The organism is Pseudomonas sp. IzPS59 (genome assembly GCF_014863505.1).
Classification (GTDB): Bacteria; Pseudomonadota; Gammaproteobacteria; order Pseudomonadales; family Pseudomonadaceae; genus Aquipseudomonas; species Aquipseudomonas kribbensis.
In genome coordinates, this window is sequence record NZ_CP062251.1 from 3615043 (window position 1) to 3672495 (window position 57453).

The following is a 57453-nucleotide window of genomic DNA, read 5'->3' on the forward strand; positions in this document are numbered from 1 at the left end:
TGATCGCCAGACCGGCGATGACCCAGAATCTGTAGCCTTTCATGCTCCGACGGCTCCCGCGAGTTCAACGGAATCCACCGCTGCGTTTTGCGAGCGGAGTTCGAACTGGACGCCGGGATGCGCGACCTGGATTGGCGCATCGAAGCTGTGTTGCGACTGGGACGCGAGGCTGACGAACAGCACCATGACCAGGTACAGACCGATGGCCAGGTAGGCGCCGCGCTTGGCGGAAGTGAGGATTGAACTGGCCATGATGTGTGCTCCGTGGACAATGTTTCGACGCCCACAGAATCAATCAAAAAAGCCGGGGTAACCACTCAGCGTTTGCCATAGTAACCATCAGCTTCGTTGATTATTTAGCCGGTCTATCTCGCCGTTTGAAAATGTCTATCGCCGGACAATACACGCGCAAAAACTGCCCAAGGCTGCGATCTTTTGATTTTGCTTTTGATAAACAAGATCAAAGGATCGCAGCCTTGGGCAGTTCCAGGGCGTGACGGAAATTTCAGTGTTGGGCTTTGTGATCCAGCGCGGCGTAGAAGTTGGCGCTCTGTTGCAGGTATTTCTGGGTGTAGCTCTGGGTGTGGGATTTTTTGTCGCTGATTTCAACGTTGGCGCTGGCTGGCAGAGCAACGGTGGCGGAGATGGCGGAAGCGGCGATAACGGAGAAGAGATTGAAGTTCATGGCGGTAACCCTCGTGTTCGGTTGGCTTGCTTGCCCGGTTGGGCCGTGAAGCAAACTTAACGCTCGAGGGTCGCTCGCTTGAAATGCTTTGCACCATTACCTGTTATCAGCAGGATTAATACAAAGCGTCAGGCCCCGTAGACCGGGGCCTGCGGCTTATTGACGCACGAGAAACTTGAGGTCGCTCGGGGCGTCCATCGGCAGTTTTTGCACGGTTTTGCCGAGCAGACCGGTCTTGCCGTCGCGTTCGACCACGACAATCTGGTTGCTCTTCTGGTTGGCGATCAGCAGGAATTTGCCACTCGGATCGAGGCTGAACTCACGCGGGTGATCGCCTTCCACCGAACGTCGCTGCAGTTCCTTGAGCTGGCCGTTGGCCGGGTCGATGGCGAACACCAACAGTTGATTGGCAGTGCCACGGTTGCTGACGTAAAGGAATTTGCCATCGGCGGACGCGTGCAGCGCCGCAGCGGCTTTGTCCGACGTCGGCTGGCCGGCTGCCAGATCAACCATTTGCGTCTGGGTCAGCACGCCGTCCTTGTAGTCGAACACGGCAACCTGGGCGCTCATTTCCATGGTCAGCCAGGCATGTTTGCCGTCAGCGCTGAACAGCAGATGACGCGGCCCGCTGCCCGGTGGCAGTTGCACCGAAGCGGTTTTTGCCGGGGTCAGCGGCAGGTCCGGGTTGGCTTTCGGGTCGAACTGGTAGACGAAGACCTTGTCGGCGCCCAGATCGTTGGAGAACACATAACGGCCATCCGGCGATGAAATCGTCGAGTGCACGTGGTTCGAGGCCTGACGCTCGGGGTTGACCCGGCTCGCCGGGTGCGCGCTCATCTGCACCACTGGTTTGAGTTTGCCGTCGCTGCCCACCGGCAACACCGCGAGGGTGCCGCCCGGATCTTCGACCACGGAATAGTTGCTGACGAACAGATGGCTGGCGTCGCCGCTGAGGCTTGAATGGGTCGGCTCGTTGCCCAGGCTCTGCACCTGATTGATCAGGGTCAGGGCGTGGGTCTTCGGATCGATGGAATAGCTGCTAACGCGACCGACAGGGTCTTTCTGGCCCGGGCCGTTTTCGTTAACCACGAACACCCGATGCTGATCCTTCGACAGGGTCAGCCACGACGGGTTTTCGCTCTTGATCACTTGCAACGGCTTGGCGTCGATCTGGCCGGTGGCGCTGTCGAAGTTCATCCGGTAGATGCCCTGGCTGGTGCCGGCGGTGTAGGAACCGACCAGCAACTGGAAGCTTTCGGCCGAGGCACTGGACAGGCCCATCGCACCGACGCTGCCGGCCATCAGCAACGGCCAGAATTTACGCATGTTCATTCGGTTTCATCCTCGTCGTCGGCGCTGCTGAGTACATCACCGAGGCAGACCAGACGGTGTTCGCCGACGGTTTTGGTGTCGCTGGCAAAACCGATGATCAACCAGCTCTGCAGGTCCTGGTCGAACGTCGCCGCTTCAACCTGGGCCGGTGTGAACTCCCAATGCCTGGCCGTCCGGCCATCGATGCACTCGATATGCAGGTTGTCGTCTTCATCGAGGGCGAATTCGAAGGCGTGCAGGCCGTCGATTTCGACCATACCGCAGTGTTCGAGGGCGTTGAGAAGGGTGTCTGGTACGGCAGTCATGTCGATCATGTCTTTCAGGGGGAAAGTGGCAATGATAGCTCAATGTCGCCGCCGGGCCTCATGGGAGCTTGTCCACACAAGGCCCGGCGATTCGGCTTAGAGCGCTTCGCGTGAAGGCTTGCCGTCGACCAGTCGCTGAATCCGCAGCGGGTTGGCGTTTTTCAGCGGTTCCGGCAGCAGGCTGTCGGGGTAGTTCTGGAAGCACACCGGGCGCAGGAAACGATCGATGGCCAGGGTGCCGACCGACGTGCCGCGAGCATCGGACGTCGCCGGATACGGCCCGCCGTGGACCATCGAATCACACACCTCGACACCGGTCGGGTAACCGTTGAGCAGGATCCGCCCGACCTTCTGTTCCAGCAACGGCGTCAGTTCCGGGAACTGCACGAAGTCTGCCGGCTCGCCGATGAGGGTCGCCGTGAGCTGACCATGCAGCCCCAGCAGCGCCGCACTCAGTTGCGCCTGATCGGCCACTTCGACGATCACCGTGGTCGGGCCGAACACTTCTTCCTGCAGCACTTCATCGCCATTGATCAACAGACTGGCATCGGCCTTGAACAGTTGTGGCTGCGCCTGATTGCCCTGCTGCGGGTTGCCAGCCAGATGCTCGATGCCGGCATGCGCCAAGAGTTTTTCCAGACCTTTGCCATAGCTGCCAAGGGTCCCGGCATTGAGCATGGTTTGCGCCGGTTGATCGCCGATCAGCGCAGCGACTTGCTCAACAAACGCCGTGAACTGCGGCGAGCGAATGCCGATCACCAGGCCCGGGTTGGTACAGAACTGACCGCAGCCTTGCACCACCGAGGCGGTCAGATCACGGGCGACGGTTTCCGAACGCACGGCGAGGGCCTGGGGCAACACGATCACCGGATTGATGCTCGACATCTCGGCGAACACCGGGATCGGCTGCGCACGCGCGGCGGCCATGTCGCACAGTGCCCGTCCGCCCTTCAGCGAACCGGTAAAGCCGACGGCTTGAATGGCGGGATGCTTGACCAGCCACTCGCCGACGCCACCGCCATAGATCATGTTGAACACACCGGCCGGCATCGCGGTTTTTTCCGCCGCACGAATCACCGCGTCAGCCACGAGTTCGGCCGTGGCCATATGGCCGCTGTGGGCCTTGAACACCACCGGGCATCCGGCGGCCAGCGCCGATGCGGTGTCGCCGCCAGCGGTGGAGAATGCCAGCGGAAAGTTACTGGCGCCGAACACCGCCACCGGGCCGAGGCCGATGCGGTATTGACGCAGATCGGGACGCGGCAGCGGCTGGCGATCCGGCAGCGGCAGGTCGATGCGCGCACCGTAGAAATCACCGCGCCGCAGGACTTTGGCGAACAACCGCATCTGGCCGCTGGTGCGACCACGCTCGCCCTGAATCCGCCCGGCAGGCAGCGCGGTCTCACGGCAGACCACCGCGACAAAATCATCGCCCAGCGCATCCAGCTCATCGGCGATGGCATCGAGAAACTGCGCGCGTCGTTCGGCGCTCAGGCTGCGATAGGCCGGGTAGGCAGAAGCGGCAGCTTTGGCGGTGGCGTCCACTTCCTCCTGCGTCGCCTGAATGAAATCGTGAGGCAGCGCCTCGCCCGTCGTGGCGTCGATGCTCTGCAACTTGACGCTGCCCGCAGCGCTGCGACGGCCGCCGATGTAGTTGTGACCAAGAATCTGAGTCATGGGATCTCCTTAAAGGGTGCCGATGCTGTCCGGTTGAAAAACCGCTTCAACCGGTGCGATGCCGTTGACCAGCGGCGCGCCGAATTCGGCCTGGCTGATCTCGAACACGTCGCCGGGCTGTGTGCGAATGCCGTCTGCAAACGACAAGGTCGCGGTGCCGAAAAAGTGAATGTGCACATCGCCCGGACGCAGGAACTGGCTGTACTTGAAGTGGTGGTATTCGAGGTTCGCCAGGCTGTGGCACATGTTGGCCTCGCCGCTGAGGAACTCGTTCTGCCACAGCACTTCACCGTCGCGCAGGATGCGGCTGGTGCCGGCCAGATGTTGCGGCAATTCACCGACGCGCAGCTCCGGGCCGTAGCTGCAACTGCGCAGTTTCGAGTGGGCCAGGTACAGGTAATTCTTGCGCTCCATGACGTGATCGGAGAACTCGTTGCCGACCGCGAAACCGAGGCGATACGGCTTGCCGTCGTGGCCAATGATGTAGAGGCCCGCCATCTCCGGTTCTTCGCCAGCGTCTTCGGCAAACGGTGGGAGGGGGAATGGCTGACCGGGACGCACGACAATGCTGCCATCGCCCTTGTAGAACCATTCCGGTTGCACCCCGGCCTGCCCCGCCGCCGGTTTGCCGCCCTCCACACCCCACTTGAAGATGCGCATGGTGTCGGTCATCGCCGCTTCGTCGCCGGCCTGCTGGTGCATCTTGTCCCGGGCCGAGGCGCTGCCGAGGTGCGTGAGACCGGTACCGCTGACCAGCAGGTGCGCCGGGTCCGGGTGATCCAGCGGCGGCAGGATGCGCAGGTCTTTGAGTAACTGCGCGTAGTCGTGGCTGATACCGAGGCCGAGGGATTGCACTTGCTGCGCCAATGTACTGCCGGCTTCAATCGCGGCCAGGGCGAGATCACGGACCGTGCGCGCATCCTGCACTTCGCGCACCAGACTGCCCTCGACCACCCCGACACGGCGCTCGCCGTTACTTAATTCGAATTGAACCAGATGCATGATGCTCTCCTGTTGAAACAAATCAGATGCGCGTCGCACCGCGTGCACTTGCCGCAAACTGCTCGACCGGCAGCACATGTTTGCGCTCCAGCAATCGATAAACAACGCCCGTCAGAATCAGCCCGAACACCATCACCCCGGACAGGAAGTACAGGCCCGAAGCGAGGTTGCCGGTGTATTCCTTCAACGCGCCGATCACGAACGGTCCGATGTAACCGCCGAGGTTGCCCACCGAGTTGATCAAGGCAATGCCCGCCGCCGCACTGGCGCCGGCAAAGAACCGCCCCGGCAGCGTCCAGAACACCGCCGTGCAGGAAAACAGCGCGAACGCCACCAGACACAACGCCGCCAGTTGCGCCACCGGCAACGACAGCCATGCGCTGAGGAACAGGCCGAGGGCACCCAGCACGTAAAGCACCGCCAGATGCCCGTAGCGATCATTCATGCGGTCGGAACTGCGCGGCACGATCAGCAACCCGACGATGCCGAAGATGTACGGCACCGATGACACGAAACCGGTCACCAGATCGCTGCCGCCGAACTGTTTGATCAGGGTCGGCAGCCACAGGCCAAGTCCATAGATGCTCAGGGTCACCGGCAGATAGAACAGCGCCAGCAGCAACACACGTTTGTCTTTCAGCGCATGCAACGGATTGCCATGGCGGGTCTGGCCGTATTCCTGCAGATCCTTTTTCAGTTCGCCGGTCAACCAGTCCTTCTCGGCCTGATCCATCCACGTCACTTGCTGCGGGCCGTCCGGCAGCCAGCGCAACACCGGCCAGGTCAGCAGGATCGCCGGGGTGCCGATGACGATGAACAGCCATTGCCAGCCGTGCAGACCGAGGATGCCGTCCATGCCCAGCAGGCCGCCGGACACGGGGCCGGTGATCATCATCGCGATGGGTTGGGAAAGGATGAACAGCCCGAGGATCTTGCCGCGATGACGCACCGGGAACCATTGGGTGATGTAGTACAGAACGCCGGGAAAGAACCCCGCCTCCGCCGCGCCGAGCAGAAAGCGCATCACATAGAAACTGTGCGGGCCCTGGACGAAGGCCATGCCGATGGTGATCGCGCCCCAGGTGATCATGATCCGCGCGAACCAGCGCCGCGCACCGAAGCGTTCGAGCATCAGGTTGCTGGGGATTTCCAGCAGAAAGTAGCCAATGAAAAACAGCCCGGCGCCGAGGCCGTAGGCGGCGTCGCCGATGCCGATGTCGGCGCCCATGTGCAGCTTGGCGAAGCCGACGGCGGAGCGATCCACATAGGCGATCAGGTACAGCAGGATCAGGAAGGGAATCAGTTTCAGCGTGATGCGCCGGACAAGCCGCAGTTCCTGGCTCATGGGATCGCTCTCCGATTGTTGTTTTTATGGAACCTGCGGGGACGCCTCTCGCGGAAAATCGCCAGGGCCATCCCTCAATCGAAAACGACTATATAGTAATACTAATTACCCAACAACACTTCCAAAGCGCCGATTTTGCGCTTATGTTTAGCCGAAGCTCGCAAACAATAGTCTTACAATAAGAGAATCGATCATGTCTGATAAGCAACCCACCCTGCGCTCCGCCCAATGGTTTGGCACGGCCGACAAGAACGGCTTCATGTACCGCAGCTGGATGAAGAATCAGGGCATCGCCGACCATCAGTTCCATGGCAAGCCGATCATCGGCATCTGCAACACCTGGTCGGAGCTGACACCGTGCAACGCGCACTTCCGCCAAATCGCGGAGCATGTCAAACGCGGTGTGATCGAGGCCGGCGGCTTTCCGGTGGAATTCCCGGTGTTCTCCAACGGCGAATCGAACCTGCGCCCGACCGCCATGCTCACCCGCAACCTGGCGAGCATGGACGTCGAGGAAGCGATTCGCGGCAACCCGATTGACGGCGTGGTGCTGCTGACCGGTTGCGACAAGACCACCCCGGCGCTGCTGATGGGCGCAGCCAGTTGCGACGTGCCGGCCATCGTCGTCACCGGCGGACCGATGCTCAACGGCAAGCACAAGGGCAAGGACATTGGTTCCGGCACCGTGGTCTGGCAGCTCAGCGAACAGGTCAAGGCCGGCACCATCACCATCGACGACTTCCTGGCGGCCGAGGGCGGCATGTCCCGCTCGGCCGGCACCTGCAACACCATGGGCACGGCGTCGACCATGGCCTGCATGGCCGAGGCACTGGGCACTTCCCTGCCCCACAACGCGGCGATTCCGGCGGTGGATGCGCGACGTTATGTGCTGGCGCATATGTCCGGCATGCGTGCGGTGGAAATGGTGCGTGAAGACTTGAAGCTGTCGAAGATCCTGACCAAGGAGGCCTTCGAAAACGCGATCCGGGTCAACGCAGCGATTGGCGGTTCGACCAACGCGGTGATTCACCTCAAAGCCATCGCCGGGCGCATTGGCGTCGAGCTGGATCTGGACGACTGGACCCGCATCGGTCGCGGCATGCCGACCATTGTCGACCTGCAACCGTCCGGGCGTTTCCTGATGGAGGAGTTCTACTATGCGGGCGGCTTGCCGGCGGTGCTGCGGCGTCTTGGTGAGGCCAATCTGATTCCGAATCCGGACGCGCTGACCGTCAACGGCAAATCCATTGGCGAGAACACCAAGGACGCACCGATCTACGGCGAAGACCAAGTGATCCGCACTCTCGACAACCCGATCCGTGCTGACGGCGGGATCTGCGTGTTGCGCGGCAACCTGGCGCCGCTGGGCGCGGTGCTCAAGCCATCAGCCGCAACGCCGGAACTGATGCAACACCGTGGCCGCGCCGTGGTGTTCGAGAACTTCGACATGTACAAGGCGCGCATCAATGACCCGGAACTGGACGTCGATGCGAACTCGATTCTGGTGATGAAAAACTGCGGGCCGAAGGGTTATCCGGGCATGGCCGAAGTCGGCAACATGGGGTTGCCGACCAAGCTGCTGGCCCAGGGTGTGACGGATATGGTGCGCATTTCCGATGCGCGGATGAGCGGCACGGCGTACGGCACCGTCGTATTGCACGTCGCCCCGGAAGCGGCGGCCGGCGGGCCTTTGGCGGCGGTCAAGGAAGGTGACTGGATCGAGCTGGACTGCGCCAGCGGGCGTTTGCATCTGGACATTCCTGACGCTGAACTGGCAGCGCGCATGGCGGATCTGCAACCGCCGCAGCAATTGCTGGTGGGGGGGTATCGTCAGTTGTACATCGATCATGTGCTGCAAGCGGATCAGGGATGTGATTTTGATTTCCTGGTTGGTTGCCGAGGGGCTGAAGTCCCCCGCCACTCCCATTAACACCGCCGTCCTCTGTGGGAGCTGGCTTGCCAGCTCCCGCATTTGTTTTGTATCTGCCTCAAGATTGTGTGGTGCCTGCTATGATGCGCGGCATCTCCATCGCTCAGGATCGTGCCGCTCCCCATGGATTACCGCAAACCTTCCGACCGCAAAAGCATGCACTCGCGCATCGTCCAGGAACTGGGCATGCAGATCGTCTCCGGCCGTTTTCTGCCTGACGACAAACTGCCCGCCGAAGCCTTGCTCTGCGAGGAATACGCGGTCAGTCGACCGGTGTTGCGCGAAGCCACGCGGGTGTTGGTGGCCAAGGGGCTGGTGTACTCGAAGCCGCGGGTCGGCACCGTGGTCAAGCCGCGCCGCGAATGGCACATGCTCGACCCGGACGTGCTGCACTGGCTGATGCAAAGCAGCCCGCAGAATGAATTCTTCAATGTGCTGACCAGTGTGCGCAGCATCATCGAACCGGCCGCCGCCGCCCTCGCCGCCCAGCACGCCACGGATGCCGACATCGCTGCCATCGGCGAAGCCTACCAACGCATGGAAGCCGCACCGACCCCGGAAGCCTTGCTGCAACCGGATCTGGACTTCCACAGCCGCATCGCCGATGCGACCCACAACGACTTGCTGGCGAACCTGTGCAACATGCTGTCGGTAGCGATTGCCGAGGCGTTGAAGCATTCGAACCAGCGGCCGAATCTGCATGAACTGGCGTTGCCTCGGCACAAGGCGATATTGACCGCGATCGAGAACCGGGATGCGTTGGGGGCTCGGCATGCGACGCTGGTGCAGTTGGATGATGCGCGGAGTGCACTTAGCGTCGTGCTCGGCACTGAACTCTCTTAAGCCTTTAGACCGCCTGCCCTCACCCTAGCCCTCTCCCAGAGGGAGAGGGAACTGACCGCGATGTCTTGCGTGATACATCGACCTGAAAAACCGAGTCGATTATGGATTCAAAGCAAATCGTTCACGTCGGTGTATCTATCCAATATCCCCCATTCGGTCCCCTCTCCCTCCGGGCGGTCCGACGTTTCGGGAGGGCTAGAGTGAGGGGCTTTTGATCTTGCACCATAAAAAAAGCCGCAACCCTTGGGTTGCGGCTTTTTCGTTTCAGCCAACTGGATCAGTGAGCAAACAACGAATTCCCCTTCTGCCCCGCCAGTTTTTCCGGCTTGATCAGGAACTTGGCCAGTGCCGGCAGCAGCCACAGCGCACCGAACATGTTCCACAACAGCATGAAGGTCAGCATCAGGCCCATGTCGGCCTGGAACTTGATCGCCGAGAAGATCCAGGTGCACACGCCGATGGCCAGGCACAGACCGGTGAACAGCACCGCTTTACCGGTGGATTTCAGGGTCTGGTAATAGGCTTCCTGCAACGGCAGGCCGGCACGCAGGAAACTTTCCAGACGGCTGTAGATGTAGATGCCGTAGTCCACGCCGATCCCCACGCCCAGCGCCACCACCGGCAAGGTTGCGACCTTGACGCCGATGCCCATGAACGCCATCAGCGCGTTGCCCAGTACCGAGGTCAGCACCAGCGGCAGCACGATGCACAGGGTCGCCGCCCAGGAGCGGAAGGTGATCATGCACATCACCGCCACGCAGATGTACACCAGAATCAAGATGGTCAGTTCAGCCTGCTTGATGACTTCGTTGGTGGCCGCTTCGATCCCGGCGTTACCGGCCGCGAGGATAAATTCCAGACCGTCCTTGTTGTTGTCCTTGGCGAATTCCTGCACGGCTTTCACCGCACGGTCCAGGGTTTCAGCCTTGTGATCGTTGAGGAACACCAGCACCGGCGCCAGCGAGCAACTGTTGTTGTACAGGCCATCGGCACGGGCGATGGAGTTGTTCAGCACGTCCGGGTTGCGCGACAGGGTTTCCCATTTCAGGTTGCCCTCGTTCATGCCCTTGATCATCTGCTTGGACACGGTCACCAGCGAGATCGCAGACTGCACGCCCTCGGTGTTCTGCATCTTCCACATCAGCTCGTCGATCGGCGCCATCGCTTCATAACGCGAGCAGCCTTCGGACTTGGTCTTGACCATCACCACCAGTACGTCGGAGCTGGTGGAATAGTTGTTGATGATGAAGTTGTTGTCCTTGTTGTAGCGCGAGTCCGGACGCAGTTCCGGCGCGCCCTGGTCGAGGTCGCCGATCTTCAGGTTCTGGCTGTACCAGAGGCCGCCACCGAAGGCGATCAGGGCCAGGGCGATGGACACTGGTGCGACTTTCGGGCTGGCGAAATTCGACAGCAGGCGCCAGAACGGGTGCTCGCGGTTCGCGTCCTTCTTGCTCTTGGCGATGGCGCGCTTGCTGATGCCGACATAGGAAATCGCCACCGGCAGCAGGATCAGGTTGGTGAACACGATCACCGCCACGCCGATGGACGCGCCGATGGCCAGTTCACGGATCACGCCGATGTCGATGATCAGCAGTGTGATGAAGCCCACCGCATCCGCGAGAATCGCGATCATCCCCGGCAGGAACAGTTGCCGGAACGTGCGCCGCGCGGCGGTCAGGGCGTTGTCCGCTTCGCTCGATTGCAGGGCGATACCGTTGATCTTCTGCACGCCATGGGAAATCCCGATGGCGAAGATCAGGAACGGCACCAGCATCGAATACGGATCGAGGCCGAACCCGAAGAAATGCATCAACCCCAGTTGCCAGACCACCGCCACCAGCGTGGTGCTCAACACCGCCACGGTGCTGCGCAGGCAGTTGGTGAACCACAGCAGAAGGATCAGGGTGATGACGAAGGCAATGCCGAAGAACATCACCACCATCACCAGACCATCGATCAGGTCACCGACCTTCTTGGCGAAACCGACGATGTGGATCTTGACGTTGGGGTTCTGCGCTTCAAACTTGTTGCGGATCTTGTCTTCCAGTTCATGGGAGAACTGGCGGTAGTCCAGCGCCAGCAATTTGCCCTGGTCCTGCGGGTCCGGGTAGGACTCCAGCAGCGGGATGTCGACGATGCTCGACTTGAAGTCGTTGGCCACCAGACGCCCGACCTGACCCGACTTGAGCACGTTGTTGCGCAGCATGTCGAGGCTGTCCTGGGAGCCGTCGTAGCTCTGCGGAATCACTTCACCGCCGGCGAAACCTTCCTCGGTCACTTCGGTCCAGCGCACGCTCGGGCTCCACAGCGACTTCAGGCCGGAACGGTCGACGCCGGAGATATAGAACACCTCGTCGTTGATCTGGCGCAGGGTCTCCATGTACTCCCTGGAGAAGATGTCACCGTCCTTGGCCTCCACCGAAATGCGCACGGTGTTGCCCAGGTTCGTCAGATCGTTGCGGTGCTCCATCATCTTCTCGATGAACGGATGCTTGAGCGGGATCATTTTTTCGAAGCTGGTGGACGGGCGGATCAGCGTCGCCTGCCAGAACAGGAAAATACTGACCAGCAGGCAGATCACGATCACTGCCGGGCGGTTGTTGAAGATCAGGCGTTCGAGGAACGTCGCCTTGTCCTGATGATGAGTGCTCAAGGAAGTCATAGCCCCGCCTTCTTATTATTGATTCGGCTCATTTGCCCAGCTCGGTGCCGTTGGGCGTGGTGGTGTGGACGCCACCCTGCCCGCTCAGGATCAGGTTGCCGTTGCCGGCGGCGGTGACCGACGACAGCGAGATGCGATCCGGGCGGTTGAACACGCTGAAGGTTTCACCGTTGTCGCTGCTGCTGATCACCGTGCCGCCGTTGCCGACGATGATGATGGAGCCGTCGTCGAGCCGCGTGGCGCCGGACAGGCCGAATTCCAGCGCGCCGCGTGCAGCCTTGAGTTCAACCTGCTGCCAGGTGCTGCCGAAATCGGTGGAGCGGTAGAGGTTGCCGCGCAGTCCGTAGGCCAGCAGCGTGGAAGGCTGGGCGGTGCCGATCACACCGAACAGCGAGCCTTGATACGGGCCTTCGATTTTTTCCCAGGTCTGGCCCCAGTCCGCGGAGCGGAACATAGCGCCCTGCTCGCCCACGATGAACAGCCCGGCGTCCTTGACGGCGGCGATGGCATTGAGGTGGAACTGGTCCTGGTTGTCGAGGCGGTCACTGACGTCTTGCCAGTTTTTGCCACCGTCGGTGGTTTCCAGCAAGGCGCCGTAGGCACCTACGGCCAGGCCGTTGCTGAGGTCCTTGAACCAGAGATCGAGCAACGGCGATTCGCGCTTGAGGTCTTCGAACTGTTTGGTCCAGGTCTGGCCGCCGTCTTCGCTGGCGAGGATCTGCGCGTCATGGCCGACGGCCCAGCCATGCTTGTCGTCGACGAAATACACGGCCGTCAGCAACTGGCGGCTCGGCACCTTGGCCTGGGTCCAGGACTTGCCCTGGTCGTCGGAGTAGAGAATGTGCCCGCGATCCCCGACCGCCACCAGCCGTGAACCGGCGTGAACGACATCGAGCATCAGGCTTTTCGGGGCCTTGGCCGATTCGATGGCGTAGACCACGTCGGCGGGCGCTTCGGCAGCCAGGACAGGCGCCGACAAGGTGGCAAAGCCCAGCAGAGAGAGTGCTGTGGCCAGCAACGCGGTGTTGCGTAACGCCGGCGGGCGGCAACGACTCATAGACCTTCCCCTATTTATTATTGTTAGGCCGTTCGGCCTTCAAGGGCGCCGCAAGTGTGCTCCGGCGACGGCTGGTCAGAAGCATAGTCCTGAAACCCGCAATCCAGAGCCACTTCGGAAGCTGGCCCATCCTATCGGGCATTCGAAACGTCTGACAATCGGCGCAACGTTATCTTTTGTTAACCGAAAGGGATTACAGCGGCGGCTGAATGCGCGGGCATTCGTCCGACTGATGGAAGGGAATCTTGCGTAGGGGACTTGCACGATCGGTATTATGGTATACCATAAGACGCACAGACACTCTTTATCCCCTACGGAGCAGCTCATGAGTTTCGAAATTCGCAAGATCGTCAGCTATGTCGAAGAGACCTTCATTGAAGGCGGCAAGGCTTCCGACACCCCGGTGACCATGGTTGGCCTGGCCGTCGTGATGAAGAACCCATGGGTCGGCAACGGCTTTGTCGAAGACCTCAAGCCGCAGATCCGCGCCAATTGCTCCGACCTCGGCGCAATGATGGTCGAGCGTCTGGTGGGCATCATCGGCGGCGCCGAGAAGATCGAGGCTTACGGCAAGGCTGCGGTGGTCGGCGCCGATGGCGAAATAGAGCACGCCTCGGCGGTGATCCACACCCTGCGCTTCGGCAACCACTATCGCGAAGCGGTCAAGGCCAAGAGCTACCTGAGCTTCACCAACAAGCGCGGCGGTCCGGGCACTTCGATCCAGATCCCGATGATGCACAAGGACGACGAAGGCCTGCGCTCGCACTACATCACCCTGGAAATGCAGATCGAAGACGCTCCGCGCGCCGACGAAATCGTCGTGGTGCTCGGTTGCGCCGACGGTGGTCGCCTGCACCCGCGCATCGGCAACCGCTACATCGATCTGGAAGAACTGGCCGCCGAAAAAGCCCAGTAATCACAATAAAAAGGCATTGCAGGAGCGCTCCATGATTCGGCCTACCGCTGAACTCACCCCGGCCGGCACCAGTTATCTGGCGACCGGCCAGGGCCAACCCGTGGTGTTGATCCACGGCGTGGGCCTGAACAAAGAAATGTGGGGCGGCCAGATCGTTGGCCTGGCCACGCAATACCGGGTGATCGCCTACGACATGCTCGGCCATGGCGCCAGCCCGCGTCCGACCAGCGGCACCGCCCTGCTCGGTTATGCCGATCAGTTGCTGGAGCTGCTCGACCACCTGCAATTGCCGCTGGCGTCGGTGATCGGTTTTTCCATGGGCGGTCTGGTGGCGCGGGCGTTTGCCCTGCATTACCCGGAACGCCTGAAAAGCCTGGTGGTGCTCAACAGCGTGTTCAACCGTAGCGAAGAGCAGCGCGCCGGGGTCATCGCCCGCACCGCCCAAGCCGCCGAGCACGGGCCGGACGCGAATGCCGAAGCGGCACTGTCGCGCTGGTTCAGCCGTGAATACCAGGCGGCCAACCCGGCGCAGATCGCCGCGATTCGCCAGACCCTGGCCGGCAATGATCCGCAGGGTTACCTGACCACCTACGAATTGTTCGCCACCCAGGACATGTACCGCGCCGACGACCTGGGCAGCATCCAGGCGCCGACGCTGATCGCCACCGGCGAGCTGGACCCCGGATCGACCCCGGAAATGGCCGAGCAACTGGCCGCGCGCATTCCCGGCGCGAAGGTTGCCGTGCTGCCCGAGCAACGGCATATGATGCCGGTAGAGTCGCCTCGGCTGGTGAACCAGACGCTGCTGGAATTTCTCGAAACCGCACACGCCCGACAAAACCATATAAAGGGGATCGTTGCATGACACTCGCACGCTTCCAGATGTGCATCGGCGGAGAATGGGTCGACGCCCTCTCCGGCAAGACCTTCGAAAGCCTCAACCCGGCACTGGCCGAGCCTTGGGCCGAACTGCCTGACGCCGATGAGGCCGATGTAGAACGCGCCGTGCAAGCCGCGCAAACCGCCTTCGACAGCCCGGCATGGCGCGGCCTGACTGCCACCGCGCGCGGCAAACTGCTGCGTCGCCTCGGTGACCTGATCGCCGAAAACAAGGAACAACTGGCGCAGCTGGAAAGCCGCGACAACGGCAAACTGATCCGCGAAACCCGGGGTCAGGTCGGTTATCTGCCGGAGTTTTTCCACTACACCGCCGGCCTCGCCGACAAGCTCGAAGGCGGCACCCTGCCGCTGGACAAGCCCGACCTGTTTGCCTACACCGTGCACGAAGCCATGGGTGTGGTTGCGGCGATCATTCCGTGGAACAGCCCGCTTTATCTGACCGCGATCAAACTGGCACCAGCACTGGCCGCCGGTAACACCATCGTGATCAAACCATCGGAACACGCCTCGGCGACCATTCTGGAGCTGGCGCGCCTGGCCCTCGAAGCCGGGATTCCGCCGGGGGTGGTCAACGTCGTCACCGGCTACGGCCCGAGCACCGGCGGCGCCCTCACCCGCCATCCGTTGATCCGCAAGATCGCCTTCACCGGCGGCGCGGCCACGGCCCGGCATGTGGTGCGCAGCAGCGCCGAGAACTTCGCCAAGCTGTCGCTGGAACTGGGCGGCAAGTCGCCGAACATCATCTTCGCCGACGCCGATCTCGACAGCGCGATCAACGGTGCGATTGCCGGGATCTACGCGGCATCGGGTCAGAGCTGTGTATCCGGTTCGCGACTGCTGGTGCAGGACGAGATCTACGACGAGTTCGTCAGCCGACTGGTGGAACGCGCCCAGCGCATCCGCATCGGCAACCCGCAGGACGACAGCAGCGAAATGGGCCCGATGGCCACCGCGCAGCAACTGGCCGTGGTCGAAGGTCTGGTGGCCGATGCCATCGCCGAAGGCGCGCGTCTGCGTCTGGGTGGCAAGCGGCCGAGCGGTGTGGGCGACGGCTGGTTCTATGAACCGACGCTGTTCGAGTGCGACCGTAACTCGATGAAAATCATGCAGGAAGAAGTGTTCGGTCCGGTGGCCTCAGTCATCCGCTTCAAGGACGAAGCCGAAGCGCTGGCGATTGCCAACGACTCGCAGTTCGGCCTTGCCGCCGGCATCTGGACCCGTGACCTGGGCCGTGCCCATCGCCTGGCCCGGGACGTGCGCTCGGGGATCATCTGGGTCAATACCTACCGCGCGGTGTCGGCGATGGCACCGATCGGCGGCTTCAAGAACAGTGGCTATGGACGCGAAAGCGGCATCGATTCGGTGCTGGCCTACACCGAACTGAAAACGGTGTGGATCAACCTCTCTCAGGCACCGATGCCTGATCCGTTTGTGATGCGCTAGGAGTCCTGCGACATGATCGAACCCGGCATTTACAAAGACGTCATGAGCTCGTTTCCGTCCGGGGTCACGGTGGTCACCACCCTCGACCCGGACGGCGGCATCGTCGGGATCACCGCCAGCGCCTTCAGTGCGCTGTCGATTGATCCGGCGCTGGTGCTGTTCTGCCCCAACTACGCCTCTGACACTTATCCGGTGCTGCGCGACAGCAAGCGTTTCGCGATCCATTTGCTGTCCGCCGACCAGACCGCCGAGGCCTACGCCTTCGCCGGCAAAGGCAAGGACAAGGCCAACGGCATCGACTGGCACTTGAGCGAACTGGGTAACCCGATCCTCGCCAAGGCCACGGCGATCATCGAGTGCGAATTGTGGCGCGAATACGACGGTGGCGATCACGCGATCATCGTCGGTGCGGTGAAGAACCTGATCCTGCCGGCGCAGCCGGTGACGCCGATGATTTATCACAAGGGCAAGCTCGGCGCCTTGCCGACACTGGGCTGAGCGGAGGACACATGAGCAACGAAAAGTATGAGCAAGGCCTGAAGATCCGCACCCAGGTGCTCGGCGAAGCCTATGTGCAGCGCTCGATCGAGAACGCCGACGACTTCACCCGCCCGCTGCAGGAAATGGTCACCGAATACTGCTGGGGCCATGTCTGGGGGCGCGAGGGTCTGTCGCTCAAGGAGCGCAGTATGATCAACCTGGCGATGATCTCTGCGCTGAACCGCCCGCACGAACTCAAGCTGCATGTGCGCGGCGCCTTGCGTAACGGCCTGAGTCGTGAGCAAATACGCGAAATTCTGCTTCAGGTCGGTATTTATTGCGGCGTCCCGGCAGCCGTGGACAGTTTCCGGCTTGCCCGTGAAGCCTTCGCCGAAGCCGACGCCGAGGCCTCCAGTTAACCCCTCGGCTGTTTGAATGCCCGTCTGGCATGGACAGCCAACTTAAAGAGCGGACCCCATGAAACGCCTGCCACTCGACGACAGCTTCAAGGTCAATCGCAACCCCGTCACCCTGCGCGAAATCGTGCTGGATAAACTGCGAAGCGCCATCATGAACTTCCAGCTGCTGCCGGGCGATCGCCTGGTAGAGCGCGATCTGTGCGATCGCCTGGGCGTGAGCCGTACGTCGGTGCGCGAAGCCTTGCGTCACCTGGAATCCGAAGGACTGGTGGAGTTCGCCGACGCCAAAGGCCCGCGCGTGGCAATCATCACCCTCGCCGATGCCGTCGACATCTATGAGCTACGCTGCGTGCTCGAAGGCCTGATCGTCCAGCTGTTCACCCTGCGCGCCAAGGCCAAGGACATCAAGGCGCTGGAAAAAGCCCTCGACGAGAACCGCAAGGCGCTCAAGGACGGCGAGCTGCAACAGGTGATCGACTCGGTGCAGGGTTTCTACGACGTACTACTCGAAGGCTCGGGCAACCATGTCGCGGCCACCCAGTTGCGTCAGTTGCAGGCGCGTATCAGCTACCTGCGGGCGACGTCGGTATCCCAGGAAAACCGTCGCGGCGCGAGCAACCAGGAAATGGAAAAAATGGTCGAGGCGATCAAGAGCGGCGACGCACTCGCGGCGCATCAGGCCTGCGTCGATCACGTCCGCGCTGCGGCTGCCGTGGCCCTCGAGTACCTCAAGCGTAAACAGGAAGAGACCGGTGCCACACCGGCGATCACCCTGCCCATCGCGCTGAAAGAACCACGCATAGGTCACTGACATGTTCAGCCCGAGCTTTTGCCCGAAATGCGGTGGCGCCGACCTCGGTCAGCAAGTGCCGCCGGGCGATACGCACGAGCGCCTGATGTGCCGCGGCTGCGGCTACATCCACTATGTAAACCCGAAGATCATCGCCGGCTGCATCATCGAGCAGGACGGCAAATACCTCTTGTGCCAACGGGCGATCCCCCCGCGCCCGGGCACCTGGACCCTGCCCGCCGGTTTCATGGAAAGCGGCGAAACCACCGAACAGGCCGCCCTGCGCGAAGTCTGGGAAGAAAGCGGCGTACGCGCGGAGATCGTCTCGCCGTATTCGATCTTCAGCGTGCCGAAGATCAGCGAGGTCTACATCATCTTCCGCGCCCTCGCGGTGGAGATCACCGGCCAGTACGGCCCGGAAACCCGGGACTGCAAATTCTTCGCCCCCGAAGACATCCCGTGGGAGCAGATCTACTACCCGGCGATCCGGCAGATCCTCGAACGCTACATCGAGGAACGCCAGGCCGGGGTGTATGGCATGTACATGGGCAATGACGACAGCGGCAAGATTCATTTCATGCGTTGATTAAACGTCACTTGCCAGAGATGCAGAGCTGGGCCCGGGTCCTCGACAGCTGTTCACTCAATCCGGCATCGCACGAATGATATCCGCCAAATCATCCTTGGTGATTTCATTGGCTTTGAGAGCAGCGGAGATATCTTTTTTGGAGAGCGGGAAACGCTTGAAAATGTCTTTCAAGGTATCGGCATCAATATTGGCCAGCCAAAGAGGATCGATAAAGGAACCGCCATACTCAGGCTTCATTGGGACCTCTTCGTGGGCAATGGCACCTTTGTGATTCAGATACACCACATAACGATCGTGCCCTTCAGGAAAGCTTTTATCGTGATATAGCGTTGTTCCCATCGGCAGGACATAGTAATTGTCATCGCCGCCTTGCCCTTCGATCAGCAGTGGCTCTTTGGTTTTAATCATCTCCAGATCGCGTCCCTTCGCACTGTTCCCGAAAATCAGCAAAGCCAGAAAGACTGCATTTACAAATAGAGCAGCCACCAGCCAGAGGCCTACTCGCCTACCTGCAAACATTCCTTTTGTCATGCGCATCAATATTCCCTTAGAGCACTTCGTGCAAAACCGCAGGCATTAAATTCCTTCCGACGGTCGATCTCCTGATCCAGAGAAAATATCAAAAGACCGCGGCCGCGTTCGATTCTGTAGTTCCTGCGGGTTTGCAGGCAAGACGTTACGGCGCCATCCCTTCCACAATAATGATCTCCGCCCTCGCCCACTCCTCGCGGTAGCTTCTCGCCTCCTGATACGCCGCCGAGTGGTAGCACGCCACTGCCTGCTCGTAGCTGTCGAACTCGATCACCACGCTGCGCTGTGGCGTCGTCCGCCCTTCCATCGCTTCGCTGCGCCCGCCTCTGGCTAAAAACTTCGCACCGAACTCGGCGAACGCTTTCGGCGCGCGCTGGGTGTATTGGCTGTAGTGATCGGGATCGGTGATGTCCACGTGAGCAATCCAGTACGCCTTCATAGTGACCTCTTGGTTGAATTTGTATTATGGTATACCACGAATTTCACTCAAATCGAGAGTCCAGCATGGCCTTCAACAGCATCGAAGAAATCATCGAAGATTATCGCCTCGGCAAAATGGTGTTGCTGGTCGATGACGAAGACCGGGAAAACGAAGGCGACCTGCTGCTGGCCGCTGATCGTTGCACGCCCGAGGCGATCAGTTTCATGGCCCGTGAGGCCCGGGGGCTGATCTGCCTGACCCTGACTGACGATCATTGCCAGCGCCTGGGGCTGGAGCAGATGGTGCCGAGCAATGGCAGCGTGTTCAGTACCGCGTTCACGGTTTCCATCGAAGCGGCAGTCGGCGTGACTACGGGCATTTCTGCTGCCGACCGCGCTTGCACGGTGGCCGCTGCGGTGGCGCCGAACGCACGCGCTGAAGACCTGGTGCAGCCTGGCCATATCTTTCCGCTGCGCGCCAAGGAAGGTGGCGTGCTGACCCGGGCCGGTCACACCGAGGCTGGTTGTGATCTGGCGCGGCTGGCGGGTTTCACGCCGGCCTCGGTGATCGTCGAGGTGATGAACGACGACGGCACCATGGCCCGTCGTCCGGATCTGGAAGTCTTTGCCCGCAAGCACGGAATCAAGATCGGCACCATCGCCGACCTGATCCACTATCGCCTGAGCACCGAACACACCATCGAGCGCATCGGCGAACGGGAGTTGCCGACGGTGCATGGCACCTTCCGTTTGATCACCTTCGAAGACCGCATCGAGGGTGGCGTGCACATGGCGATGGTCATGGGTGAATTACGCCGTGAGGAACCGACGCTGGTGCGCGTGCATGTGATCGATCCGTTGCGGGATCTGGTCGGCGCCGAATACAGCGGGCCGACGAACTGGACGTTGTGGGCGGCGCTGCAACGGGTCGCGGCCGAGGGCCATGGCGTGGTCGTGGTGCTGGCCAATCATGAATCGTCGCAGGCGTTGCTCGAGCGGGTGCCGCAACTGACTCAGCCGCCACGGCAGTTCAGCCGATCGCAATCGCGGATCTATTCGGAGGTCGGCACCGGGGCGCAGATTCTGCAGAACCTGGGCGTCGGCAAGCTGCGCCACCTGGGCCCGCCGCTGAAATATGCCGGGTTGACCGGCTACGATCTTGAGGTGGTCGAGAGCATTCCGTTCACCGAATAACCCTGTTTGCCAGATAGCCGGTAAGGCAAAGTGCTTGCACAAAGTTTGGAATACCATAATATGATATTCCATAGACCGGACGACTTGAAAAACCGTCCAGCTACTGCTCCCGACAGGCGGGCAACAACGCAAGCCCGCTCAAAAACACAACAATGAGGGCGTAAAAATGGTGTTGAACAAAGCTGCAACCGCGATCTTTCTTGCGGGACTGCTGAGCGTGACCGGTCAGGCCGCGATGGCCGCCGAGAGTGTGAACTTTGTCAGCTGGGGCGGTAGCACCCAGGATGCGCAGAAACAGGCCTGGGCCGATCCGTTCAGCAAGGCCAGCGGCATCACCGTCGTGCAGGACGGCCCGACCGACTACGGCAAACTCAAGGCCATGGTCGAAAGCGGCAACGTGCAATGGGACGTGGTCGACGTCGAAGCCGACTTCGCCCTGCGCGCCGCCTCCGAAGGCCTGCTCGAACCCCTCGATTTCAAACAGATCCAGCGCGACAAGATCGACCCGCGTTTCGTCAGCGACTACGGCGTCGGTTCGTTCTTCTTCTCCTTTGTCCTCGGCTACAACGAGGGCAAACTCGGCGCCAGCAAGCCGCAGGACTGGAGCGCGCTGTTCGACACCAAGACTTACCCCGGCAAACGCGCCCTGTACAAATGGCCGAGCCCCGGCGTGCTCGAATTGGCTCTGCTCGCCGACGGCGTACCGGCCGACAAGCTCTACCCGCTGGACCTGGATCGCGCCTTCAAGAAACTCGACACCATCAAAAAAGACATCGTCTGGTGGGGCGGCGGCGCGCAGTCGCAGCAACTGCTGGCTTCCGGTGAAGCGAGCATGGGCCAGTTCTGGAACGGCCGGATTCATGCCCTGCAGGAAGACGGCGCACCGGTCGGCGTGAGCTGGAAACAGAACCTCGTAATGGCCGACATCCTGGTGGTGCCTAAGGGCTCGAAAAACAAGGACGCGGCGATGAAGTTCCTGGCCAGCGCCAGCAGCGCGAAGGGTCAGGCCGACTTCTCCAACCTGACCGCCTACGCCCCGGTCAACGTCGACAGTGTGCAGCGTCTGGACTCGACGCTGGCCCCGAACCTGCCGACTGCCTACGCTAAGGATCAGATCACTCTTGATTTCGCGTACTGGGCCAAGAACGGCCAGGCCATCGCGACACGGTGGAACGAATGGCTGGTCAAATGAAAATGGCGGCCACCGCGTCCCGTCCCTCCACTGCCACCGGGAGCGCCGCCAGCGCTGCCGGGTCGGCCGCCGGAAAAAAGGCCAGTGCCATGGCGCCAGCCCCGTCCCTCAAGCAACGCTGGCGCGGCGCCGGCAACCTCGCGCCGGCGCTGCTGTTCCTCGGCCTGTTCTTTCTCGCGCCGTTGATTGGCCTGCTGTTGCGCGGCGTGCTGGAACCGGTGCCGGGCCTTGGCAACTACGAACAACTGTTCGCCAACTCGGCGTACGCCCGGGTGCTGTTCAACACCTTTTCGGTGGCGGGACTGGTGACGGTGTTCAGCCTGCTGCTGGGCTTTCCGCTGGCCTGGGCAATTACTCTGGTGCCACGGGGCTGGGGCCGCTGGATCCTCAACATCGTGCTGCTGTCGATGTGGACCAGCCTCCTCGCCCGCACTTATTCGTGGCTGGTGCTGTTGCAGGCTTCGGGCGTCATCAATAAAGCCTTGATGGCCATGGGCATCATCGATCAGCCGCTGGAAATGGTGCACAACCTGACCGGCGTGGTGATCGGCATGAGCTACATCATGATCCCGTTCATCGTGCTGCCGTTGCAGGCGACCATGCAGGCCATCGACCCGATGATCCTGCAGGCCGGCTCGATCTGCGGCGCCAGCCCGTGGACCAACTTCTTCCGGGTGTTCCTGCCGCTGTGCCGGCCGGGTCTGGCGTCCGGCGGGTTGATGGTGTTCGTGATGTCGCTCGGTTACTACGTCACCCCGGCGCTGCTGGGCGGGGCGCAGAACATGATGCTGCCGGAGTTCATCATTCAGCAGGTGCAATCGTTCCTCAACTGGGGTCTGGCCAGCGCCGGCGCCGCGTTGCTGATCCTCATCACCCTGGTGCTGTTCTACTTCTACCTGAAGCTTCAGCCGGAATCCCCGGTTGGCGCCAGTAACGCGAGGTAAGCCGACATGCTCCTGACTCCCAATGCCATGAGCCGCCGGATGCGCTTCGGCCTGTACGCCACCACCGGGCTGATCGCGCTGTTTCTGCTGCTGCCGATCGTGTTCATCGTGCTGCTGTCGTTCGGCTCGTCCCAATGGCTGGTGTTCCCGCCTCCGGGCTGGACGCTGAAATGGTACGGCCAGTTCTTCTCCAACGCCGACTGGATGAACGCAGCGGCCGCCAGCCTCAAGGTTGCGGTGCTGACCACGATCTGCGCCGTGGCCCTCGGTTTGCCGACTGCCTTTGCACTGGTGCGCGGGCGCTTTCCCGGCCGGGAAATGCTCTACGGCCTGTTCACCCTGCCGATGATCGTGCCGCTGGTGATCATCGCCGTGGCGGTGTACGCGCTGTTCCTCAAGCTCGGCTACACCGGGACGATGTTCGCCTTCGTCGTCAGCCATGTGATCGTCGCGCTGCCGTTCACCATCATCTCGATCATCAACTCGCTGAAGCTGTTCGATCAGTCGATTGAAGACGCGGCGGTGATCTGCGGTGCGTCACGCCTGCAAGCGGTGTTCAAGGTGACCTTTCCGGCGATTCGTCCGGGCATGGTGGCCGGCGCCCTCTTCGCCTTTCTGGTTTCGTGGGACGAAGTGGTGCTCAGCGTGATGATGGCCAGCCCGACCCTGCAAACCCTTCCCGTGAAAATGTGGACCACCCTGCGCCAGGACCTGACGCCCGTGATCGCCGTCGCTTCGACGCTGCTGATCGGTCTGTCGGTGTTGGTCATGGTGATCGCCGCCGCTCTGCGCCGGCGCAACGAAATCAGCGCCTGAGCGCCAGGAGTACGACATGAGTGCCGTGATCAAAGACGCATCCCAGCAGAACGACAAACCCCTGGTCAGCCTGCGTAACCTGAACAAGCACTACGGCGATTTCGCGGCCGTGGACAACATCTCGCTGGACATCAGGGACGGCGAATTCCTGACCTTCCTCGGCTCCAGCGGCTCGGGCAAAAGCACTACGCTGTCGATGCTCGCCGGGTTCGAAACCCCGAGCAGCGGCGAGATCCTGGTCAACGGTCAGTCGCTGGTCAACGTGCCGCCGCACAAACGCGACATCGGCATGGTGTTCCAGCGTTACTCGCTGTTCCCGCATCTGTCGGTGCGCGACAACATCGCGTTCCCGCTGGCGATTCGCAAACTCGCGGCGGCCGAGCGTGACAAACGTGTCGATGCGATGCTGAAACTGGTGCAACTGGAGCAGTTCGCCCATCGCCGTCCTTCGCAACTGTCCGGCGGCCAGCAGCAACGGGTCGCCATCGCCCGTGCGCTGGTTTACGAGCCGCGCATTCTGCTGATGGACGAACCCCTCGGCGCACTCGACAAAAAACTGCGCGAAGACCTCCAGGATGAATTGCGCCAACTGCACCGGCGCCTTGGCATCACCATCGTCTACGTGACCCACGATCAGGAAGAAGCCATGCGCCTGTCCCAGCGCATCGCGATTTTCAGTCACGGCAAGATTGTCGGGCTCGGCAGCGGTTATGACCTGTACCAGAATCCGCCGAATGCGTTTGTGGCGTCGTTCCTCGGCAACTCGAACTTCCTCAAGTTCAAGGCACAGGGCAACGGCGCGGCGAGTTTTGAAGGGCAATCGCTGTCGATTCGCCTGACTGCCGGATTGCAGACCGGGCAGGATGTTTTGCTGATGGTGCGTCCGGAAAAGGCTTTGGCGTTGAGTGTGCAGCAAGCGGCCAGCGAGCCGTTGGCGGCCGGTTGGAACGAGGTTTCGGCGAAGGTGGTCGAGGTGCTGTTTCTGGGCGAGAGCCAGACTTGCAGTGTGGTCACGTCCGGCGGGACTTCGATGACGGTGAAGGCATTGTCGGCGGCGGGGATGCCGTTGAAGGCTGGGGATCCGGTACGGGTACGCTGGGCGACTGCCGATGCTTGTGTCTACACCGAGTGGGCCGAAAGCGACTTGAACAAAGCCGCGGGTGCTCACTGACCTGCGGACATTTCGCGTGTTACTTGCGGCCACCGCAACGTCGGGTTGCGGTGGCCTTTTTTTAAGCGATGGCCGTCAAACCTTCGATCTGATCAGGCCAGGCCGTCAACACCTCAAACCCGTCCTCCGTCACCGCCACCATGTGCTCCCACTGCGCCGACAGCGAGCCATCCTTGGTCAGCACGGTCCAGCCATCCGGCATGTTCTTCACATGGCGCTTGCCGGCGTTGAGCATCGGTTCGATGGTGAAGATCATCCCCGCCTTCAGCTTCAGGCCCTGATTCGGATATCCGTAATGCAGCACTTGCGGCTCATCGTGATAGACCTTGCCGATCCCGTGCCCGCAGTACTCGCGCACCACACTGAAACCTTCGCGCTCCGCCAGGCTCTGGATCGCATGACCGATGTCACCCAGGGTGGCGCCCGGACGCACCACGCGGATGCCGGCACACATGGCCTCGTAGGTGGTCTTGATCAGATGCTGCGCCTCGGGCGAGGCCTCGCCGACCACGTACATGCGGCTGGTGTCACCGAACCAGCCGTCCTTGATCACGGCGATGTCGAGGTTGAGGATGTCGCCATCCTTCAACGGCGTGCCCGACGGGATGCCGTGACAGACTACGTCGTTGACCGACGCGCAGACGGTTTTCGGGAAGCCGTGATAACCGACGTTGGCCGGAATGGCTTTCTGCACATTGACGATGTAGTCGTTGCACAACTGATCGAGCTGATCGGTGGTGACCCCGGCCTTGACGTGGGGCACCAGCATCGCCAGCACCTCGGCGGCCAATTGCGCAGCCACACGGGATTGGGCGATCTCGGCCCGGGTGTTGATCTTGATCGGGTTTCTCATGCCTTGGCTGCCTCTTGAACCGGGATGTTCTGCGCGGCGTCGGCCAGGGCACAGATTTGTTGCAGATCCAGACCACCCGCTTGCTCGGCGCGAATCAGCAAGCGGCAGATGGCGTGGTGATCGAGGTCGGGATACAGCTCGGCGAGCATGCCGATGCGCATCCAGTGCTCGGCCTGCGCGTTGATCGAGCGGCTGAGTGCATTGCTGGAGATGCGCAGGTTTTCGTGCATGTCCTCTGAAATCTTTACGATGCCCATGGCAAAATCCGATATGGAATATATATGGAACGTATATTAATCGGGCATTCCTTCGAATTGCAAATTTCGCTGACGAGTCAAATCGCAGGCAAAAAAAAGCTGCCAAAGTTGGCAGCCAAAATCATGAAAAGCACGCGATGTATTGAGGGCAAGTATGGGCACCCGATAATGACAGTGTCATGACAACACTAAATTCATTGAACCGCCCTCCCCGCGTCATCAGGTTGTCATCGAAGCCATTGCAGAATCCTCGCAAACCGCCCGGGCCTGGGGCGGTGGTTTTTGCAAGGATTCCCATGAAAGAAGACGCCTCGCTGTTTGCTGCCATCGATCTCGGTTCGAATGCGTTTCGCATGATGATCGGTCAGTCGGTCCGCAGCAGAAAGGGCTTCATGATTCAGGAAGTGAAAACCTTGCGTGAACCGGTGCGGCTGGCGGAAGGATTCGATGGCCGGGCGCTCGACGAGATGGCACTGGATCGCGGCTGGCAGGCCCTGGCGCGGTTCGGCAAAAAGCTGCGCGGTTTCGAGCCGGGTCGTGTGCGGGCGGTGGCCACCAGCGCCGTGCGCGAGGCCGACAATGCGCAGTTGTTTCTCGGCAGTGCGGAGCGGCATCTTGGCTTTCGCATCGATGTGATTTCCGGGCACGAAGAAGCGCGTCTGGTCTACGCCGGTGTGGCCCACACCTTGCCGGTTGCCGATGACATGCGTCTGGTGGTCGACATTGGCGGCGGCTCCACCGAACTGATCCTCGGCCAGGGTTCGCAACCGTTGCTGACCGAAAGTATCGCCATCGGCAGCGGCACCCTGAGCGCACGCTACTTTCGCAATGGCGACATTTCCCCGGGCGCCCTGCAAGAGGCCGAACGGGTGGCCATCCTGCAATTCGAAAAGGTCGCCCGCCGCTATCGCGCCCAGGGCTGGCAGCAGACTATCGGCTCCTCAGGCACGGCACGGATGTTGGCCAAAGTGCTCAAAGCCAATCGCCTGAACGACTTCGGTCAGGGCGGCATCACCTACGGCGGCCTGCTGCGGCTGTCGCTTCGCCTGCTGGAAGTCAGCAATGTGCGGCAATTGAAACTCGCCGGCCTGCAATCCCATCGCCAGAGCATCCTGCCCGGCGGTCTTGTCGTCATGCTCGCCGCCTTCAAGGTGTTCGGCATCGCGCAAATGGAACCATCGGAACCCGGTTTGCGGCTGGGAGTTCTGCACGGTCTGATGAGCAACCACTGATCGGTTTTCGCTGCCGGATATTCACCGTCAGATCAAGCCGTTCATGACGCTGAAGACGCCCTTTGAATACTCGATGACGCCTCTGTGTAAACCTCGGTAAATCGCTTACTTCCCTTCTCTGATTTCGTTCTATGGTTAGATCGAAATGGCTGAATTGCACGCTGACTAATGGTTGCGACAGTTGATGTCTGCGCCTATGTTGCACGCGAGCTTTTCCCCCGCGAATGGAACGCGATCAACACCACAAAGAGGTGAAGAAATGTCAAAGGAATCACGCCCTGCCGTACTTGGGCTGATCGGCAATACTCCGCTGGTACAAGTCACCCGCTTCGATACCGGCCTGTGCACCCTGTTTCTCAAGCTCGAATCCCAAAACCCCGGCGGCTCGATCAAGGATCGTATCGGCCTGGCGATGATTGACGCCGCCGAGCGCGACGGTCGCCTGCAACCCGGCGGCACCATCGTTGAAGCGACTGCCGGCAACACCGGCCTGGGCCTGGCACTGGTGGGTCGCGCCAAGGGTTACCGCGTCGTGCTGGTGGTACCGGACAAGATGTCCACGGAAAAAGTCCTGCACCTCAAGGCCATGGGCGCCGAAGTTCACATCACCCGCTCCGATGTCGGCAAGGGTCACCCCGAGTACTATCAGGACGTCGCCGCCCGTCTGGCGAAAGACATTCCCGGCGCGTTCTTCGCCGACCAGTTCAACAACCCCGCCAACCCGCTGGCCCACGAATGCAGCACCGCGCCAGAAATCTGGGCGCAGACCGAGCATGATCTGGATGCCATCGTGGTCGGCGTCGGCTCCGCCGGTACGCTGACCGGCCTGACCCGTTTTTTCAAACGCGTACAACCGGACCTCGAGATGGTCCTGGCCGACCCGGTCGGTTCGGTCATGGCTGAATACAGCCGCAGCAAGCACCTCGGCACTGCCGGTTCGTGGGCGGTGGAAGGCATCGGCGAAGACTTCATTCCGTCGATCACCGACCTGTCGAGCGTGCGCAGCGCGTACTCGATCAGCGACGAAGAAAGCTTCGATCACGCCCGCCAGTTGCTGCGCTCGGAAGGCATTCTCGGCGGTTCATCCACCGGCACCCTGCTCGCCGCCGCGCTGCGTTACTGCCGTGAGCAGACTGTGCCGAAACGTGTGGTCAGCTTCGTCTGCGACACCGGCACCCGCTATCTGTCGAAGGTCTACAACGACCAGTGGATGACCGATCAGGGCCTGTTGCAGCGCAAGCGCTACGGCGATCTGCGTGACCTGATTGCCCGTCGCTTCGAAGACGGCAAAGTGGTCAGCGTCGGCCCGGACGACACCCTGATGACCGCGTTCCAGCGCATGCGCCTGGCGGATGTTTCGCAACTGCCGGTACTGGTGGAAGGCAAACAACTGGTCGGTGTGATCGACGAATCGGACATTCTGGTGCGCGTACACGAAGATGCCACGCTCTTCAGCAAACCCGTCGCCAGCGCGATGACGGACAAACTGCAAACCCTCGCCCCCGCCGCAACCCTGGCTGAACTGGAAGCCGTGCTCAGCAGCGGCCTGGTGGCGATCATTGCCGACGCTTCGGGCTTCCACGGCCTGATCACCCGCGTCGACATGCTCAACCAACTACGGAGATCCCTTGCATGAGTCAGCACGACAAGAACGCCCGCCCGCAGGGTTTCGCCACCCGCGTGATCCACGCCGGGCAGACGCCGGACCCGACCACCGGCGCGCTGATGCCGCCGATCTACGCCAACTCCACGTACCTGCAAGACAGCCCCGGCGTGCACAAGGGTTTCGACTACGGCCGCTCGCACAACCCGACGCGTTTTGCCCTGGAGCGCTGCGTGGCGGATCTGGAGGGCGGCACCCAGGCGTTTGCCTTCGCTTCCGGGCTGGCGACGATTTCCACGGTGCTCGAACTGATCGATGCCGGCTCGCATATCGTCTCGGGCAATGACCTGTACGGCGGGACTTTCCGCTTGTTCGACAAGGTGCGCCAGCGCAGTGCCGGGCATCGTTTCAGCTACGTCGATCTGGCCGACCTGTCGGCGTTCGAGGCTTCGCTGCAGGACGACACGCGCATGGTCATGGTGGAAACCCCGACCAACCCGCTGCTGAGCCTGTCCGACCTCGCCGCCATTGCGCGCATCTGCAAGGCCCGCGGGATTATCTGCGTGGCCGATAACACTTTCGCCAGCCCGTGGATTCAGCGTCCGCTGGAGCTGGGTTTCGACATCGTGCTGCACTCGACCACCAAGTACCTGAACGGTCACTCCGACGTGATCGGCGGGATCGCGGTCGTCGGTGACAACCCTGCACTGGCCGAGCGCCTGGGCTTCCTGCAGAACGCCGTCGGTGCGATTTCCGGCCCGTTCGACGCCTTCCTCACCTTGCGCGGCGTGAAGACACTGGCGCTACGCATGGAGCGTCATTGCAGCAACGCACTGGAACTGGCGCGCTGGCTGGAGCAACAACCGCAGGTCAAACGCGTCTACTACCCGGGTCTGGAGTCCCATCCGCAGCATGAACTGGCCAAGCGTCAGATGCGCGGTTTTGGCGGGATGATTTCCCTGGATCTGAACAGTGATCTGGCAGGCGCCCGGCGCTTTCTGGAGAACGTGCAGATCTTCGCCCTGGCCGAAAGCCTCGGTGGTGTGGAAAGCCTGATCGAGCACCCGGCGATCATGACTCACGCCACCATCCCGGCCGAAACCCGTGCCAAGCTCGGCATCGGTGACAGTCTGGTGCGTCTGTCGGTGGGCGTCGAGGATATCGAAGATCTGCGTGCGGATCTGGCGCAGGCACTGGCCAGTATCTAACCCGCAGAAACGTCAAAGCCCGCACGAAGCGGGCTTTGGTGTTCGAGTAGGCGGCCAGTGCTGGTCTCTGGCTTACGAGGTTTCTCAGGACTCCCACAGTACAGGCAATGTGCTCTGCTGCTTCACACGGCATAAGGGCTGGAACCCAGCGCGGGGTTCTTTCTAACCGTGTACCCTTCGGAACGCGCCCAACGCTTCCTCGCTATCCGCTTGCGCATCAGTCTGCGTCTTCGCCTACATCTTGAGCCTAGCAAACACGCTGCTTTGCGCTACGCGGCTTTTAGATTGATTTTCTTCTAGCGCTTGCCTGCAAGGAAGTTAACCGACTATCGCCTTCGTGCTCCCGGACCTGCCACCCGATCGGGACGAACTATACTTTTTCAGTTCGCTGTTCAGGTTTCATGCAAAACGTCGACACCCGTGCGCCTTGCGGCGTGCCCGTGCCAATCGCCAATCTGGTTAACCCCGGGGCCAACGAGCCACACCGTCCACCGACGGGGAATGCTCGGATGCTGGGTGGCTGATGGGTCGTGGAGAAAATCATGAAACACAAGCTTTGGTCAGGCATGGTCCTGGCAGTCGCGGCAACGGTGGTGGTGATGCCCGAAGTCTGGGCGGCGCAGGCGCAGGCTGTGGCGTCTGACGGGGCGGATCATGTGGGTGCGGGTTCGGTTGCCTCGGATGGTTCGGATCACGTGGGCGCCAAGGCCGTCGCATCTGATGGTTCCGATCATGTGGGTGCCGGAGCAGTTGCTTCCGATGGTGCTGATCATGTGGGCGCCGGGGCAGTTGCTTCCGATGGTGCCGACCATGTGGGCGCCGGGGCAGTCGCTTCCGATGGTGCTGATCACGTGGGCGCTGGAGCAGTCGCTTCAGATGGGGCCGATCATGTAGGTGCTGGCGCAGTCGCTTCCGATGGCGCAGATCACGTGGGTGCTGGAGCGGTTGCCTCTGATGGCGCCGATCACGTGGGCGCTGGGGCAGTCGCATCCGATGGTGCTGATCGCGTGGGCGCTGGAGCAGTCGCTTCAGATGGGGCCGATCATGTGGGCGCGGGCGCAGTCGCTTCCGATGGCGCAGATCATGTGGGCGCTGGCGCAGTCGCTTCCGATGGTGCCGATCACGTGGGCGCGGGCGCAGTCGCTTCCGATGGCGCCGATCACGTGGGCGCCGGCGCAGTCGCATCCGATGGTGCCGATCATGTGGGTGCCGGGGCAGTCGCCTCCGATGGCGCCGATCACGTGGGCGCTGGCGCAGTCGCTTCCGATGGCGCAGACAAGGTGGACGCCAGACGGCTCGCCTACTCTCGCCGAGGTGTGGGCTCCGATCAGGTCGCGTCTGCCCTCATGACCGGCAGTTATTCAGACCAGTTCAACAGTCCTCAGTAATGCTGTTCGGCGCAACCGGCGGCCTGCCGGTTGCGCCGCACTAGCACATTTGTGCTAATCGACCACCCCGTTCCCTGGCGTTATATTCCCTCGCAACCCCCGACACTCCCCAACATTGCCGCTGCGCAGTGCGCGGGATCGTTGTGCCTGGAAAAACAACAACACCAAGGAAGCAACACCATGAACCTGTACCTCAACGTCGCCAGAATCACGGTGCTCGGTGCCCTGCTTATCGGCGCCACCGGTTGCCAGACCGCCAAGCCCACCGAAGACAGCATGCGCGAACGGGCCCAGACCGTCATCGGCAAGCCCGTCTCCAAAATCGGCAACATCCGCAACGACAGCACCCTGACCTACTACACCGCCTACACCGCCGCCGGCGAATACAACTGCGAACTGCCCAGCGGCGCAATCATCGCGGTCGCCAGCATGGGCATCATGACGCCTCCGCTGTCCTGCCTGCCCAAAGGCGCATCGCCGATTCCGGTTCAGTAAACCGTTACACCGCCTTCTCATCCGGTAAAGGATTCCGTTCGATCATGAAAACACTCATCGCCACCCTCAGCCTCGCCGCCGTCGTGCTCACCGGCTGCGCCACACCGAAACAATGGGAAGCCACCGGCGGCAGCAAGACCGATGGCGTCGTCCAGGTTTCCTATGAACTGGGCCAGTTCGAAAGCGGGCAAACCTCTGCCGCCCAAGGATTGGCCACGGCAGAAGGACGCTGCAAGGTCTGGGGCTACAAGAGCGCCGAGGTGTCCGGCTCGGAGAAAAACATCTGCCGCACCATGGGCCAGTACAACTGCCTGCAAACCACCATTACGCAGGACTATCTGTGTAAGCGCTGACCGCTTCGGTCTGCCGGTCGCGCAGCGCACGCAAGGTCGCGCGCAGCTCGGCCGGGCGCACCGGTTTGGCCAGAATGGCAATCTGGCGGTCATGCAGGGCCGCCTGGATTTTCTCGATGTCGTGCCCGGTGATGATCATGGCCGGCACCGCAAAACCCCGCTGTCGACGAACTTCATCGATGCACTCGATACCGGTACTGTGCGAGCCGAGGTCATAGTCGGCGACGATGATGTCGCAGTCGGTGACCAGCCCCTGCCCCGTCAGTTCGGCCTGCACGACGCAGCCCCAGCGCTCGAGCAACGCCGAGGTCGCCAGCAGAACGTTGCGATCATCCTCCACCAGACACACCTTCAACCCCGTCAGCAATCCGACCTGACGAACCTCGTCGCGACTGACCGGCAACTGCGGTGCCGCCCGTGACAAGCCCCGCAGCGTTACAGCCGTGCCGTGCCCCAGCCGCGAGCGAATCAGCACATCGACACCGATCATCTGCCCCAGCCGCTTGACGATCGACAGGCCCAGCCCCACGCCTTCAACGTCCTTGTCACGCAATTGACGGACCCGATAAAACTCCTCGAAAACCCTGGGCAGATGTTCCTCGGCAATGCCGCTGCCACGGTCATACACCACGATGCCCAAACCCGCGCCCTTTCTGCGCACACCCACCAGCACCGGCCGCTGCGCGCCATATTTGAAACAGTTGGACAACACGTTCTGCACCATGGTCGCCAGCAAGGCCGGATCCGTGTACACCCAATGCTCGCAACGGTGCAGACGCAGATCCACTCCGGCCCAACGCGCTGCTTCGGCATTCTGGCGAATCAGCTCCGTCAGCCACTGCCCCAGCTCCAGCGTTTGCATCCTGGGTTGAACCCGGCCGTTATCGAGGGTGTACAGATCGAGGATCGAGCGGAAAAGCTGCGACACGTTGAGCAGCGAACGGTCGATGTTGTCCACCAGCCGCCGCTCATCCTCGCCCAGCCGCGATTCGCGCAGGCACGCGGTAAACAGACCGATGGAGTGGATCGGCTGGCGCAGGTCATGACTGGCCTGGGCCAGGAATCGCGATTTCTCCAGATTCGCCGCGACGGCTTCTTCAGATGCCTTGCGCGTGCGCTCCAGCAACAGGTGCGCATACACCGGAATCACCGTGCTGGTGATCATCAGCATCAACACCATGAACGGTTGCGCCTGCCAGTACGGCGTCAACCGATAGACCGCCAGCAGCGCAAGCAATGCCAATACCGTGGCGATCGCCAGATAGCGCGAGCCATAGCGCATGCCGTTACCGAGGTTGACCCAGACCATGACGGCATAGATGGGCAGCGCAGCCTCGCCACCGACCACCAGCCCGAAGCAGGTGCCGGTGTAATCGTGGACCATGCCGAATATCCGCCGCGCCGGGTAATGCCCCGGCCAACGCACGATGGCCTGACGCAACCCGACGGAGGCCAGCAGAAACAGGGCAATGTAAGTGACCACCGGCAGATAGGTATCGAAGCGCTGGCCCGGCAGGAAACCGAGCACGCCCATGTAAACCAGCGCGATACTGGCGATGATGATGCGCAGATTGGCCTGGTCGAGCTCGGTGTTCTTTTCGAACTTCATGGGGAACGTCCTTGTGCGGCAATCGTCAGAATCAGCACGAACCGACAGGCAACGCCTTCGCCCGGTGCTAAGGTGCACGCCGTGAGAAATGTCGACCCAGGGAGGGTTGCGCCATGACATGCCGAATCATCATAGCCGACGATCATCCGCTGTTTCGCGAAGCGATGGTGCGCACGGTAAGTCGTCTGTTGCCTGAGACGCAGATCGAAGAAGCCGGCGATCTGGAGGCGGTGCTCGCCCTGCTGCCATCGGGTGATGAACCCGACACCTTGATCCTCGATCTGCGCTTCCCCGGCCTGACTTGCGTCAGTCAGCTCGGCGAACTGCGTCGGCGCCTGCCGCGCACCACACTGATCGTCGTGTCGATGGTCGATGACGAGGCGTTGATCGGCGAAGTCATGACCGCCGGCATCGATGGTTTCATCGGCAAGAACATCGCCCCCGACGAGATCGGCGAGGCCATCCTGGCGATCCGCGAAGGCGAAGTGCTGGTGAAGTTCGCCCCGTCGGGTCTGCTGCCACTGGAAACCGGCGCCGCCCTCACTCCGCGTCAGCAGGATGTCCTGCGGCTGATTGCCCAAGGCAAGACCAACAAGGAAATCGCCCGTGAACTGGATATTTCCCCGTTCACGGTGCGGATTCATGTGTCGTCGTTGTTGCGGGTGCTCAACGTGCCGTCGCGGGCAGCGGCGGCAGTCAAGTATTCCGGTGCGGGTTAGCGTCCGCAGCCGTGATTACGGATCAACCTGCGCCATCAGTTCCTGCACCGACTCCTGTCGTTTCGCATAACGCTGCGCCAGCACCGCGCAGACCATTAACTGGATCTGGTGGAACAGCATCAGCGGCAGAATCAGCACACCGATGGTGCTGCCGGCAAACAACACCTGCGCCATCGGCACACCGGTGGCCAGGCTCTTTTTCGAGCCGCAGAACAGGATGGTGATGCGGTCTTCCAGATTGAAGCCGAACAACTTGCCCAGCAGCGTCGATGCCAGCAGCACCAGCCCCAGCAGAATGCAGCAAGCCACCACCAACCCCAGCAGGTCGATCACCGGAATCTGGTGCCAGATGCCTTCGTTGACGGCTTCACTGAACGCGCCGTAGACCACCAGCAGAATCGAACCCTGATCGACGAATTTCAGCCAGTTCTTGTTGCGGCCGACCCAGGCGCCGATCCAGCGGCGGGCGATCTGCCCGGCGATGAACGGCAGCAGCAGTTGCACACTGATTTTCAGGATCGCGTCGACGGTCGAACCGCCGTCGCCATGCACGTTCAGCAACAACGTCACCAGCAACGGCGTGAGAAAGATCCCGAACAGACTCGACGCCGCCGCACTGCAGATTGCCGCCGGAATGTTGCCCCGGGCCAGCGACGTGAAGGCAATCGCCGACTGCACCGTGGCCGGCAATGCGCAGAGGTAAAGCATGCCCATGTACAGGTTGTCACCAATCATCGGCGACAACAGCGGTTTGAGCGCCAGCCCCAGCAGCGGGAACAGGACAAAGGTCAGGCCGAACACCAACAGATGCAGGCGCCAGTGACCGGCGCCGGCAATGATCGATTCGCGGGACAGCTTGGCGCCGTGCAGGAAAAACAGCAGCGCAATTGCAATGTTGGTCAGCCAGCCGAAGCCGACCGCGACCTGGCCGCTGGCGGGCAGGAAGCTGGCCAGCAGCACCACGGCGACGAGAGTCAGGGTGAAGTTATCGGGCAGGAATCTTGGGCGCGTCATGGTTTGTTCATCCGGGGGTTGCCAGTACGTGGAAGCGACTCTAACGTGACTGGAAATTACCGACTAACGCCGAAGAGCCGCAAGATGCCGCCAAAAGGACACGACAAGAGCGTCAGACGCAGCATTCCCGGGCTGCCCAGCCTGCCGCGTCCGTTGTACGGACGCACAGAATCGCTGCCCAATCGCGCCCTGACCCGCCGCCACAGTCATCCGTGGGTGCAATTGTCTTACGCGATCCAGGGCGTACTTGAAGTTCAGACCGCCGCCGGTCGTTTCGTCGCCCCGCCCGAGCGGGCCGTGTGGATTCCGGCGGGGGTGCCGCATCGGGTATTCAGTTCGCCGCACACGGAAATGCGCAGCCTGTACATCGATTGCAGCGTCGCGGGTTGGGCGCTGGAGCGTTGTCATGTGCTCGGCGTCAGCGATCTTTTGCGGGAGTTGATCCGGGCCTTCAGTCAGATTCCTGTCGAGTATGACCAGAGCGGCCCTCATGGACGTCTGGCACAGGTGATCCTCGATCAATTGGCCGAAGCCCCGCAAATCGACCTGATGCTGCCACTGCCCCAGGACATCCGTTTGCGGCAGATTTATCAAAGTCTCGAGCAACATCCGGAACAGCAGACCACACTCAGTCACTGGAGCGAAAAGTTCGGCGTGACCGAGAAAACCCTCAGCCGGCTGTTCCTGCGCGACACCGGCCTGACCTTCCGCGCATGGCGCCAGCGCTTGCGTTTGCTGGGAGCGCTGACGCCGCTGGAGCGTGGCGAACGGGTCACCGAAGTGGCTCTGGCCTGCGGTTATGATTCGACATCGGCGTTCATCGCAGCCTTTCGCCAACAGTTTGGCGAGACGCCCGGAGAATTTTTTCGCTGATTTTTGTCGATATTTATCGAATTAGGACATGCCAATCGACAAACTTCAGGGTAGAGTTTCGTCCATCAAGAATGATTGACACGTTTCGACGATAACAATGATCACCCCCCCCTTTAGCGAACCTGTCGGCGGTAACAGCATGATCGAAGTCACTGAAGTCTCCATTGCTCAACTGCGCTCGGCGCTCGAATCCGGCCAGACCACCGCGGTTGAACTGGTCCAGGCCTATCTGGCGCGTATCGATGCCTATGACGGCCCGCAAACCGACACTGCCCTGAACGCGGTGATCGTGCGCAACCCCGAGGCCTTGAAGGAAGCCGAGGCGTCCGATGCCCGCCGCGCCAAGGGCGAAACCCTCGGTCCGCTGGACGGCATCCCCTACACCGCCAAGGACAGCTATCTGGTCAAAGGCCTGACCGCTGCGTCCGGCAGCCCGGCGTTCGCCGATCTGGTGGCCCAGCGTGATGCGTTCACCATCGAGCGCCTGCGCGCCGGCGGTGCGATCTGCCTGGGCAAGACCAACATGCCGCCGATGGCCAATGGCGGGATGCAGCGCGGCGTCTACGGCCGCGCTGAAAGCCCGTACAACGCCGCTTATCTGACTGCGCCGTTTGCTTCCGGCTCGTCGAACGGTGCCGGTACCGCCACCGCTGCAAGCTTCTCGGCATTCGGTCTGGCGGAAGAGACCTGGTCGAGCGGTCGTGGCCCGGCGTCGAACAACGGCCTGTGCGCCTACACGCCGTCGCGCGGGGTGATTTCGGTGCGCGGCAACTGGCCGCTGACGCCGACCATGGATGTGGTGGTGCCCTACGCGCGCACCATGGCTGACCTGCTGGAAGTCCTCGACGTAGTCGTCGCCGAAGACACCGACACCCGTGGCGACCTGTGGCGCCTGCAACCCTGGGTGCCGATCCCGAGCGTCGCCTCGGTGCGCCCTGCTTCCTACCTTGATCTGGCGGTGAAAAGTGATGCCCTGGCTGGCAAACGCCTCGGCGTGCCGCGCATGTACATCAACGCCGACCCTGAGGCCGGCACCAGCGAAGCGCCGGGCATTGGCGGTCCGACCGGGCAGCGCATCAACACCCGCGCCTCGGTGATCGACCTGTGGAAACAGGCTCGTCAGGCCCTCGAAGCCGCCGGTGCCGAAGTCATCGAAGTGGACTTCCCGCTGGTCTCCAATTGCGAAGGCGATCGTCCGGGCGCACCGACCGTGTTCAATCGCGGCATCGTCTCCAAAGAGTTCATGCACCACGAATTGTGGGACCTGTCGGCCTGGGCCTTCGATGACTTCCTGCGCGCCAACGGTGATCCAAAACTCAACCGTCTGGCGGACGTCGACGGCCCGAAAATCTTCCCGCACGACCCGGGCACCCTGCCCAACCGTGAGGGCGACCTCGCCGCCGGGATGGACGAATACGTGCGCATGGCCGAACGCGGCATCACGCCGTGGAATCAGATCCCGACCCTGCCGGACGGTCTGCGCGGTCTGGAGAAGACCCGCAAGCTCGACCTCGAAGACTGGATGGATCGCCTCGGCCTCGACGCCGTGCTGTTCCCGACCAACGCCGACGTGGGCCCGGCTGACGCCGACGTCAACCCGGCCTCGGCGGACATCGCCTGGAGCAACGGCATCTGGGTCGCCAACGGCAACCTCGCAATCCGCCACCTCGGCGTGCCGACCGTCACCGTGCCAATGGGCGTGATGGCCGACATCGGCATGCCGGTCGGGCTGACGTTTGCCGGTCGCGCCTATGACGATTCGACGTTGCTGCGTCTGGCAGCAGCGTTCGAAGCGACCGGGTCGAAACGACTGGTGCCGCCACGCACGCCAGCACTGGTGGCAGGCAAGTAAATGCAAAACGGCGGGGTCAATTGATCCCGCCGTTTTTTTATCGCTCTGCCAGCTCTTCCAGCAAATCCGCCGAAGGCACGAAGAACAGACTGCCAGTCACCGCCGTGCTGAAGTCCAGCAACCGGTCGTAATTGCCGGGCGGTTTGCCGACAAACATGTTTTCCAGCATCTGCTCCAGCGGCTCGGGCGAACGCGCGTAACCGATGAAGTAAGTGCCGAATTCACCTGCGCCGGGCCGACCGAACGGCATGTTGTCGCGCAGGATCTTCACTTCCTCGCCGTCCTTGGTGATGGTGGTCAACGCGCTGTGGGAGTTGCTCGGCTTGACCGAGTCATCCAGCTCGATATCGGACAGCTTGGTGCGCCCGATCACCCGCTCCTGCGCTTCGACCGGCAATTCGTTCCACGCCTTCATGTTGTGCAGATACTTCTGCACCAGCACATAACTGCCGCCGCTGAACGTCTGATCTTCATCGCCTACGAGGGTGAAATGCTCGGCTTTGCGACCGACCGGATTCTCCGTGCCGTCGACGAAACCGATGATGCTGCGCATGTCGAAATAGCGAAAACCCTGTACTTCATCAGTCACAGTAACGGCGCCGTCCAGCGCCGACATCAATTGCGTGGCCAACTCGAAACACAGGTCCATCTGATCGGCACGGATGTGCAAAAGCAAATCGCCAGGCGTGGAAACGGCGCGCCGCCCTTCTATACCGAATTCGCGAAACTCATGCAGGGACGCCGGTCGTGGACTGCCAAACAGACGATCCCAGGCGCTGGAGGAAAACCCGCAGACGCAGGACAGGTTGCCCGAGGGCACGCGCTTGCCGACCGAGCGTGTCAAACCTGCGATATCGGCGCACCAGCCGCGGACCTTTTCGGCCGCCTCGGCTTCGGCATTGAGGGTCGCCACGATGAAAATCGCAGCGCTGGTGATCGGGCTGCAGACGGCTTGAGGATCTGGCGTGTCGATGATCGTCGCTCCTGGCATGGTGGGCTGGCTCGACAGCGAGGTTAGCAAAGAAGTGTTGAATGAAGTATTACCCGTGCGCTGCACATGGCGATCGACACTTCGGTATTCACGAACAATACCCACGAAATAAACGATTTTTCTTCGTCGGAATTCTCCCACTAGCATGGCCCCGTCTACCCCGAAAAACATAAAGACAGGGAGAACGACATGCACCCTATCAACATCGGCGAACCCTGGATGTGGGCCGCCTTCATCGTTTTTGTCCTCGCCATGCTGGCCGTTGACCTGTTTGTCTTCGGCGGGCGCAAGGCGCATCGGGTCTCGGTGCGCGAGGCCTCATCCTGGGTGATAGCGTGGTGCATGCTCGCGCTGGCCTTCGCCGGGCTGCTCTGGTGGTATCTGAACGGTGAATTCGGCCCCGAGATCGCCAAGGTCAAGACCCTGGAATTCCTCACCGGTTATCTGATCGAGCAATCGCTGTCGATCGACAACATGTTCGTATTCGTGATGATCTTCGGCTACTTCGCCGTGCCGCCGGAGTTGCAGCGCAGGGTGTTACTGTACGGCGTACTCGGGGCGATCGTGATGCGCGCGGCGATGATCTTTGCCGGCGTGTGGCTGGTGTCGCAGTTCACCTGGCTGCTGTATGTGTTCGGCGTGTTCCTGATCATCACCGGGATCAAAATGCTGGTGTTCGCCGAACAGCAACCGGACCTCGATAACAATCCGCTTCTGCGCTGGGTGCGCGGGCATCTGCGGATCACAAATGGCTTTCATGGCGAGCGCTTTTTCGTGCTGCAGAACGGCGTGCGCTGGGCCACGCCGATGTTTCTGGTGCTGGTGCTGATCGAGGCCAGTGACCTGATGTTCGCGGTCGACAGCATCCCGGCGATTTTCGCGGTGACGACCGATCCGTTCATCATTTTCACCTCGAACATCTTCGCGATCATGGGCCTGCGGGCGCTGTACTTTCTGCTGGCGGACATGGCCGACCGCTTTCATCTGCTCAAGTACGGACTGGCGCTGGTGCTGGTGTTCATCGGCGGGAAGATGACGGCAATGCCGTGGTTTCACATGCCGGTGGAGTGGTCGTTGGCGATTGTTGGCGGGCTGATTCTGGCGTCGGTGTTGCTCAGTCTGGTGCTGACGAAGGACAAGTCGCCCGAAGAAAGTCAGGCGAAATGACAGCCGTGGGAGCAAACGGCTCCCACGGCTTTGAACCTATTTATCGGACTTGATGCTGGTCCACACCCGCGTCCGCACCCGCTCGAGTTTCTGCGGCAATGGCTGCACCACGTACAGCGTCTTCAACGCCTCGCTGGTCGGCGTCAGGTTCGGGTTGCCGGTGATTTCCTTGTTGATCAGCGGCAGCGAATCCTTGTTGGCATTCGGGTAGCCGAGGAAGTCGCTGATCGAGGCGATGACCTTCGGATCGAGCAGGTTGTTGAGGAACTCGTGGGCCTCTTCAACGTTTTTCGCGCTCTTCGGAATGGCGAAGGTGTCGAACCAGATCGGCGCGCCTTCCTTCGGCAAGCGCCAGTCGACCACCACACCGTTCTTCGCCTCTTTGGCACGGTTGCCGAACTGGTAGAAGCTGCCTGAGTAACCGATGGCCACGCAGATATCGCCGTTGGCGATGTCGGTCATGTACTTGGCCGAGTTGAAATAAGTGACGTAAGGGCGAACCTTGAGCATCAGGTCCTTGGCTTTCTCATAGTCCGCCGGGTTCTGGCTGTTCGGGTCGAGCCCCAGATAATGCAGGGCCAGCGGCAGGATTTCCGACGGCGAATCGAGCATCGCAACACCGCAGGATTTGAGTTTTTCCATGTTCTCCGGTTTGAACACCAGATCCCAGCTGTCCACTGGCGCATTCTCGCCCAGCGCAGCCTTGACCTTGGCCGGGTTGAAACCGATCAGCACCGTGCCGACCATGTAGGGCACACCGTATTGATTGCCGGGGTCGTTGGAATCGAGCAGCTTGAGCAACGCCGGGTCCTGGTGACTCCAGTTCGGCAGTTTGGACTTGTCGAGTTTCTGGAACACGCCGGCCTTGATCTGGGTATCGAGGAACTGGTTCGACGGCACCACCAGGTCGTAGCCGGAGTTGCCGGTCAGCAGCTTGGCTTCGAGGGATTCGTTGGTGTCGAAGGTGTCCCAGGTCACTTTGATGTTGCTTTTGGCGGCGAAATCCTTGGGCACCGACGGCAGGATGTAATCCGCCCAGTTGTATACCCGCAGTTCGCGCTGTTCGGCCTGAACGGCGCCGGCCAGCAGCGTCAGGCTGAAAACAGTAGCGCCCAGAATGCGTTTCATCGTGACCATATTGTGTTTCCCCGAATGCAGCGTGAGTCGATGGTTTTTATGTTCTGTACACGGCAGCGGCTGTCAGGTCAGCCAAGGGCAAGGAAGGTGCAGCGTCTTGTTGTGGCTTCGATTCTTGCCGACAAGCGCACAAGACGCACAGTAGCCGATTGGCCAAAAGGGGATCGATATGGCCAATTTGAGTGACCGCCAGAATACTGAAACGACAATGCCCGGCGCGTGGCCGGGCATTGTTTGAACAGACGGCGAACGGTCAGTCAGTAAAACCCAACTTTGCCGCCCTGCTCTGCTGCGTCTGCCCGCGCGTCGCCAGGCAGTAATACAACGGGCAGGTCACGATCAGGCCGACCAGCCATGACAGGTCCGCACCGTCCACCAGATTGGCGTAGGGGCCGACGTACAACGATGTGTTGGCGAATGGCAGCTGCACGATGATGCCGATGAAATAGGCAATGATCGCGTGCAGATTGAAGCGCCCGTAGATCCCGCCATCGGCGCGGAAGATCGAGGCGATGTCGTAACTGCCGCGCTTGATCAGGTAGAAGTCGATCAGGTTGATCGACGCCCACGGCACCAGCACCAGCAGCAGCGCCAGAATCAGTCCGATGAACTCGGAAATGAAATCAGCCGACGCCCCCAGCGCCACCACACAGCACCCCGCCAGCACGACGCTCGACAAAATCACCCGCACCTTGATGCTCGGCGTCCACTGGCTGGCGAAGGTCTGGATCGAGGTGATGATCGACAGCACCGCGCCATACAGATTCAGCGCGTTGTGGCTGATGATGTTGAGCAAAAACAGCACCATCAGAATCGGCCCCAGCCAACCCGTAGACTGCTTGACCGCCGCCATCGCCTCGGTGCCTTCCGGCGTCGCCAGCACCGCTACTGCGCCGAAGGTGAACGACAAAATCGTGCCCAACGTAGCGCCCAGATAAGTCGCGATAAATGGCTTGCTGATCCCGATGTCCGCCGGCAGGTAGCGAGAATAGTCCGAGACGTACGGCGAGAAACTAATCTGCCAGATGATGCCCAGCGACACCGTCGCCAGCCACCCGGACAGATTGAAGCTGCCACGGGTAAAGAAGTCCGCCGGCAAGTCATGGGCAAAGATGTAGATGAACCCGGCCAGCAACGCACTGCCCATCACCCATGTGCCGATGCGATTGAGCGTATGAATGAAGTTGTAGCCGATCACGCCGATGGCCGTGGCGCTGAGGGCACCGATCAGGATGCTCAATGGCGCCGGCACCGACGGCGCAATGCCGACAATGGATTTGCCCGCCAGCACGATGTTGGAAATGAAGAAACCGATATAGATGATTGCTGCGAAGAACACGATCAGCAGCGCACCGTAGCGCCCGAACTGGCCACGACTCTGCACCATCTGCGGAATGCCCATGCGCGGGCCTTGTGCCGACGCCAGGGCGATCACCACCCCGCCGATCATGTGCCCCAGCGCAATCGCCAGCAGCCCCCAGAACAGATCGAGATGAAACACCTGAACCACCATCGCGCCGGTAACGATGGGCAGTGGCGCAATGTTGGTGCTGAACCAAAGAGTGAAAAGGTCGCGGGCCTTCCCGTGGCGTTCCGCGAGTGGGACGTAGTCGACCGTGTGATTCTCGATCAACGGATCTTGCCGGGACATCTGGGACATATATGAACTCGATTGGGTCTGTTCTTATCGTTGTATGAAGCCAAACCGGGGACGTTCTTGGCCGCCCCTCAGATGAACACCATATTATGGTATTCCAACATTTTCACAAGACTGATCCGCTGTTTGCGGCAGCAACTGATCCGGCATCCTCCCCGATAGCCAGGCTTTACGGCTAGACGAAAGGCCCGTAAATGTTGAGTTTCCGACGAATGCACCACGTTTATCGTTTCACCAAAAAAGCGCTTGCAATCGATGTATTACGGTATACCATCAGACCCACAAACGAATAAAAACACGCTTCACCGCACTCGAGGATTGACCAATGATCGATGCTGCCGTCTACAAACAAGTCATGGGCTCGTTCCCGTCCGGCGTCACCGTCATCACCACGCTTGATGACGACGGCCAGATCGTCGGTCTGACCGCCAGCGCATTCAGTTCGCTGTCGATGGACCCGGCCCTGGTGCTGTTCTGCCCCAACTACAGCTCCGACTCCTATCCCGTCCTGATCAAGAACAAACGTTTTGCCATTCACGTGTTGTCCGGCGGCCAGCAGAGCGAAGCCTATGCGTTCGCCCGCAAAGGCAAGGACAAGGCCCAGGGCATCGAGTGGACACTGAGCGAACTGGGCAACCCGATCCTGGCCAACGCGACAGCTATCATCGAATGTGAGCTGTGGCGTGAATACGAAGGCGGCGACCACGCAATCATGGTCGGCGCGGTGAAGAACCTCATCGTGCCCCAACAGGACGCCGGCCCCCTGGTGTATTGCCACGGCAAGATGGGCGCCCTGCCCGCCTTCGCCTGATCCGCACGATTGCATTTAAACAGGCCTGCAAGCGACCGGCCGACCACAAGAGATTCGAGGTAGCGTCATGAAATTTTCCCTGTTCGTACACATGGAACGCTGGGACGAAAGCGTCAGCCACCGTCAACTGTTCGAAGACCTGACCGAACTGACGTTGATGGCCGAGGCCGGCGGTTTCAGCACCGTGTGGATCGGCGAACACCACGCCATGGAATACACCATCTCGCCGAGCCCGATGCCGCTGCTGGCCTACCTCGCCGCCAAAACCACCACCATTCACCTCGGCGCCGGCACCATCATCGCGCCGTTCTGGCACCCGCTGCGGGTCGCCGGTGAATGCGCCCTGCTCGACGTGATCAGCAACGGCCGGATGGAAGTCGGCCTGGCCCGTGGCGCCTATCAGGTGGAATTCGATCGCATGGCCGGCGGCATGCCTGCTTCCAGCGGCGGCCAGGCGCTGCGGGAAATGGTCCCGGTGGTGCGCGCCCTTTGGCAGGGCGACTACGCCCACAATGGCGAGATCTGGAAATTCCCTACTTCCACCAGCGTGCCAAAACCGATCCAGCAGCCCAACCCGCCAATGTGGATCGCCGCCCGCGACCCGGACTCTCACAACTTCGCCGTAGCCAACGGCTGCAACGTGATGGTCACGCCGCTGATGAAGGGCGACGAAGAAGTCCTCGACCTGAAAAACAAATTCCAGACCGCGCTGGACAACAATCCCGAAGTGCCGCGTCCGCAATTGATGGTGCTGCGTCATACCCACGTGCATTCAGTGGATGACCCGGAAGGCTGGAAGGTCGGCGCCAAAGCCATCTCACGTTTCTACCGCACATTCGATGCGTGGTTCGGCAACAAGGAAGTACCGGTGAACGGCTTCCTCGCCCCGAGCCCGGAAGAGAAATTTGCCGGCCGGCCGGAGTTTGAGCTGGAGAGTCTGCACAAGACGGCGATGATCGGTACCCCGGAAGAGATCATTCCGCGGATCAAGTACTACCAGGAACTGGGGGTGGATGAGTTCAGTTTCTGGTGCGACAACAGCTTGCCGCATGCGGAGAAGAAGAAGTCGTTGGAGCTGTTTATCAAGCATGTGGTGCCGGCGTTTAGATAAGTCTGCTGCCTGCCAAATGAAAACGCCCCGATAAATTCGGGGCGTTTTCGAATGGATTTATCCCAGTATCAATACTGATAATCCAGAAAGAAAAATACAGCGTATAAAACAAAGGCGAAGACTGCCAACGCAGCACGCCATTCGGGATCAGCATCTCTTCCCAACCCACCCGGGGCAATTGAAATGCTCGCACCGCAAAAGTAGCAGTAGACCCCCTGCGCAAACCACAGTTGAACCGCGAGCACAGTGAAAAAACGTCCCCAACTGCCATTGAACTGAAAATAACCGTTTATGAGTGCCGCCACCAACAAGGCAACACCTACACCGTGGCGATATTTGAAAAGCGCTGCAACCATTGAGTTTTCGGAGTTACACATCAACCGCTCCATTAGCAGGATCGTGCCTGGGCTTTCGTTCCCGTTATTGTGAAGGAACAGAACCGCCCTTTTTCATCTTTCCTTTCAAACCCTATAACCTGCGGACCTCATCAGAGCAAGCACGGTCTCATCGAATTGCTCGTCCGACATACCTCTAATTGATCTAACACTTTTCCAGTGCCATATCGCAGGCAGAACTTTACTGTCCAAGCGATCAAACCTCGTCAAGAAAACATTAGCCAATTCATACTTGTCCATACCAGGTTCAGCCTCCAGAATCCTATTAAATATCCTGCTTGGCAGCTTTCCCTCAAGAATTTCCATTAATAAATTTACATTATCCGAGAGCAATACATACAACTCCTGTTTTTAAATTTGAACTGAAATCACATACTCCACACCAAGTTCATTTTGCAAAGATTCAGCCAGAAGCTTACCTTCCTCCCTAAACTCAAACTCCAAGGCCTCACTCTTAAAACCTGAATTTGGTGGGTAGTCCCTATCTAGAGTTTCATCGTACTTGGCAGCCCAAGCTTTCAAGCGCAAGTTAAGCGCATCAGAAATTGGAAGATCCAGAGGATCGATATCGCCATACTCATCGGGATGAAATATTCCATAAAGGATGACATTCGTAATCAGGCATCAATTTTATAAATTTCACTTAATTCTCCATCCTGGATTCGCACCAACTATAAACCCATCACTAAATCAAGTAAACCCGCCTCCTTTTCTTAAAAAACGAAAGGGGGCAGATTTATTAAATCAAATAAATCTGCCCCCTTTGATTCCAGCCCCCTTTGACTCCAAGTTAAATAAATTTTTTCTTGTGAAAAACTGGACAAATTTATTGAATCATATAAATCCGTCCGGCTTTACTGTTATTACAGCCTAGATAAAATCCTTCTCAACCAAAAAAACTTTCCCTTCAAAATCAGAAATACCACTTACAAATGACAGACAACCATTATTTTCAACAACACTAAATCCACAAACACCACAGTCGAAATATACACCTACACATCCCTCATCCAAACCTTCGATTCGATATTCAAATATTCTGTGTATTTTCTTCCCAACAAAATCATTAAGCACAGGCATCCGCATCACAGGATAATCAACGTCACCACCCAAGCTTAAATTCAATTCAACCTCGGGCTCAGGCTCGTCGCTAGTAAATATCGCGACTCCCTCCCCAATATTTAGCGAACACCACTGAGACTTCTCAAGCTTGAAAAAAAGTACCAAAACCTCGCAGACCGGGATCCCATTCAAATAAAACGATCTGGCTCGAAACTCATTAAATTCCTCATTTAAGAACATAAATAACCCAATCAGAATTTACGACAAAAAATGGGACGGTTTTATTTAATAAAATAAATCCGTCCCCTTTTTCTACGTCCCCTTTTTCTAAAATATTATCAATTCCATTTTTTTCTACTTGCTCTTCAAGCAGTTGGCGCGCTCGAAAATACCAATCCTGATGCCATCCGCCAGATAAAACCAACAAGATGACCCGCCACATGAAACTCTCTACTGGGCGCTCAAAAACATTTTCAAATTGATAATCGACATATCCCATTATCTGCTCATGAGGCCACCCCTTCGTCACCGCATGATCACGGCACCCCTCGTAATAACACTCCAGCGCCCATGATTTAAGGACTTCATAAGTAACGCGCTCTTCGTGCAACATCTCAGGTTCCTTTTTTCTTGGCTGGACGAATTACACCACCATTATCGAAAACGTTGACTGAAAACAAAAGGGGACAGATTTATTAAATTAAATAAATCTGTCCCCTTTTTTATTCCCCTCTCTTTTCCTCTTTTCTTTTTTTTCGAAACAAAGGCTACTGAAGAATATAAACAGTCACATCTGAAGAATTCTCTGTCGTGCTTGTTAAGCTGCCTCCAGTATATCCATGCTTTCTCAGAAATTCCGTATCCTCATCGCTCCAGTGTTCTATGACGGTCGAACTTATACCAACACCACACTCATCTGTGACCCGACCATTATCATTTAATTTACCAACGATTGCGCCTAGCTCCTCAGGATCAAGGGATTCAAGCCACTCAGTATTTGTCTGCATCATATTAAAAATATCCTATTGGTTGAATCGAAGTCATACTCAAGCTTTAGTTTATCGAGATTTCCTCCAACTCAACCCCCTTCAACTGAGTTTCCTCTAGCACTGAAAAATCATCAGAATTGTCATGCAGCCCATGGGATATTACAAAACTCTTACCACCTGAAAAACTAAAACGCAAGCCAACTTCGCTTGGGCGTTGGCTCTCCACCGCATTCATGTGCACACGCTTAAGTATCGCTACATGGCTTACACAACAACCGATCAATTGCCCCCAAAAAACAGTTGAGAACCCTCCAGACTCAGAGATAGCGAACAGTTCTTCATCACTACCCAAAGAGGCCGGACCTTGACCCGCAACCCTCGCTGCTTCATCCCAAACGATGACACTATTCAGAGACGGGTCACTCGAAAAGCCAAGAATTACGCCATCCTCAAAATAGACAGCTAAAGGTCCGGCAGTTAATGAGAAGGCTAATTCATCCTCGATACCACACTGAGCAGAAACTTCCGAGGCAGGCCACCAGCTATACCTAACAAGCTTGGAGACTGGCTTGCCAGTGAGCCGCCGAAGAAGCTCAATTGTCATAGACGGTATCATTGAGGTCATATGCTTAGCACCTATTTAAATGGACCATTCTTCTGTGCTGCCTGAATCAACAAATCGATCATTCGAAGATTATTTTTTGACGGTGTGGCATTAAAGTTAACGGCAAGCGGATCAGCAACCACGACACGCCCCTCGTTGCTAATGAGGAACTGCAGGTCGTTGATCTGGATATTGTTATTTACGAGTTTATCTCGAATACCTTTCAGATCTGAAATGCTTTGTTGATTGAGGAGTGGCGAATCCCCAACAATGCGCACTTTTCCGTCCATCAGCCTCACGACATCTTTTGACCCTTGAGCAAACTGGTCCATCAGCATGCCGGGGGTTCCGTCAACACTCACGGCTTTAGGGTTCACTGTAGGAATTCCCGAATCATGCAGCTTTCCGAGCATATTAATCTCATCGGAAATCGCCTGCGAATTCGTTCCATTACGCAAGACGCCAACAGCTTGATTGTCTCCATAGCCATAAACATCCTTATTACCGCCGCGTCCTAGCAAGTCTCCAAGATCAGCACGACCAATGTTCGAACCAGCAACGACGTCAGTACTTTTTGAAACTGTCGCTTCCGGCCTAACGACTGCCAAAACCTCCTCAGCCGTTAGCTTAGCGCCAGTTTTCGCTTCGATCTCCATTAAAAAGCGTAGATCGCTGAGTTCTTTGGCCGTTAAGCCTCCAGCTGCAGCCCCCACCCCGACGGGAAGTGCTTCTGACAACCCCAAATCAGCAGTAAAGATCCCGGCTTGGTTAACGCACAACACTGGATTGGCTGCGCAGGCGCTTGCTGTACTCGTGGTCAGCTCTCCAAGAAAAGCGAGCACTTCTGGCGCAACAGCAATGATCCCCGCGGCAGCCAACAATTTCACCGCATTAGCCGGATCCCCTTTCGGAAGGTGGTCGGAAAAAAGGGGACAGATTTATTAAATCAAATAAATCAGTCCCCTTTCTTTTTCAGACCTTGGAGTAGTTTTTGGGGATCCCTCAGAACCTGCCCCCCTTGCCTCAATTACTCTTTGACCCCACTCAAAAGCTCCTGCACCAAGATTGGTGACAATCAAATAAATCCGCCCCCTTTTCCTAATCTTAAAAAACACATCCAACTAGACTGAAAACCTTTTTGAATAACGCTCCTCTAATCTTTCAGCAGATCTTAAAACACTGCCTCCTTCGTCCGGAAAGTAGTCAGAGTACACATCAGCTGCAATTTTCATAAGGAAAACGTAGTCACCCACCGGGATGCTTGAAGTCTCCACTTCGCCCAAAAATAAACTGACCTCATCAAAACCTTCTGGATCATCCCAGTCCTGATCAAGGGAGTAAAAAAAGCCTTCACTCACTGAAAATCCATACCCCCGCGAAGCGTCGTGAATAAACGCTGGAAAATTAGTCTTCCCTCTAACTATAGCAGCCTCTATCAAATGGTAAAGATCTTCATAATCTAAACCAGTTGAAGAAAACGAATCCTTGAGACTATCAAGCCAAACCAAATTATTCATAATTTCGTCCTCGGCGGCATAGTAATAAATGAATTCGTTATTTCTCCATTCTTGCTATTGCGCGTCACCTGAAAGTAATATCCATCAACATTAATACTAGCTTCCCTCAACGCTGGAGTGGCTTTAAACAACGACTCGGCTTCAACTGCTGCCCTACTAGACATATCAGCAACTTCACTATCAGGCAAGACCTTTGGATCGTAAATCGTTTTTGTTGATGTAGGCTTATAACCACCTATCAACTCGCCCTTAGTATTGGTTCTAGGTAACTGATAGCTATACTCAACAAGGCCAGGATAACGAACGTCAGTAATTTTTTTGGAGATTTTCGCTCCGGTTATTTCAACCGATTCTAGGAAGGCATCAACATAGAAAAAAAGGGGACAGATTTATTAAATCTACTTTTCGGATAGCTTACCGGCCTAATGAATAAAATAAATCTGTCCCCTTTTTTAATTCTTTTTTAATGCACAACCCACGGATTTTATTGACCTGGACACCCTCATTGCCGAGTCGCTGCATTGCGCTGGCGAACATATCCGTACCTGAAGCTTCAAAATAAGGATGGTCCTTTGCCGCGCGAATTTCAAACGCCAGAACGCCTTCGTCATTCACTCTGACAACCAATCCCGCTACTCCATCAGTAAAAAAGGGGACAGGTTTATTAAATCAAATAAATCCGCCCCCTTTTCTTGTCCCTTTCCTTACAAATCAGATTTTATTTTTCTTACCAGACTAGCCACTTCGGACTTAAGCTTCTCTCCGTCGAACTCATACTCTTCTCTTGAGTCGTCTGAATTGTACATATCCGCCGCACAAAAAATGCTTGACAGGCATTCATTTAAAACCCCTGAATCCTTTTGAAGAAGATTGCTGTCGCGCTCTATTTTCCACAGCTCCATGTAGGCTTCCGAAAAAACGCAAGCAGACACTCTTCCTGCTACAAAAGATTTTGCAAATTCTAAAATCGTAACACTCATCGTAAAACACCATTTTTAATGAAATTATCGAACTGCTGAGTATTCGGAGATAATTTAAATCCAGTTACGAAATTACCAGCACTATCGAGAACAACGGCATTATTGGTAGTCGAATTGAAGAAAACCTTCGAGTCCTTAACAAACCCATACGTACCTTGCTGAGATGTAGAGGAGGACTCCATATGATTTTTGATCGCCGTTTCATACTGAGCAAGTGTTTCGGGATTTTTCTTTGTCGTCACGACGCCAAAATCAGATGCGTGCTTGAATTTTTTATCAAGCTGCTTTTGCGTAATACCAGTAAGTTCCCCAGCAAGACCGCTACCTTTTGCACCTGTCGCTGCCGGCCCAACGATTGCCGCAATCTCCTCAGCCGTCAGTTTAGCCCCTGTTTTCGCTTCGATCTCCATCAAGCCTCGGAGATCACTGAGTTCCTTGGCCGTTAACCCTCCTGCCGCGGCCCCCAATCCGACAGGAAGTGCTTCCGACATCCCTGCCTCAGCTGTCCAGATCGCGACTTCGTTAGCGCACAGCACTGGGTTGGCTGCGCAGGAGGCTGCAGCTCTCGTGGTCAACTGTCCAAGCAGACCAATCGCTTCCGGCGCAAGAGCAATGATCCCCGCTGCAGCCAACAATTTCACCGCATTAGCCGGATCCCCTTTCGGAAGGTGGTCGAGGGAAGCTCGCGTCCTGGCATTGGTCGAGTCGGCGATATTGCTATGGAGGAATTGATCTGTAATCCCCGTTTTGTCATTTTGCCAAAGTTCGTTTAATGCAACAGAGCCTTCTTCAATCTCAGCCTTGATCTTCTCGCAATCACCGGTCGCCCAGCAGTTGTTGAGCCGCGCCGTGTTATCCGCATCACGCTTGGCAAACTCAGCTCGAACCGCATCACAGTTGTCTTTACATTCCTTGAGCGCCTTTTCCAGGTCTTCTACATCCTGATGGTTCAAGAAGTTGTATTGAGTACCACTCTGCGCGATCGATGCCCCTAGCTGCAGTTTGTCAGCATCGGCATTCGGATCCTGAACAGCGGTCGTCAAGACCCCGATCAGTTGCGAGTTCATCAGCAACAATCGTTCTCTATCGTCCTTCGACATTCCGGAGTACGCCGACGCCAGATCGTCCACCAGCGCTTCGTTGACTCCGGCTGCCAAGGCGCCAGTCTTAAAATCCCCACCCGCAGCCAGTGAGCTCAAGCCCCCCATCAGCGCATGCAGGCCTATCTTCTCCAGACCACCGTCCTGCAGGTGGTTGCTCGCCCCGATATCACCCACAAGGTTGAAGCCATAGGCGGTAAAAGCATTCACCAGGCTTTTTTGCACCGCATCGCCCAAGCTGCCTTCACGGCCAAGGGCTTTGTTGAGCAATGCCGACGTGGAATTTTGCAACAACTGGTTTTCGGTAAAATGCGCTATACCTTGCAGGCTGCTCAGACCACCGGAATCGGCGACGATAACTTTGCCGGTATTGGCCAATGCGCCTTTGGTGGATTCCGTCAGCGCGGGGGATGTACCGGTCGTGCTGCTGGTCCAGTCATTGAAGAAACCGGTGGTCAGACCCGCAGTACCTCCGGCCACAATGTAATTTTTCAGGTTGTCGGCACTGAAGGTTTCTTTGAGCGCGGCTCCGAGATTGCCTTTGTTGTTAATGGTGCTGACGGCCGCCGTGCTGGCTGCCGAAGTGATCATGGCAGTGAGTGCCGCGTTCGCCCAACCTGCTGCCACTGCTTCACTGGTGGCTGTCGCGGCCAAACCAGCGGACATCGCTGTGCCGGAACCAGCAGTCGCACCAGCCCCCACAAGGCCTGAAGCCGCACCGGCGGTGAAGTAGGTGACGATAATGATGACGATGATCATCGCAGGGCCACCCAGCCCGGAATGGCTTTCATTCCAGCGGTCATGCAGCTCTTGGACTTGACGCCAATCCACATCATTTCGTGCTTCGGCGTCTTTCAACCAAGCCATACTCGGGTCGGCTTTCACCATCGCGTCGATTGCCTGACTGACGCTTTGCTGGTTGATCTGGTTGATGTCAATGTGAAGCCCATCAACCGCTTTAATAAGCGTCTGACCTTTGGCAATCAGCTGGCTTTGACGCAGAGTTTCATCAACCTGGCCTTTGCTTTCCATGCTGGTCCACGCCGCGCTACTGCTGCTCTTGTCGTGGCTTTCCTGATGGGAATCTTTCACTGCCTCAAACGTGATGCTGCCACCGCTGTCCAAGATCAGGTCTTTACCACTGTTGAGCTTGGCGCCCTGGTAGCGCTGGTCCCCCTCACTGACCAGCGTGAGATTGCTTCCGGTCTTGATCTCGCTCCCCACATGAGTGATCTGGGTCACTTCGTCGCGCTGCATTTTCTTGGCGCCGAAACCACCCTTCTCTTTCATGTCGTACAGGGTGTAATCCTTGTTCTGCGCTGCCAGCAGACTCAGATCATTACCCGCGTAGACATAGGCTTCATTGCCAGCACTGATCTTGCTCGCTACCAACGTGGTATCGCGACCGGAAGTGGTTTTTACGTCGCCGCCCGCGATGAATTCGGCGGCTTTCTGGACGGTGTGGTTGTCTTCCTCGTGGACACGTTTCTTGCCACTTTTGCTGTTGGTCTCGACATTGTGTTCGTCACCCGCCGAAGCCATGTTCAGGTCTTGTTTCGCGTCGGCAAGAAGATCGCCTTTGGCCTCGGCAGTACTGGCGAGGACGTTGAGATCGCGGCCGGCATCGAACTTCAGGTTGCCACCGCTTTTCACACTGGAACCGAGGTTTTCCACGGTGGTGGTGATAACCGAGCGATGGCCGCCCTCGAACGATTCGTGCAGTTCGCTTTCGTTGCGCGTCGCCAACAGGTTGATGTCGCGGGTGGCGCTCAGGGTGGCGTCGCCGCCGCTGCTGATGGACGAGGAGTTGACGAGGTCGTTGCCCGACTTGATGGTCAGCGTGTCGCGTGCGCTGATGTTGCCGCCATCGTCCACCAGGGTGCGCATGCCGTGACCGTCGCGTACGGCGACGGCGGTGCGATCGTTGACGATGTCGCCCTTCAGGCTGGTAAGGCTGACCTGATTGCCGCGAATCTCGCCGGCCAGCGCATTGCGGATGCTGTCGGTGGCCATGAGCGTGATGCGCTCGTTGGCTTCGACCAGACCGCCCTGGTAGAGGCTGCCTTTAACGTCGACGGACAGATCCTTGGTCGCCTGCAATGTGCCGACGTTGACCAGATCATTGCCCGCGATCAGTTCCAGGTCGCGCCCTTGAATCAGACTGCCGCCACGCACGTTGCGTGATTCGGCCTGGGCCAGATAGAGCACCGGCACCAGCACTTTCTGGCCGTCGACGATGCGCTCTTCCATCCACACGATGTCGTGGGTCAGTGCCGCCACTTGCTCGGACGTCAGGCTCACGCCCACGGACAGGTTCAGTTCGTTCTTGCTGGCGAGCGCGTTATCCATCAGATAACGGAACTGTTCGTAGTCGTTGTTCAGGCCACCGGCGAGGAAGCGCTGGCCGGTCTGGGCCATCACTGCGTCGCTGATCAGTCGCGTCTCGTAGCGGCCATCGCCGAGGCGGCGAGCCGTTTCATCGGCGCTGAAACTGAGTTTGCCCAGCAGGTAATCGGAACTCATGAACGGCGCGGACTGGGTCAGCTCCGGGTTGGTTTCGATCAGGTAATGGCTCTGCGGATTCGAGCTCTGCACGAACAGGCCGTAGGGGCCTTTCGGCAGACGGAACGTCGAGGAAGCCGTCGGATCGACTGCGGCAAACGGCACGCCCTTGAAATCGACCGGAACGAAGCTGATCTGCTTCACGCCATCGGCGTCCACGCGTTCGATTCGGGTGACGTCTTTCGGCGCCTGGGCGCTGACGTCGGTGCTGTGTTTGCCAAGGTTGATGGTGACGCCGCCGACGGCGGTTGTCTGATCGCTGGACAGCTTGCCGGTCAGCTGGTCGTAAGTGTTGTCGTAGAGGGTGCCGTTCTGGATGCTGTGAGCGACGTCCAGTTTGACCTTGCCTCCGGCCTGAAGCACCGACGAGTAGACCTTGTTGCCGTTTTCATCCCAAGTGGTGACATCGCTTGTCTGCAAGAAACGATCGTCACTGGAACGACTGACCAACTCGTTAAAGCGTTCCTCGTCGAAGTTGCCCGCTGCGGTCGCGGCGTTGAACGCCGGAATGTCGGTGAACTCCATCTTGTCCCAGAGGCTGTTGTCGATGTGCCCCGGTGTACCGATCTTCACCACCCGATGGCCCGAGCGCGACACGGCGCCCTGGTTCAGCAGGTTATCGGCCGTCACGGTCAGATCGCCGTTCGCCGCCAACAGGCTGTAGCGGTTTTCGACGTTGTTGGCGTGAAGGGTCAGATTCTTGCCAGCGACAAATCGCGCCGCACGCGAGTCCTTCAGGACCTTGTCGTTGAACTCGGTGTTGATGGTGATGTAACCGCGTTTCCAGCCGTCACCACCACCGCAGTGCTGAGCACAGACCCAGCTCAGGCTGCCGGACGACTGCCCCGAGGTGATTTCGAATTCGGCCTTGGCGTTTTCAAACGAAACGGCGTTGATGTCGATATCACCTTCGCCTTCGACGGTGCCCGACAGGTTACTGAACGACGCCGCCCGACCTCCGCCCACGGCGTCGAACGTCAGCTTGCCGCGGCTGTAGATATCGCCATAGAAATTGCTCAGGCTGTTGCCGTGCAACTCCATGGTGCCGCCGCTGAACAACAGCGTGTCGGGGCCGTTGCTGATGCCATTGGTGGCGTTGAACAGCAGGTTGCCTTGAGCGCCCAGCGTGCCTTTGTTGTCGATCCGTGCAGCGGAGACCGTGAGCTTCTGGTTGGCAATCAGTCGGCCCAGGTTGTCGAGGGTGCCACGCAGGGTCAGCTCGGTGTCACCACCGCTGACCAGACGGCCGTCCTGCTGAATCAGGTCGTTGGCGCCGATAACGAGTTTCTGTTTGGCGGACACGCGTCCGCTGTTGATCAGGTTGCCGCCGAGGTTCAGCGTCAGGTCGCCGTCAGTGGCCAGTTCACCGGCGTTGTTCAGACTGGCGACGTTGAGCTTGAGCGACGAAGCACTGGCGATGCGATCCCCGTCATTGAGGTTCAAATCCTGTGCACTGGTATAGGTCAGGCCACCGTTCAGTTGCCAGGTGCCCACACCACTGACCGACGCGATATCCCAGACACCGTTGCCCAGACCGGTGAGGCTGCCTTGAGAGCCGGTCAGGTTGCTGAGGTCCAGATCGAACAGCCCTTTTGCGGCGTGACGAACGCTGCCGCTGAGGTTGTTGAGCTGAGCACCGCCAAGCTCCAGATCCTGACTGCCGATCTCGATGACGCCGTTCTGGTTGTTCAGGTTGCCGGTCAATTTGATTTTGCTGGAGGCGCCGCCCAGTGCGCGGATCTGCCCGCCGGCGCTGTTGTTCAATTGACCGCTGATGAGTTTCAGATCGGTTGCCGATTCGATCAGCCCGCCCTGATTGAGCACCTGGCTGACCGCTTCGAATGCCAGTCGATTGCCGCTGATCTCTCCGCCCGCATTATCCAGGCTGGAGCCATCGAAAATCACCTGATCTTTGCCGAACAGCTTGCCGGCATGGTTGGTCAGGCGTGTCACCGTCAGCTTCAAGTCACCCAGCAGGCTGGAGATCAAACCGGCCTTGCCATCGACTGCGCTGTTGTCGAGATCGGCGCTGGTGATGTTCAGGGTGTCGGCCTGCAGCGTACCGCCCTGGTTCTGCAGGCTGCCGGCGCCCAGTGCCAGTTCTGCGTGGCTGCCATTGGCGAGGATCGCACCCTGCTGGTTCAGCAGGGTGTTGCCGACGATTTTCAGGCCATCGCTGCCGGCAATGATCTGGCCCGCATTGCGGTTGTCGATGGACGTACTGGTGATATCCAGACGTTTGCCGCGCAATGTGCCGCCGCGGTTGTCGAGTTCGACCAGTTGCTCGAGCAGCAGATGTTGCTCACCGGCGTCGACTACACCCGTGACGTTTTTGAACACGCCGGCGATGTTCAGCGCAATGTCACCGCCCGTGCCGACGATGCCGCCCTTGTCGCTGTTGTTCAGCTGTGTGGCGGTGACTTCGATGGTTTTGCCGAGCAGGACACCGGCGCTGTTGTCGACCGTGTCGCTTTCGATGTAGAGGTCGGCGTCGCTCTGGATCCGGCCCTTTTGATTGAGCAGTTGCGACTGGCCGGCAACAGCGTGTTTGAGAATCAACCGGGCACCGTCGACACCCGCCGCCAGCAGACCGCCCTCGCCGTTATCCAGGCTGGCGGCTTGCAGGTTGAGGCGATCGCCAATCACTCGCCCGCCACGGTTGTCGATGTGGCCATCGCGAGCGACCAGCAGCAATTGTTGCGCGGCTACCACGCCCTTGCGGTTGTCGATACTGCCGGCCTGTACGTCCACGTCACCCTTGCTGGCTTGCAGTCGACCCAAGGCATTGTTCAGGTGCTTGTTGACCACCAGTGTGAGCTGACCGGTTTCGGCGCTGATCGCACCTTTTTCGTTGTGGGTGAGATTGTCCAGCGTTGCATCGACGACACCGCCGAGCAGTTGGCCGTTGGTGTTATCCAGATCGCGGGCGGTCAGGTTCAGGGTTGTGTTGCCCTGAATCAGGCCCTGGGTGTTGTCCAGGTCTTCGCTGGCCAGCACGCTGTCATCGGATGAAATCGTGCCCTGGGTATTGTCGAGTTTGCCGCGACTGGTGACCTCAAGGGTTTTGCCGGTCAGGCTGGCATTACGGTTGTCGATGCTACGGGCCGCGACGCTCAATCGACCGGAGGCCTGAATCTTGCCATCGTGGTTGGCGAGGTCCTGATCCAGTGTCAGGTCGACCTTGCCGTTTTCGGCACTGATGACCCCTTTGCCGCTGTTATCCAGCCGGGTGCCGGTGATCCGGATCGAATCGGCCGCCAATGTGCCGCCC

Annotated in this window: 56 protein-coding genes (2 of these 56 cut by a window edge); 27 read left to right on the plus strand and 29 right to left on the minus strand. The window is 59.2% G+C overall.

Annotation, left to right across the window (positions count from 1 at the left end):
* The 8 genes from IF189_RS16040 to IF189_RS16075 form a co-directional block, all read right to left on the minus strand.
* A protein-coding gene (locus IF189_RS16040; RefSeq protein WP_085711324.1) for a hypothetical protein crosses the window boundary here: on the minus strand, positions 1-43 show its 5' end (the start). 215 nt of this gene lie to the left of the window's left edge; 43 of the gene's 258 nt are visible here — the first part of the coding sequence; it begins with the start codon at positions 41-43; its stop codon lies off the left edge, out of view.
* Entirely contained in the window at positions 40-252 is a 213-nt protein-coding gene (locus IF189_RS16045; protein ID WP_134826453.1) for a hypothetical protein, read from the minus strand. Before IF189_RS16045 ends, IF189_RS16040 begins: the two co-directional genes overlap by 4 nt.
* A gap of 253 nt (positions 253-505) precedes the next feature.
* A complete protein-coding gene (locus IF189_RS16050) occupies positions 506-685 on the minus strand; it encodes a hypothetical protein (RefSeq protein WP_007941320.1) in 180 nt (59 codons plus the stop codon).
* Positions 686-841: 156 nt separating this feature from the next.
* A complete protein-coding gene (locus tag IF189_RS16055; RefSeq protein ID WP_134826452.1) occupies positions 842-2017 on the minus strand; it encodes a lactonase family protein in 1176 nt (391 codons plus the stop codon).
* Positions 2014-2322 (minus strand): DUF5629 family protein, encoded by a 309-nt coding sequence (locus tag IF189_RS16060; protein ID WP_119426295.1) that lies wholly within the window; start codon positions 2320-2322, stop codon positions 2014-2016. Before IF189_RS16060 ends, IF189_RS16055 begins: the two co-directional genes overlap by 4 nt.
* Positions 2323-2418: 96 nt before the next feature.
* Entirely contained in the window at positions 2419-3999 is a 1581-nt protein-coding gene (locus IF189_RS16065) for an aldehyde dehydrogenase (NADP(+)) (protein ID WP_192551891.1), read from the minus strand.
* Between the two features lie 9 nt (positions 4000-4008).
* Positions 4009-5001, minus strand: coding sequence for an AraD1 family protein (gene araD1, locus IF189_RS16070; RefSeq protein WP_192551892.1), 993 nt, complete (start codon positions 4999-5001; stop codon positions 4009-4011).
* A gap of 22 nt (positions 5002-5023) precedes the next feature.
* Complete coding sequence (locus IF189_RS16075; protein ID WP_192551893.1) at positions 5024-6346, minus strand: MFS transporter; 1323 nt, start codon at positions 6344-6346, stop codon at positions 5024-5026.
* 193 nt (positions 6347-6539) lie between these two features.
* On the opposite strand from IF189_RS16075, the gene IF189_RS16080 reads away from it, so the two are divergent.
* Positions 6540-8276 (plus strand): IlvD/Edd family dehydratase, encoded by a 1737-nt coding sequence (locus tag IF189_RS16080; RefSeq protein WP_192551894.1) that lies wholly within the window; start codon positions 6540-6542, stop codon positions 8274-8276.
* 123 nt (positions 8277-8399) lie between these two features.
* Complete coding sequence (locus tag IF189_RS16085) at positions 8400-9119, plus strand: FadR/GntR family transcriptional regulator (protein ID WP_085711331.1); 720 nt, start codon at positions 8400-8402, stop codon at positions 9117-9119.
* Positions 9120-9396: 277 nt separating this feature from the next.
* On the opposite strand, the gene IF189_RS16090 is transcribed toward IF189_RS16085, so the two are convergent.
* Together IF189_RS16090 and IF189_RS16095 are read right to left on the minus strand one after the other, a co-directional pair.
* Positions 9397-11781 carry an efflux RND transporter permease subunit gene (locus IF189_RS16090; RefSeq protein ID WP_134826446.1) on the minus strand — a complete coding sequence of 795 codons (2385 nt, stop codon included), beginning with the start codon at positions 11779-11781 and terminating at the stop codon, positions 9397-9399.
* A gap of 28 nt (positions 11782-11809) precedes the next feature.
* Complete coding sequence (locus IF189_RS16095) at positions 11810-12838, minus strand: WD40/YVTN/BNR-like repeat-containing protein (protein ID WP_134826445.1); 1029 nt, start codon at positions 12836-12838, stop codon at positions 11810-11812.
* A gap of 325 nt (positions 12839-13163) precedes the next feature.
* Here IF189_RS16095 and IF189_RS16100 point away from each other — a divergent pair, with 325 nt between their 5' ends.
* Genes IF189_RS16100 through IF189_RS16130 form a run of 7 tightly spaced genes read left to right on the plus strand, consistent with a single transcriptional unit; the run spans position 13164 to position 18372 of the window.
* Positions 13164-13754 carry an amino acid synthesis family protein gene (locus IF189_RS16100; RefSeq protein WP_007957412.1) on the plus strand — a complete coding sequence of 197 codons (591 nt, stop codon included), beginning with the start codon at positions 13164-13166 and terminating at the stop codon, positions 13752-13754.
* Positions 13755-13785: 31 nt separating this feature from the next.
* Entirely contained in the window at positions 13786-14619 is an 834-nt protein-coding gene (locus IF189_RS16105; RefSeq protein ID WP_134826444.1) for an alpha/beta fold hydrolase, read from the plus strand.
* Positions 14616-16097 (plus strand): aldehyde dehydrogenase, encoded by a 1482-nt coding sequence (locus IF189_RS16110; RefSeq protein WP_192551895.1) that lies wholly within the window; start codon positions 14616-14618, stop codon positions 16095-16097. Before IF189_RS16105 ends, IF189_RS16110 begins: the two co-directional genes overlap by 4 nt.
* Before the next feature lie 12 nt (positions 16098-16109).
* Positions 16110-16595, plus strand: coding sequence for a flavin reductase family protein (locus tag IF189_RS16115; RefSeq protein WP_085711335.1), 486 nt, complete (start codon positions 16110-16112; stop codon positions 16593-16595).
* An 11-nt stretch (positions 16596-16606) separates the two neighbouring features.
* Positions 16607-16996 (plus strand): carboxymuconolactone decarboxylase family protein, encoded by a 390-nt coding sequence (locus tag IF189_RS16120; protein ID WP_007957404.1) that lies wholly within the window; start codon positions 16607-16609, stop codon positions 16994-16996.
* 58 nt (positions 16997-17054) lie between these two features.
* Positions 17055-17807: a GntR family transcriptional regulator gene (locus IF189_RS16125; protein WP_134826442.1), complete on the plus strand. Its 753-nt coding sequence runs from the start codon at positions 17055-17057 to the stop codon at positions 17805-17807.
* Position 17808: 1 nt separating this feature from the next.
* Positions 17809-18372, plus strand: a complete 564-nt coding sequence (locus IF189_RS16130) for an NUDIX hydrolase (protein WP_192551896.1) — start codon at positions 17809-17811, stop codon at positions 18370-18372.
* A gap of 57 nt (positions 18373-18429) precedes the next feature.
* On the opposite strand, the gene IF189_RS16135 is transcribed toward IF189_RS16130, so the two are convergent.
* Positions 18430-18912: a hypothetical protein gene (locus IF189_RS16135; protein ID WP_225739905.1), complete on the minus strand. Its 483-nt coding sequence runs from the start codon at positions 18910-18912 to the stop codon at positions 18430-18432.
* Between the two features lie 139 nt (positions 18913-19051).
* Complete coding sequence (locus tag IF189_RS16140; protein WP_192551897.1) at positions 19052-19345, minus strand: DUF1330 domain-containing protein; 294 nt, start codon at positions 19343-19345, stop codon at positions 19052-19054.
* A 65-nt stretch (positions 19346-19410) separates the two neighbouring features.
* Between IF189_RS16140 and ribBA the strand changes: the two genes are divergently transcribed.
* The 5 genes from ribBA (at position 19411) to IF189_RS16165 (ending at position 24643) form a co-directional block, all read left to right on the plus strand.
* Entirely contained in the window at positions 19411-20520 is a 1110-nt protein-coding gene (ribBA, locus tag IF189_RS16145; RefSeq protein WP_085711338.1) for a bifunctional 3,4-dihydroxy-2-butanone-4-phosphate synthase/GTP cyclohydrolase II, read from the plus strand.
* Between the two features lie 166 nt (positions 20521-20686).
* Positions 20687-21712 (plus strand): ABC transporter substrate-binding protein, encoded by a 1026-nt coding sequence (locus tag IF189_RS16150; RefSeq protein WP_119426278.1) that lies wholly within the window; start codon positions 20687-20689, stop codon positions 21710-21712.
* A complete protein-coding gene (locus tag IF189_RS16155) occupies positions 21709-22656 on the plus strand; it encodes an ABC transporter permease (protein ID WP_178083431.1) in 948 nt (315 codons plus the stop codon). The genes IF189_RS16150 and IF189_RS16155 overlap by 4 nt, the downstream gene beginning before the upstream one ends.
* Positions 22657-22662: 6 nt before the next feature.
* Complete coding sequence (locus tag IF189_RS16160) at positions 22663-23472, plus strand: ABC transporter permease (protein ID WP_085711341.1); 810 nt, start codon at positions 22663-22665, stop codon at positions 23470-23472.
* A 16-nt stretch (positions 23473-23488) separates the two neighbouring features.
* Complete coding sequence (locus tag IF189_RS16165; protein ID WP_192551898.1) at positions 23489-24643, plus strand: ABC transporter ATP-binding protein; 1155 nt, start codon at positions 23489-23491, stop codon at positions 24641-24643.
* A gap of 61 nt (positions 24644-24704) precedes the next feature.
* On the opposite strand, the gene map is transcribed toward IF189_RS16165, so the two are convergent.
* Positions 24705-25496, minus strand: a complete 792-nt coding sequence (gene map / locus IF189_RS16170; protein WP_192551899.1) for a type I methionyl aminopeptidase — start codon at positions 25494-25496, stop codon at positions 24705-24707.
* Entirely contained in the window at positions 25493-25753 is a 261-nt protein-coding gene (locus IF189_RS16175) for a ParD-like family protein (protein ID WP_085711344.1), read from the minus strand. Before IF189_RS16175 ends, map begins: the two co-directional genes overlap by 4 nt.
* A gap of 296 nt (positions 25754-26049) precedes the next feature.
* Between IF189_RS16175 and IF189_RS16180 the strand changes: the two genes are divergently transcribed.
* The 7 genes from IF189_RS16180 (at position 26050) to yecR (ending at position 32032) form a co-directional block, all read left to right on the plus strand.
* On the plus strand, positions 26050-26985 hold the full coding sequence (locus IF189_RS16180) for a Ppx/GppA family phosphatase (protein WP_114883616.1): 936 nt from the start codon (positions 26050-26052) through the stop codon (positions 26983-26985).
* A gap of 259 nt (positions 26986-27244) precedes the next feature.
* Complete coding sequence (locus IF189_RS16185; RefSeq protein WP_085711346.1) at positions 27245-28621, plus strand: pyridoxal-phosphate dependent enzyme; 1377 nt, start codon at positions 27245-27247, stop codon at positions 28619-28621.
* Positions 28618-29796 carry a cystathionine gamma-synthase gene (locus tag IF189_RS16190; protein WP_085711347.1) on the plus strand — a complete coding sequence of 393 codons (1179 nt, stop codon included), beginning with the start codon at positions 28618-28620 and terminating at the stop codon, positions 29794-29796. The genes IF189_RS16185 and IF189_RS16190 overlap by 4 nt, the downstream gene beginning before the upstream one ends.
* A 720-nt stretch (positions 29797-30516) precedes the next feature.
* Complete coding sequence (locus IF189_RS16195; RefSeq protein WP_167748744.1) at positions 30517-30690, plus strand: hypothetical protein; 174 nt, start codon at positions 30517-30519, stop codon at positions 30688-30690.
* A 21-nt stretch (positions 30691-30711) separates the two neighbouring features.
* On the plus strand, positions 30712-31146 hold the full coding sequence (locus tag IF189_RS16200; RefSeq protein WP_167748743.1) for a hypothetical protein: 435 nt from the start codon (positions 30712-30714) through the stop codon (positions 31144-31146).
* Positions 31147-31364: 218 nt separating this feature from the next.
* Positions 31365-31679: a hypothetical protein gene (locus IF189_RS16205; RefSeq protein ID WP_085711348.1), complete on the plus strand. Its 315-nt coding sequence runs from the start codon at positions 31365-31367 to the stop codon at positions 31677-31679.
* Between the two features lie 44 nt (positions 31680-31723).
* Entirely contained in the window at positions 31724-32032 is a 309-nt protein-coding gene (gene yecR / locus IF189_RS16210) for a YecR family lipoprotein (protein WP_007950440.1), read from the plus strand.
* Here the strand turns inward: yecR and IF189_RS16215 are convergent.
* A complete protein-coding gene (locus tag IF189_RS16215) occupies positions 32004-33641 on the minus strand; it encodes a hybrid sensor histidine kinase/response regulator (RefSeq protein WP_192551900.1) in 1638 nt (545 codons plus the stop codon). The two genes, yecR and IF189_RS16215, sit on opposite strands and share 29 nt — an antisense overlap.
* 113 nt (positions 33642-33754) lie before the next feature.
* On the opposite strand from IF189_RS16215, the gene IF189_RS16220 reads away from it, so the two are divergent.
* On the plus strand, positions 33755-34360 hold the full coding sequence (locus tag IF189_RS16220) for a LuxR C-terminal-related transcriptional regulator (RefSeq protein ID WP_134826433.1): 606 nt from the start codon (positions 33755-33757) through the stop codon (positions 34358-34360).
* Between the two features lie 15 nt (positions 34361-34375).
* On the opposite strand, the gene IF189_RS16225 is transcribed toward IF189_RS16220, so the two are convergent.
* On the minus strand, positions 34376-35374 hold the full coding sequence (locus tag IF189_RS16225; RefSeq protein WP_114883627.1) for a bile acid:sodium symporter family protein: 999 nt from the start codon (positions 35372-35374) through the stop codon (positions 34376-34378).
* An 84-nt stretch (positions 35375-35458) separates the two neighbouring features.
* Here IF189_RS16225 and IF189_RS16230 point away from each other — a divergent pair, with 84 nt between their 5' ends.
* Both IF189_RS16230 and IF189_RS16235 read left to right on the plus strand, forming a co-directional pair.
* Positions 35459-36247, plus strand: a complete 789-nt coding sequence (locus IF189_RS16230; protein WP_085711354.1) for an AraC family transcriptional regulator — start codon at positions 35459-35461, stop codon at positions 36245-36247.
* Positions 36248-36386: 139 nt separating this feature from the next.
* The gene (locus tag IF189_RS16235; protein ID WP_192551901.1) at positions 36387-38099 is read left to right on the plus strand and encodes an amidase; all 1713 of its coding nucleotides are present in this window, start codon (positions 36387-36389) and stop codon (positions 38097-38099) included.
* Between the two features lie 37 nt (positions 38100-38136).
* Here the strand turns inward: IF189_RS16235 and IF189_RS16240 are convergent, their stop codons facing one another.
* On the minus strand, positions 38137-39090 hold the full coding sequence (locus IF189_RS16240) for a Dyp-type peroxidase (protein WP_192551902.1): 954 nt from the start codon (positions 39088-39090) through the stop codon (positions 38137-38139).
* Positions 39091-39279: 189 nt separating this feature from the next.
* Here IF189_RS16240 and IF189_RS16245 point away from each other — a divergent pair, with 189 nt between their 5' ends.
* A complete protein-coding gene (locus IF189_RS16245) occupies positions 39280-40257 on the plus strand; it encodes a TerC family protein (RefSeq protein ID WP_192551903.1) in 978 nt (325 codons plus the stop codon).
* Positions 40258-40293: 36 nt separating this feature from the next.
* Here IF189_RS16245 and IF189_RS16250 read toward each other — a convergent pair whose 3' ends face one another.
* Both IF189_RS16250 and IF189_RS16255 read right to left on the minus strand, forming a co-directional pair.
* Positions 40294-41394, minus strand: coding sequence for a polyamine ABC transporter substrate-binding protein (locus IF189_RS16250; RefSeq protein WP_134826430.1), 1101 nt, complete (start codon positions 41392-41394; stop codon positions 40294-40296).
* Positions 41395-41647: 253 nt separating this feature from the next.
* The gene (locus IF189_RS16255) at positions 41648-43054 is read right to left on the minus strand and encodes a purine-cytosine permease family protein (RefSeq protein ID WP_114883635.1); all 1407 of its coding nucleotides are present in this window, start codon (positions 43052-43054) and stop codon (positions 41648-41650) included.
* 322 nt (positions 43055-43376) lie between these two features.
* On the opposite strand from IF189_RS16255, the gene IF189_RS16260 reads away from it, so the two are divergent.
* Positions 43377-43862 carry a flavin reductase family protein gene (locus tag IF189_RS16260; RefSeq protein ID WP_007950450.1) on the plus strand — a complete coding sequence of 162 codons (486 nt, stop codon included), beginning with the start codon at positions 43377-43379 and terminating at the stop codon, positions 43860-43862.
* Positions 43863-43929: 67 nt separating this feature from the next.
* A complete protein-coding gene (locus IF189_RS16265; protein WP_085711360.1) occupies positions 43930-44973 on the plus strand; it encodes an LLM class flavin-dependent oxidoreductase in 1044 nt (347 codons plus the stop codon).
* 68 nt (positions 44974-45041) lie between these two features.
* Here IF189_RS16265 and IF189_RS16270 read toward each other — a convergent pair whose 3' ends face one another.
* From IF189_RS16270 to IF189_RS16315, 10 genes are all read right to left on the minus strand, one after another.
* Positions 45042-45350, minus strand: a complete 309-nt coding sequence (locus IF189_RS16270; protein WP_134826427.1) for a hypothetical protein — start codon at positions 45348-45350, stop codon at positions 45042-45044.
* 888 nt (positions 45351-46238) lie between these two features.
* Entirely contained in the window at positions 46239-46493 is a 255-nt protein-coding gene (locus tag IF189_RS16275) for a hypothetical protein (protein ID WP_134826426.1), read from the minus strand.
* Between the two features lie 163 nt (positions 46494-46656).
* Positions 46657-47043: a hypothetical protein gene (locus IF189_RS16280; protein WP_192551904.1), complete on the minus strand. Its 387-nt coding sequence runs from the start codon at positions 47041-47043 to the stop codon at positions 46657-46659.
* Between the two features lie 154 nt (positions 47044-47197).
* A complete protein-coding gene (locus IF189_RS16285; protein WP_134826424.1) occupies positions 47198-47440 on the minus strand; it encodes a hypothetical protein in 243 nt (80 codons plus the stop codon).
* Between the two features lie 43 nt (positions 47441-47483).
* Positions 47484-48023, minus strand: a complete 540-nt coding sequence (locus IF189_RS16290) for a hypothetical protein (RefSeq protein WP_225739906.1) — start codon at positions 48021-48023, stop codon at positions 47484-47486.
* 32 nt (positions 48024-48055) lie between these two features.
* Positions 48056-48910, minus strand: a complete 855-nt coding sequence (locus IF189_RS16295) for a hypothetical protein (protein ID WP_134826422.1) — start codon at positions 48908-48910, stop codon at positions 48056-48058.
* Positions 48911-49144: 234 nt separating this feature from the next.
* Positions 49145-49540, minus strand: coding sequence for a hypothetical protein (locus IF189_RS16300; protein ID WP_134826421.1), 396 nt, complete (start codon positions 49538-49540; stop codon positions 49145-49147).
* Between the two features lie 414 nt (positions 49541-49954).
* The gene (locus tag IF189_RS16305) at positions 49955-50155 is read right to left on the minus strand and encodes a hypothetical protein (RefSeq protein WP_134826420.1); all 201 of its coding nucleotides are present in this window, start codon (positions 50153-50155) and stop codon (positions 49955-49957) included.
* 89 nt (positions 50156-50244) lie between these two features.
* A complete protein-coding gene (locus IF189_RS16310) occupies positions 50245-50520 on the minus strand; it encodes a colicin immunity domain-containing protein (RefSeq protein WP_134826419.1) in 276 nt (91 codons plus the stop codon).
* Positions 50517-57453 carry the 3' portion of a DUF637 domain-containing protein gene (locus tag IF189_RS16315; protein ID WP_192551905.1) on the minus strand. 1685 nt of this gene lie beyond the right edge of the window, so 6937 of the gene's 8622 nt are visible here — the last part of the coding sequence; the start codon falls outside the window, past its right edge; it ends in the stop codon at positions 50517-50519. Before IF189_RS16315 ends, IF189_RS16310 begins: the two co-directional genes overlap by 4 nt.

Bases quoted from the DNA above. Each gene is read 5' to 3' on its own strand.
- ribBA (WP_085711338.1), top strand. From the start codon at position 19,411: ATGGCCTTCAACAGCATCGAAGAAATCATCGAAGATTATCGCCTCGGC.
- IF189_RS16205 (WP_085711348.1), top strand. From the start codon at position 31,365: ATGAACCTGTACCTCAACGTCGCCAGAATCACGGTGCTCGGTGCCCTG.
- IF189_RS16095 (WP_134826445.1), bottom strand. From the start codon at position 12,838: ATGAGTCGTTGCCGCCCGCCGGCGTTACGCAACACCGCGTTGCTGGCC.
- IF189_RS16150 (WP_119426278.1), top strand. From the start codon at position 20,687: ATGGTGTTGAACAAAGCTGCAACCGCGATCTTTCTTGCGGGACTGCTG.
- IF189_RS16125 (WP_134826442.1), top strand. From the start codon at position 17,055: ATGAAACGCCTGCCACTCGACGACAGCTTCAAGGTCAATCGCAACCCC.
- IF189_RS16250 (WP_134826430.1), bottom strand. From the start codon at position 41,394: ATGGTCACGATGAAACGCATTCTGGGCGCTACTGTTTTCAGCCTGACG.
- IF189_RS16235 (WP_192551901.1), top strand. From the start codon at position 36,387: ATGATCGAAGTCACTGAAGTCTCCATTGCTCAACTGCGCTCGGCGCTC.
- IF189_RS16215 (WP_192551900.1), bottom strand. From the start codon at position 33,641: ATGAAGTTCGAAAAGAACACCGAGCTCGACCAGGCCAATCTGCGCATC.
- IF189_RS16100 (WP_007957412.1), top strand. From the start codon at position 13,164: ATGAGTTTCGAAATTCGCAAGATCGTCAGCTATGTCGAAGAGACCTTC.
- IF189_RS16285 (WP_134826424.1), bottom strand. From the start codon at position 47,440: ATGATGCAGACAAATACTGAGTGGCTTGAATCCCTTGATCCTGAGGAG.
- IF189_RS16060 (WP_119426295.1), bottom strand. From the start codon at position 2,322: ATGACTGCCGTACCAGACACCCTTCTCAACGCCCTCGAACACTGCGGT.
- map (WP_192551899.1), bottom strand. From the start codon at position 25,496: ATGAGAAACCCGATCAAGATCAACACCCGGGCCGAGATCGCCCAATCC.
- IF189_RS16265 (WP_085711360.1), top strand. From the start codon at position 43,930: ATGAAATTTTCCCTGTTCGTACACATGGAACGCTGGGACGAAAGCGTC.
- IF189_RS16065 (WP_192551891.1), bottom strand. From the start codon at position 3,999: ATGACTCAGATTCTTGGTCACAACTACATCGGCGGCCGTCGCAGCGCT.
- IF189_RS16290 (WP_225739906.1), bottom strand. From the start codon at position 48,023: ATGACAATTGAGCTTCTTCGGCGGCTCACTGGCAAGCCAGTCTCCAAG.
- IF189_RS16230 (WP_085711354.1), top strand. From the start codon at position 35,459: ATGCCGCCAAAAGGACACGACAAGAGCGTCAGACGCAGCATTCCCGGG.
- IF189_RS16190 (WP_085711347.1), top strand. From the start codon at position 28,618: ATGAGTCAGCACGACAAGAACGCCCGCCCGCAGGGTTTCGCCACCCGC.
- IF189_RS16225 (WP_114883627.1), bottom strand. From the start codon at position 35,374: ATGACGCGCCCAAGATTCCTGCCCGATAACTTCACCCTGACTCTCGTC.
- IF189_RS16050 (WP_007941320.1), bottom strand. From the start codon at position 685: ATGAACTTCAATCTCTTCTCCGTTATCGCCGCTTCCGCCATCTCCGCC.
- araD1 (WP_192551892.1), bottom strand. From the start codon at position 5,001: ATGCATCTGGTTCAATTCGAATTAAGTAACGGCGAGCGCCGTGTCGGG.
- IF189_RS16245 (WP_192551903.1), top strand. From the start codon at position 39,280: ATGCACCCTATCAACATCGGCGAACCCTGGATGTGGGCCGCCTTCATC.
- IF189_RS16105 (WP_134826444.1), top strand. From the start codon at position 13,786: ATGATTCGGCCTACCGCTGAACTCACCCCGGCCGGCACCAGTTATCTG.
- IF189_RS16120 (WP_007957404.1), top strand. From the start codon at position 16,607: ATGAGCAACGAAAAGTATGAGCAAGGCCTGAAGATCCGCACCCAGGTG.
- IF189_RS16155 (WP_178083431.1), top strand. From the start codon at position 21,709: ATGAAAATGGCGGCCACCGCGTCCCGTCCCTCCACTGCCACCGGGAGC.
- IF189_RS16130 (WP_192551896.1), top strand. From the start codon at position 17,809: ATGTTCAGCCCGAGCTTTTGCCCGAAATGCGGTGGCGCCGACCTCGGT.
- IF189_RS16270 (WP_134826427.1), bottom strand. From the start codon at position 45,350: ATGTGTAACTCCGAAAACTCAATGGTTGCAGCGCTTTTCAAATATCGC.
- IF189_RS16255 (WP_114883635.1), bottom strand. From the start codon at position 43,054: ATGTCCCAGATGTCCCGGCAAGATCCGTTGATCGAGAATCACACGGTC.
- yecR (WP_007950440.1), top strand. From the start codon at position 31,724: ATGAAAACACTCATCGCCACCCTCAGCCTCGCCGCCGTCGTGCTCACC.
- IF189_RS16110 (WP_192551895.1), top strand. From the start codon at position 14,616: ATGACACTCGCACGCTTCCAGATGTGCATCGGCGGAGAATGGGTCGAC.
- IF189_RS16165 (WP_192551898.1), top strand. From the start codon at position 23,489: ATGAGTGCCGTGATCAAAGACGCATCCCAGCAGAACGACAAACCCCTG.
- IF189_RS16160 (WP_085711341.1), top strand. From the start codon at position 22,663: ATGCTCCTGACTCCCAATGCCATGAGCCGCCGGATGCGCTTCGGCCTG.
- IF189_RS16135 (WP_225739905.1), bottom strand. From the start codon at position 18,912: ATGCGCATGACAAAAGGAATGTTTGCAGGTAGGCGAGTAGGCCTCTGG.
- IF189_RS16280 (WP_192551904.1), bottom strand. From the start codon at position 47,043: ATGTTGCACGAAGAGCGCGTTACTTATGAAGTCCTTAAATCATGGGCG.
- IF189_RS16310 (WP_134826419.1), bottom strand. From the start codon at position 50,520: ATGAGTGTTACGATTTTAGAATTTGCAAAATCTTTTGTAGCAGGAAGA.
- IF189_RS16220 (WP_134826433.1), top strand. From the start codon at position 33,755: ATGACATGCCGAATCATCATAGCCGACGATCATCCGCTGTTTCGCGAA.
- IF189_RS16140 (WP_192551897.1), bottom strand. From the start codon at position 19,345: ATGAAGGCGTACTGGATTGCTCACGTGGACATCACCGATCCCGATCAC.
- IF189_RS16195 (WP_167748744.1), top strand. From the start codon at position 30,517: ATGGTTCCGATCATGTGGGTGCCGGAGCAGTTGCTTCCGATGGTGCTG.
- IF189_RS16175 (WP_085711344.1), bottom strand. From the start codon at position 25,753: ATGGGCATCGTAAAGATTTCAGAGGACATGCACGAAAACCTGCGCATC.
- IF189_RS16055 (WP_134826452.1), bottom strand. From the start codon at position 2,017: ATGAACATGCGTAAATTCTGGCCGTTGCTGATGGCCGGCAGCGTCGGT.
- IF189_RS16200 (WP_167748743.1), top strand. From the start codon at position 30,712: ATGGCGCAGATCACGTGGGTGCTGGAGCGGTTGCCTCTGATGGCGCCG.
- IF189_RS16080 (WP_192551894.1), top strand. From the start codon at position 6,540: ATGTCTGATAAGCAACCCACCCTGCGCTCCGCCCAATGGTTTGGCACG.
- IF189_RS16180 (WP_114883616.1), top strand. From the start codon at position 26,050: ATGAAAGAAGACGCCTCGCTGTTTGCTGCCATCGATCTCGGTTCGAAT.
- IF189_RS16115 (WP_085711335.1), top strand. From the start codon at position 16,110: ATGATCGAACCCGGCATTTACAAAGACGTCATGAGCTCGTTTCCGTCC.
- IF189_RS16045 (WP_134826453.1), bottom strand. From the start codon at position 252: ATGGCCAGTTCAATCCTCACTTCCGCCAAGCGCGGCGCCTACCTGGCC.
- IF189_RS16260 (WP_007950450.1), top strand. From the start codon at position 43,377: ATGATCGATGCTGCCGTCTACAAACAAGTCATGGGCTCGTTCCCGTCC.
- IF189_RS16075 (WP_192551893.1), bottom strand. From the start codon at position 6,346: ATGAGCCAGGAACTGCGGCTTGTCCGGCGCATCACGCTGAAACTGATT.
- IF189_RS16300 (WP_134826421.1), bottom strand. From the start codon at position 49,540: ATGAATAATTTGGTTTGGCTTGATAGTCTCAAGGATTCGTTTTCTTCA.
- IF189_RS16085 (WP_085711331.1), top strand. From the start codon at position 8,400: ATGGATTACCGCAAACCTTCCGACCGCAAAAGCATGCACTCGCGCATC.
- IF189_RS16240 (WP_192551902.1), bottom strand. From the start codon at position 39,090: ATGCCAGGAGCGACGATCATCGACACGCCAGATCCTCAAGCCGTCTGC.
- IF189_RS16185 (WP_085711346.1), top strand. From the start codon at position 27,245: ATGTCAAAGGAATCACGCCCTGCCGTACTTGGGCTGATCGGCAATACT.
- IF189_RS16090 (WP_134826446.1), bottom strand. From the start codon at position 11,781: ATGACTTCCTTGAGCACTCATCATCAGGACAAGGCGACGTTCCTCGAA.